Genomic DNA, 57671 nt, shown 5'->3' on the forward strand with positions numbered 1-57671 from the left:
CGTTTACTCTAACTGCCATCTGCGCCTTCGGATAAAGCTGCTTTAGGGCTTTCGCGAAGGACTCTGACTTTAGACCCTTCACATCATCGACGGAGGCATAGATGTCTCGAAATTCCGACTCTATCTCGGCCATCAAATCGATATACCAGTCTACGTCTTCGATTTCGAACACCGACAGGTTCCGCTTGTATCCGTCATCTTCATTGTACGGATACTTCTCCTTCGCTTTCGCGAAGATCTCGCGAGCTTCGGAAAGCTTTTTATTCCGAATAGCCTCATCGCCTTGTTTGATCAGTTCATTGGCCTCGTTTATGATGCTAAGGCTTTGTTCCTTCTTCCTCAGCGCTTCTTCGTTGTCTGGATCAAACCTTAGTGCATTATCGTAGGCTGTAATCGCAACGGTATAATCCTTCATTTCGAACATTTGATCGCCGGCCTCTATCGCCTCTAATGCGATTTTACTCTGACCCGTGCCATTGCACGCCGTTAGCACGAATAGGCTCGACATCACAATCGCAATGACTAGGAGATACCGGCCCGCTTTTCTTCCGCTTCCATACCACATTTCAATTCTGTCCTTCCAATATTAGCTATGATGTTACCAATTGTTAACCGCATGCTCGGCAAAAGCGACCAAATCCTTGACTTCGATCACTCTTCCGTCATCTAGAACAGCTTGTCCGGTAAACGCCCCGAAAATCTGATGGCAACGATTATCCAAGAACAACGCTTTCGCTTCCGTATAGCGGTCATAGATCGGAGTAAACTCCATCTCGAATCGCCCGTCGTCGCTCGTAAACCGCTTCTTCGCCATATAACCGCCGTTTCCGGCCAGATCGAAATGGACTTGGCTTATTTTATGGGCAACCCCGTCATAGAACAGCATGTTTTCCGTTGCTGCCGAGGTATTGCCGAATCCGTATCCGATATTAAAGCCGAAACGCTTGCCCTCGATCCAGCCACTGCCGCTCCCCCAATACCATTCGTTATGGAACGGCCATACGCCCCGTCCCCAATCCAATAAACCGAAAGCAGATTCAGGCTCGAAACGGTAAACCTTATCGTCGATCTTCGCAACCCCTTTGGCCGGCATGCAATTGATCTTATGATTATAGTAGAAACATTTCTCGCTCTCATCGAATGGCGTTGCGATTACGAGAGACGTCGGATCGGGCTGGGACAGCTGAACGTCTATGTCTACTTTCGGAAATTTGCCTCCGCTTGTTTGACAGATTAACCTGCGACCGCCTTGAAAGACCTGAAACTGCATAAGCAGATTTTTGGCTTTGAACGTAATGTCCTCCTGATCCCCCGACTCCGGCAATTTAAGCCGGTTAAACGGAAAGAAAAGCAAATGGGAGAATTGATGCATGATTCCGGTGTGGAACTCGAACAGCTTGAACGACACTTCTCCCACATACGAAGCATGACCGATCGTCAGCTGTAAGCAGTAATCATCGTTCGATACTTGATAGAAATCCCATTCCTTTATCCTCCAAGGCCTCGCCTTGATCGCCTTGCGATTAAAACGCAGAACGGCTCGCGTCGAATACCCTTTCTGCAGGAGCGCCCCGTCTTCCCCTAGAACATACCCGGGTGTAATGATCTGATTTTGCATGAATGGGCCTCCATTTTATCGAATCGCAGAAGTTCCTCTCTCTTTCTCTCTATGTAAATTTTACCTCCAAGTCGTCGCTTGAGGCAATGAAAAACACTCCTACAAGACATCAGCGACATCTCTGTTCAGTGAAATAAAATTGTAGACTAGCAGTGACGTTAAGCTAACGGGCAGGATTGCTTACACCCATAAATGTTATAATAGTGGTGAAGTATTGGAAAGTTGGTGGTTTAATGAGTGAAACGAGAGTGTTGCCTGAACCTCATAAATATGCTGTTTGTGCTCCCGCAGATACGCCTATAAAGAATTTTTACAAGGGAATTTATGATGAAGTTTTTATTTTTTATCATCCATTCATTAAACCAATATCAATTGGCTACGATTTATTTGAACCAGAAACATATCCAGGCAAAAATGAAATTATAGAAAAATGCCAAATGGTTACATGGAATCAGTTTTTAACAATATCAGAAATCGAAAGTTACAGACATTTAGACATTGGATTAAGAACCCGAATCATGGGATTGAAAAAGGAATATGCAAACGAAGTAATCTCTAAAAAGATTCAAGACACTTGTGAGAAACATCAGTTAATTGCTCCAATGGAAGGTTTTTTTCCAGAGTTTCTAATGAATAAGGTGCTTTTATCAATAAAACATGAAGGACATGACTGGATATGGTCTGGGGATGAATTTTGCACCGAAAGAAAATTGGAGTACATTGATGATTTAATTAATGATAATGAAGCATTGCGAAATCAACACTTGAATCTGTTTACTCACAATAATGAAGTTTTGCTTACAACTCATTGGGATAGCCACTTTTCCCTACTCTGTTCGGATAAAGATACAATAAAAAAGATAGTCAAGTTTGCTGGTCTGGAAGGTTTCTTTTGTGATGAAAAGACTGATATTTATTGGAGTTTGCGAAACACATCATTCAACTAACGGGAAACGTTTGTTTAATAAGTATGCTGCGGCAGCCGACCTAACTATCGGTTGCCGTTTTTATTAAGTTAACGGGCAGTTTAGCCCGAAAAAAACAAAGAGGCGACACTGTTGATTTGGTGAGACTCTTCTCTTATTATTGTGGTATCGTTGATACATGAATGTTAAAAAAGGTTTTTGTTACTTTTTGAGCCTAATGCTCAGCAAACTTTTTGTGAGAAACCGACAAGTATGACTCGTTCGTGACATTAAAGGCTGAAAAACAATTGGAGGCTTTTATGGCGAATGACAACGAGTTGCAATCTGCAAAGGATTTAGTGCGACTACTTAAGAATAAGGAAAATTTGACATACGACCTTTTTCAAAAGCATCCTGATTATGAAGCCGAGGTTAGAAAGAGAATTGAGGCTTTAGGTTACAATTACGACGAAGTCGCTAATGCCGAGAAAGCTGAGGCAATTTTAGATCACTTATGGGAGGACATTCTTTCAATCCTCAATCAGGAAGATGCTTCTAGGTTAATGAATGAAGTGGCAATCGGGCTGGTCAATAGTCCACTTAACAGAGCACGAGTTGAACAAGGAAAGGCCATAATAATTAATTACGGATTGCTAACATTTTTAAATCAGAGCACTAAGTATAAAATTGCAGCTCATGAACCTCAACATGTAACATTCTGCGATAGAGTTGATCCAAGCAGGTTGACAACTGAAATCGTGAACCTATTTTATGCTGAACTCGTCATGAACTACCGAGAAAAGAATGTTCCAGTAGGTCCTCTAATTCTTCTAGATAATGAATCGGAACTTCTACGAGGAGACTACCTCTATGTGAAGGAACTTTTCATTGTCTCCCATGAATTAGCCCATATACTTCTCAACCATACAGAACGTTCTCATTTTGCTGAATTTCAAGCTGACCATCTTGCATACCAAATCGTTAGAGAAGTTCTGGCAAAGACACGCGAGGGTTTGAATGGTAAATTTTTGCTCGTAACGCTAACGGATCTTTTCATAGACATGCAGCATCTATCAGGGACCCAAATAAGTGAGACGCACCCACCTGCGGTTTCAAGGCTGCTACACATTACACGAGAGTTTTATGGAGATGAGTTGGCTGAAGCTATGAAAAAGTATTTGATGAACATAGATAGCGAGGAATACGAAAAGCTACTTTCTTTAATGCCTGATTATGGTTGTGGAACCACTGTCGGGTGACGGGAAATCAATTTCAATGTTTGCTGTGTAATAAAGCTAACGGGAACCGAGAACTCAATAAATTACATCACGAGGCTACTGCGGAATCGTTTGGTAACCTTGCTCAGCTAAGGGACAATTTAATGCAACTTTAACGTGGTACAATGTGGGGAAATAGAAGAACGGAGTGAAGTCTTGGATAAAGATGTTATGTGGGGAATTTTTGTTTCTGAAGAAAGTAAACGTTTTCCAAACTTCTTTCCCATCGGTTTTTACGCGACTCGTGAAAAGGCAGTCGAAGTAATTCAAGAGCTACCAAAAGACGTTAATTATGATTTGCTCAAGCTGCCTTTGAACCGCAATTTTGCTTATTTTCATAAGAAAAGCGGCAAGTTAGTAGGTATGGATGATATTTATCACGAGCACTTCCATTTTAAGGGTGAACATGAAAATAGCTGAACTAACGGATGACGATGACGATCTAAGCAGAAGTAAGAGGGGGGCAGTTTATGATAAAGCCCGTACTAAAAAGCCTATTTACAGGGACGTGTTAATCGTAAGCCAACCGTTAACGATGAACGTGATAAGAACTGAAAACCGCTTACCGAGAAGTAACAGTCCCGTTACACTAACAGGAACCGATAGTTCAAAAAGAGCGGTAGCCTAGGACTTTTATTTTCTCATCCAAGGCTTCCGTTTTTTTCGTATAACTAGGTCAGTCTATAACTATATTTTCATGGAACAACACCCTGCTAAGGTCATGTTTTCTTTCTACTAATCTTTGTAAGGATCAAACTCGTCAGCCCCCGCCATGCAAACCCCGATCGGCCTTAAGACGTGCAACACGTCGATCGTCTCCGCATGAGCGTCCAACACTTCTTGAAGCTTGCGGTACACGAACGGGCTTTCATCCGTACCTGCGCCGCGAAGCTCCACGCCGTAGTCGTGAACGGCCTGAGCCATTTGCTCCGGAGAGATTTGGCCACCCGATCGAGTACGGGTTTTCCAGTTCATTTTGCCTGCTGCTTGGGTCCGGCTCATCGTACGTCCAGCCCCATGCACCGTGCTATAGAACGAATCGCGGTTTTCCGCTGTATCCTTCCCTCGCACGATGACGGAAATATCGCCCATGCTTCCGCCGATAAACCCGACTTGGCCGGGAGCGGAGGGCGTCGCTCCTTTACGCACAACGATAGCCTCTTTACCATTATGCGTCTCGCGCCAAGCAAAATTGTGATGATTATGCACCTCGAAATCCGATTCGGCGCCGAGAATGGTCAACAATTGCTCGATGACATAGTCTCGTCCGGCATACGCATATCGTCCGGCAAGCTTCATCGCGCGGAAATACATATCACCCATCTCGCTGTCGATATCCAACAGAGTCGGCGGTTGATCCATTTTCTCTCCTGGGGCTTTCCCGAGAAATTCTCTTCCGGCAGCCAGATTAAGGAACCCGCTAGCCGTCTTATGTCCAAACCCGCGGCTGCCAAAATGGTTGGCAACCCACAGACGGCCCGTTCCGATCTCTTCGAATAAATCAACGAAATGATTACCGCTTCCGACCGTCCCTAACTGATCGCGCGCCAAAGCCTTCAACTTATCGTGCTCTTGGCGTCCGATCGCCGAAAAGACGCTCCAGTCCGGATCATCGAATAACGGATGATCGACCTTCTCGCTGTTTACCCGTCCTACGCCGAACGAGATTTTCCGAGCGATTTCGTTCATGATGCTGCCGATTCGCCCTTTTACGTCAACGACGTTCAAATTCGTCCTCACCGCTTTGTTACCGCATGCGATATCATAACCGACGCCGGATGGAGAGATTTGCCCATCGTACGCGACGACTCCCCCGATCGGTTGGCTATAGCCTTTGTGATGGTCGGCCATCAGCAAGGTTTGAACCACGTTGCCGGTTTCCGCGCAGGTCCGGGCTTGCGCTAATGCGCCTTCGTCCGGGTTGCCCCAGACGCGAACCCCCGCGATCGTTTGGTATGCCATTCGTTTCAACTCCTCTATATGAACTTCATTGTAGCTAAGTTTTCCCTTTTGTCGAGATAAGGGCATTCAGTTGCTCTAACATGTTGCCTCCATTAGATAGGGAGATGCTTCCGATCTTGTCGCAGATCTTCTCCATGAACTCCAGCTCCTTCAGGCGGTATAGCGTCTCATTCTCGTCGAGCAGCTTGGCCGTGTTTAGCAGGCTTCTCGTAGATGCCGTTTCTTCGCGGCGGGTGATCAGATTAGCTTGCGCTTGCTTCTCCGCAATTAGAACGGTGTTCAGAATTTCCTTAACATCGCCTGGAAGAATGATATCCTTTACCCCTGCAGATTGAAAGCTTACGCCGAGCTCCCCGCCCTTGCCGTTCAGCTTAGCGAGCACGTAAGTTCCGATCTCCTGCTTCGTCCGCAGCAATTCATCCAGCTTCATCGTTCCTACGTATTCCCGAAGGACTAGCTGCAGCAGGACATAGATCTGATCCTCGAAGGACTTGATCTCCATCGCTTTCAGCGGATCCGTGATGCGATATTGGCAAATGAAGTTCAGACGCAGCGTAACCTTGTCCTCCGTCATCATTTCCTGTCCGGTCATATCGAGCTGAAGCTGCCTCATATCTACGGTTTTCACCTGCGCCGATATCGGGCCCTTCCAGAAGTAGTACTTGCCCGGCATCAATGTTTTCCGATACGTGCTATCTATGAACAACAGGCCCTTCTCGTAGTTTGCCACTTCATAGGTTTGCAGGTAAAGGGTATTCAACCTCGCAAGAACGGATACATCCACTTCGGACGGAATTTCCGGATTCCGGGCATCGACGCGAATGAACTCGTGGCGCTTCCAGACTTTCCAGAACGCATATTTGCCGGTAGTCAGAAGTCGCGTGATTTTACCATCCTCGAAATGAAGCACGTACTCGTAATCTTGGACGTCTACCACGGCTAGCTCGCCCAACAGTTGCTCATCCTGCAAGAACAGTTGCAAGTCCCGATCCGGGACGGAAAAGGGTTTGTTTACGTTCACCGTGATCACCTGACAATCGGACAACGGCCAGAACCGGTAGGTACCCGGCTTCAGGTATTTGATATAGTTGCCGTCTTTGAACAGGAGTCCCCGTTCATCGGCTCGTATAATAGCTTTCATTGGATTACCTCTTTTCTAATTAAAATGCAGGTGGGTGCCTTCCCCGGAATTCTCCCCGTGCTTCGGCGGAGGTCAACTTAAGGCGGTGGACGGGAATGTTCCTAGCGCCGCATGGAATGGGAGCTACCGATCCCATTGCTTATCGATTGCTCGCCATCGTCTGTTCAACGCTTAGGTGCCATTCTGTCTTACGCCGGTATCCGCGGATCGCAAGGCTTGGCAGGAGTGCGGTTTGCCCGAAGGCAAGCGCCGAGAATTCCGATTCCGGCATTTGGAGTTGTGTTACGCTCGATTAAAAGTCGAGTGCCTGCCATGGCTTCACATCTTCAATGTGAGAAGGATTCGAACCTCCATATTGGGGAGGCTTACGCCGCCCATCTCTGCAGCATACCGGAAGCGAGCGCTTCGGCACTGCGGGATCATTCCGAAATCCCGGCAATCGCAGGATGGCGCCATTCGTAAGCCCCATTAATTGACTAGGTGAATCATTAATGGGACGAAGTTCAGATGATTTTCCGAAGCGTTCTGAAAGCAGGTTTCGTGAACAAATGCGTATTGTCGTCTATTCATGATTGTCACCAATATTTCAAGTAAATTTGGGGACTCCGACGGGACTCGAACCCGCACTGACCAGATTGAAAGTCTGGTGACTTAAGCCATTTTGTCAACGGAGTCATGGGTTGGTGGGAGCAGAAGGACTTGAACCTCCAAGGTGATCATCACATTCGGTTTACAGCCGAAGACGCTACCATTACGCTCTATACTCCCATAATTGGTGCTGCACCCTTGATTCGAACAAGGCACCTCTCCGGTATCAGCGGAGTGCTCTAACCAAATGAGCTAGTACAGCGGATTGGCAGGGATAACAGGACTCGAACCTGTATGTGGACGGTTAACAGCCGTCTGCCTTACCGAATTGGCTATATCCCTATATGGTCGGAACGGCAGGACTCGAACCTGCGACCTCTTGCTTCCAAGGCAAGCGCTCTAGCCAAGCTGAGCTACATCCCGATGGAGGATAGTAGCGGGTAATCCCCCGCTGATCTGTCGACCGCCATAACAGCAGCCTATTTGATGACGCCTATCCATAATGTTATTGGTTGCCCGAGCAGGGATCGAACCTGCGATCGATGATTCAAAGCCATCTGCCTTGCCGCTTGGCTATCGGGCAATATTGGGGAGACCAACCAGACTCGAACTGGTACTAACGGAGTCACAATCCGTCGCGTTCGCCTTTTCGCCATGGTCTCCATGGTGGTCGGAAAGGGATTCGAACCCCCATCGCGTGGCTCTTCAGGCCACCGCTCTACCGATTGGAGCTACCCGACCTTGGGTAATAAAAAAGCTACCTGTCCCCCGGCTAACCGCTGCTGCCAACTTCGGCAGAACGGAACTTCCGGATCTCAGGTAGCTCGATACGAATGGGGGATTACATCACCCGGTCAACGAAGATAAGCTTCGCCGCACACGCTGCGATCCGCTTCGTTGTTTCGTATATCGACTACCTAAGGAGTTATGAGGCAATAGGAAATCATAGAGATCGGCGTTATAATCTCGATTGATCTCATGTTCGATTGGTTGATAGTGAGGCTGCTTGCTGTTTCTCATCGTTATCCCCTTGCCTTCCTGTGAGTAGATTTGAAAAAAGACCACTTCCGCCCATTCGACCTTTCCCCACGGCATTTCGGCCATAGAAAAAGACCACTTGGCATCAAGTCGTCTTTACGAAGTACGCTTATGTAGATTTTGCCGGTATCCGATCAGGGTATGGAATTCCCCCGAAGAACCGTTCGTCTATCGCGTCCGTAAAGCTCTTGATTATGAAATTCGATGTCGGTAAAATGAGGCTCCTGCCGTGTATAACCGATCGCTAGCTGCTTATCTTGATGCGTATCGTTACTTGCGAACGTCTCGGGGAATCTATTCATTTTCCTTCACCTCTTCGTTTCGAATTTGTTTACGAGGCTTATCATAGCATCGCCGATTTTGCGTTGTCAACCATTATTTTTTAGTTTTGGAAATATATCTCTTATTCTTCGAAAATAATAAGGGCTGCTTGCATGTCGCCTTCTTCTGCGGGAGGGGACGATCCTTCGCCCGAACCCAACAAAAAAAGGCTGCTATGCCAGCAGCCCGTTGCTCTTAATCAAACATTATGACCCTTATGAAAAGGGGCTTAATATTCCTCAGAGAAAGGTTTGCTGACGGATCGAAGTTCTGCTGCATGCGGAATTAGGCGGTAATCCGTCTCGGGATTCCACTGGTGATTAAACTCGATGCTCACATACAATCCAGCCTTCTTCATATTCATCCGTCTCCTCTCTCAGGTAATGTGCTAAATCATAAAGCATCTAGAAAAAAGTGTCAATCTTTTTTTGATTCGCCGCACATACCATCTTGCTGCTGTCGATGATTGTGTGAATGGCTCGATCGGATTCATCAACAGATGAATATCCACTTAAAGGTAAATACCAACAACGAAAGATCAATATGCTTAACTAAGATGCAATTATTATATATTTTATTGGATATATGTAAATTTTTGCGTTCTCTTAATCATATAAAGCATCTATAATGGCATTTGGTTGTAGAAATATTTGGAATAAATCCCTCAACAACATGAAATGTAATCTATTCAAACTAGATTATATATAAACAGCTTAGAAGGGTGATGACAGTGAAAAACTCAATTAAGGTTGTAGCTTTGGCATTTTTAAGTTTCACTTTGCTTGCTGGCATTATTGGCTGCAGTAATTCCGATAATAATGAGCAAGAAAAAGGATCTACCGACCAACAAGTGACCTTAAAGTTTGTTTGGTGGGGATCCGAAGGAAGAAAAGAAAGTACGCTAAAGGTCATCGAGCTTTACAAGAAGGATAATCCGCATGTGAATTTCGAGACTGAAGTGTTAGCTAATACAGGCGAGATGGCTACTCAACTAGCAATCCAAACCGCTAACCAGTCCACTGCCGATATTATTCAAGCTGATTATAATTTTATCTTCAACTATATCAACCGCGATCTTATCGAACCTCTTGATCCTTTTGTGAAAGACGGCATCATAAGCCTTGCGGATATTGATAAATCCTATTTAACCCCAGGCATGAAAGACGATCAATTATACGCTCTTACGATAGGCAACAATTCTACAACATTTATTTACGACTCCCAACTGTTCGCAAAAGCAGGCGTGCCCGTTCCTAATGAAGGATACACCATTGATGAACTCTATCAAACGTTGCGTTTATTGAAACAGAACATCGATTCTCCCGATTTTTATCCTCTAGGGAATATGATCGACGTGTTCTATTATATGAGAGCTAGAGGAGCCTCCATGTACAATAAGGATGCCACTGCGCTCGGTTATCAAGATGACCAGTTGATGGCCGATTATTTTGCGTTGAACAAAAAATGGCGTGACGAAGGGCTCCTTGGAAATTCATCCGCTAAAGTGAGCAACGACGAGAGTCACCCCATCGTGTCCGGCAAAACTGCATTATTTTCCGTCTCCTCTAACTCTATTAATACATTGAGTAAAATCTCAGGGCAATCTTTGAGACTTCTTCCCTATCCGAAAATAACAAAAGAGCATGAAGGGAATTTCATTAAACCCTCTATGTTTTTAGCTATGTCTTCGTATTCCAACCATAAAGAAGAAGCAGCTAAGTTTATTGACTTCTTCTTAAACAACGAAGACGCTAACGATATATTGAATGGGGAACGCGGAGTCCCGGTATCCAGCAAAATTGCAACGAGACTATCTGCAAAGCTCGATGAAACAGGCAAAGAGCAATATCGATTCTTGGATTACCTTACAGCTAACTCCAAACCGATAGATCCTCCCTACCCATCCAACCATGTCGTTATCAGCAAAGCTTATGACATGGCTCTTAAGCAGGTAACGGATGGGAATCTAACTCCGGTGCAAGCCGCACAACAATATAGGAACCAAGCGAAAGAGTATTTGGTTGGAGAAGGTGAGGGATCAGGCGAATGAGAAGTTTCTTCAAAAAATTCACGATACGAAAGAAATTATACGGCGGATTTGGTCTAGTGCTCTTACTCTTGGCGATAATGTCTACGACCAGCTATGAATACTTGGTGAAGGTAAACGATTCTTATACGGATCTCATTGATAACGAATCAAGAACCCTTCTATTAATCAAAGACTTGAATATTGCTGTTGAAAGCGAAAATTCAAACTTATCTATGTTTCTCCTCACCCACGACCAAAAAAGCTTGGATGCCTTCAAGCAATCGCAAGCCCGGTTCAATGTCGCTCTGACAGAGCTTAAAACGATGATCACGGATCGGAGCGACAAACAAATCCTGGCCGGCTTGGATCTGTTGCAGGATCAGTTTAGCAGTGCTGCATTACAAATGATTGATGCCAAGAACCAAAACAATACAGAGTCCTATTTGGAAATGTCCGTTACGCAAGGTCCATTGCTAGAGGCATTTACAAGTACGGCTAATCGATTCGTAAAGATGAAGCAGGAGGCTTTGGACAACGAGGCCGGCGCTACATACGATGAAGTCGGACAGACTAAAATATTAGTAATCGTCTTCACTCTTGTCACTCTAGTAATAGGAGTAATTGCATCGGTATCGATTAGCAGAGCGATTTCAATCCCAATCATAAAGCTTCGCGCGATGGCTTCTAAAATTGCGGAAGGTGATTTGCGCGATACTCATGTAACCGTTAAAAATAACGATGAGATTGGCGAATTGGCTAAAGCGTTTAATCTAATGGCGAACAATCTTCGCGATCTCATTTACGATGTCGGAACGAATGCCGAACAAGTGGCCGCCTCTTCCGAGCAGTTAACTGCAAGCGCGGATCAAACCGGACAAGTAACGGAGCATGTTGCTCAAATCACGGAGAACTTGGCGGAAGGAACTGAAAAACAAGTTCACAGCATTGAAGGAAGCGTATCCCTTGTTCATCAGATGGACGAGGAAGCTAAAAACATCGCGAATCGTGCTTCTAGGGTAACGGAATCCGCGCAGTACGCGTCTCAAGTCGCTTCAGAGGGCGGGACAGCCGTTCAAACAGCGGTAAATCAGATGTCTTCCGTGCAAACCAATGTCGGAGAAATTACAAAAGTCGTCACCGCGTTAGGAGAAAGAACGAGCGAGATCGGAGAAATCATTGCCATTATCACGGATATTGCTGCCCAAACTAACCTCTTGTCCCTGAACGCAGCAATAGAGGCCGCACGCGCCGGAGAAAATGGCAGAGGCTTCGCCGTCGTAGCCGGCGAAGTCCGTAAACTTGCCGAACAAACCGCTCAGTCTGGTAAACAGGTGTCCGAGGTGATTGGAGCCATTCAATCCGAAACCATGCAAACGATAGAGATGGTTATTCAAGGTGAGAAAGAGATTCTAGAAGGAATCGAGGCTGTGAACAATGCCGGTGCTTCCTTCACGCAAATCCAAGAGTCTATCCAAGAAGTAAACGAACAAATTAAAGAAGTGTCCGATTCCTCGGTTGAAATGTCGCTCGAAATGCAGCAATTGGTTTCTGCTTTTGATGAAATGTATCAAATAACGCAAGCCACCGCCGAAGGAACCCATAGTGTATCCGCATCAACTCAAGAACAGCTTGCAAGCGTCGAAGAGATCGCCGGTTCTTCAAAAGAGTTGGCAAATCTCGCTCAAAAGTTGCAGGAAAGCATAGAGAAATTTTCGGTTTAATAATTGTTCGCGATATTGGAAGCACTTGAGCAATTAGAAAGGATAGAGGGATCAGACAACATCTGATTCTCTATCCTTTTCTTTTTGTTAATCGTTGTTTATTGAACTATCGTTCCCCGTTAGTTCAATTTCTTTTTGCATGGTGCTGATAATGCACCATATGCAGCACCCAGGGCAGTTTGCTTAATGGTATTTACTGCTTTATTTACTGTTCTTGAAAGTCCATTTCTGATCCCCTTATATGGTAACCATCCTTATCATGTGTGATAACTCTTATGTAATTACTGTTTGCATCAATAACCCATACAGTATCTTTATCCATTTGAACTGTAGAAACTTGTTGAGGTATTGGTGTTAAAGGTATCCCTTGAACTGTTACTGATTGAGATTGATTGTTAAGCTTATTTACCGCCCAAATCGTTAGAACTGTGAGCCAAATCATAATAATTAATGGATATATATTTTTCATCGACAAACTAATCCCCCCTCACGATTATCTTAGAGCGTGGGCATATATCAAAGAATGTTGCAGATTATTTCCGTTTTCATGGATTATAGAGTTTTAATGCTTCCAGCCTTTTTGCTCGCTCAAACGCTTTATGTAAAAACTCTTTAGCCGATAAATCCTCATAATCCCAATTCATGGCCTCTATTGCAGTCGCGCCTGTATAATCCGTTTCCGCAATTTTTTTCATTGTCGTAGACCAATCAATCGTGCCGTCAAAGGGTAACCCGTGTTGGGCATAACTTCCGTTATTATCATGTAAATGTAGTGCCATTAACCGGGAACCGTACATGGCTAATAAATCATCGCCTGGATAATGACGGTAGTGATGTCCGCAGTCATAACAGAATCCGATACGCAGGGAATCCACTTGCTCCAGCACATATGCCAAATTGGTAAGGTTCCATAAATTCTCCAGTGCAACATTGACACCAAGCTGTTCAGCTTTTTCAGTGATTCTCTTGATTCTATCCAGTCCCAATGTGTTATATGGATTATTTTCGTTGGGCAAGTGCACCACCATTGTCGGAATCTCAAATTCGGCGCAATCTGCAACACATTGCAAATAGCAATCAGTTACAGTTTCACCGTCCAGATTGTCAAGCCAGAGGTTGTTTTCGTTATGGACTGGTGTGTGGATGTTTTCTATAAAAAGACCCGCTTCTCGCGCAATTTGCGGCCCGTTGCGGTAATCGTTCCGACCAAAGCAGTCACGACCAAAGCCATCACTCCACCATAATAAAACGCCATCAAATCCAGCTTCTTTTATTAACTGATAACGTTCCTTAATCGGCAAATCATAGCCAAACCAATCATAAATGGTAATCATAGGCCTCTTCCTTTCTTGCTTTTTCCGTCATAGCTTTTAATGGTGTGCCATCCGCAAACCTTTCATGTTTATTTCTACACTCAAGATTTGATTTCCTTTATTTGTAACAACCCTACCCTTTACTTCAACAAATAAAAAAGACCCATTGTAATAAACAGAAGGCAGCCTGATAATTGGCTGCCTTCTGATTCTATCACCATACACAAAACGGAATTAATGAGCACGTGCCTGAAACAAGACGAGATAAGATTCATCATCAGAAGCTGTTGATTTCCTGCCCTTTCCCCAGCCTACTCGTTCTCGATAGCTGCCAAGAAGCTTATCTTCAATGACGGCAGCTTCCTGGATTTTCTCAACGCTATCTGCATTAGGAACCACATAGAGTGCATCTACAGGGCAATATAGTTCGCACATAAAGCAAGTCTGGCAATCGGATTGTCTGGCAATGATGGGAATACTGTTTTTCACTTCCTGAAAAACGTTAGTCGGACAGATCCTTACGCACTGGTTGCAGCTTATGCATCGGTCGGCACTTAATACTTCGATCATGCTTTTGCTGCCTCCTCTATATTGCTGTTATACGGTGCAGCATTAGGCTTTACCCATATTTGATCCAAGCCGCCGCTAAGCAATCGGTAGTGCTGAGCTGTATCTCGCTGAGGGTAATCCGTGCGTACGTGCATTCCCCGTGTCTCCCGTCTTGCCAGTCCGCTTTCATACATCCATCTGGCTGTAGCCGTCATCGCCGCAACTTCTCTAACACCGAGTCTGCTGCCTTCGACTGTCCGAACACCCTGCTTGATTTCATACCACAACTGATTTAGGCGTCCAAGGGAATCTGTCAAACCCTGTTCGCTACGGAACCAATTGCGATCACATGGAAACACTTCGTTCTGTACTAGTTGAACTACTTCCTCCGTATTTATCCGGTTAGTAGAAGAAGCTGCTTGTGTGGGAACGCCTGAAAGCTCCGCTAACCCGCGGGCATTTCGCCGGAAACGATTGGCCCCTTGCTTTAAAGCAAACTGGGCTGCACCTTCCCCGGACCAATATCCCGATGACATCGCCCACGCTGCATTGTGGCTACCACCGCCTGTAAAACCTCCACATATGAGTTCACGAGTCGCCGCATCTCCAGCCGCGTACAGACCCGGAACTTTTGTTGCACAGGTTTCGTCAATGATGTTGATGCCTCCCGTGCCTCTAACAGTCCCCTCGTATCGCATTGCGACCGGAAACTTCTCTTTAAAGGGATTAATTTTCATTCTATCGAAGGATAAAAAGAAATTAGGCTGCGCTTTTCTCATCGATATCTGTAAGGATTCATCAGCTAGATCTAGACACGCATATACAGGCTCTTTAAGTAGCGTTTTGGCAATGATCGAGCGACCTCTGCGCGATCCGGCCCCTTCTATAACTCGACCATCCTCGTAATAGAACGTAGCATATTGAAAAAGCGCTGTTTTCGTTACCGATGAAAAATACGGTACAATTGCATAAGCGGTCGAAAACTCCATTCCCGAAAACTCGGCACCAGCTTCACCTGCCATCAGATAACCGTCCCCGGTCAGGACGTTGGTCCCTAGTGCTTTACTTAAGAATGCACAGCCCCCTGTGGCAATGACGACCGCTGCGGCATCAATGCGCCATGGCTGTTGTGTCTGCTCATTCATACCGACAGCTCCGGCAACACCATGACTGTCGGCGAGCAGCTCGAGTGCAGGGCTATGATCCAGAATGCGCACTCCAGCTTTTTGCACTCTTTTACGCATGAGACGCATATATTCAGGCCCCTGTACACTAATGTAACTTGGTCCTCCCGTCTGGTCGATGGGGAAAGGATAGCCCCAATCCCGAATTTGATGCATGTTCTGATAAGTCCGATCGAGGACTCGCAGCATCCACGGCCGCTCCGCTAGATTTCCGCCCATATCCATCCGGCTCATCATGGCTCGTTCACGCGCTTGCTCTTCAGGATTGACATACCAGATGGCAGTTCCCGATGGGGCTGTCGCGCCGCTAGTTCCGCAGTAACCCTTGTCAACAAGTATGGTGCTTGCACCCTGTTCTGCAGCAGTGATCGCTGCCCAAGTTCCAGCAGGTCCACCGCCAATGATTAGCACATCCGATTTAAGCTGCAGGGGTTCTTTAGCTTCTGTTCCCATATGATCCAGCCGCCTTTCATCGTTATTTATCTACCATTAAGAAACTCGATATCCATTCATCGTGGTTATTTAGCCACCCAATCTTCTATTTTAAATTCTTTTTTGGTCAACCCTTCTCCAATCAAAAACTCTTTAACCCCTTCCAACTGCTTCACTGTTTTATCCGTAAATGCCTGATCCGTTAATATGCTGATAGGGTAAAGCTTCCTTACATCTTCATTTGACATACCTACAATTTGAGTCATCCATTCATAATATTCCGTCTCATGCTGCTTCAAATCGGCAAGCGCTTTATCACGAGCTTCATTCCACACTTTAGGGAAGTCAGGGAATTTGTTAAGGAAATCCTCCATTACAACCAATACACTCGACCCTGCCAAATGAGGCGTATCGTCTGATTTATGAAGTATTGGATAACCTTGATTAATCAAGGCCAAGGCATCTTTACCAAATCCTACGTTTGCGTCAATATCGCCTCTTGCAATCGCTGCAGCTGCATCGGAGCCGAGCATATGTACGAGCTTATAATTGGTGATACCCTGTTCTTTAAGCAGACCGATAATATACCGGTGACTATAAGAACCTTTAGGAACGGCGATAGTTTTCCCTTCAAGATCCTTCAGTGTTACAGGGCCATTTTTCTTACCAATTACAAATGCTTTAAGGCCGGAGTTGATTTGACCAACAAGGCGCGTCTTGGCTCCTCCCGAATAAGCAATAATGGCTGGCGTATCGCCGATCACACCAGCGTTAAGACGCCCGCTAATGAGCGCTTCCGATTGATCCGGGCCATTAGGGAAGCCGAAAGTGTTGATTTGTTCAATTCCGTGTTTTTTTAGTTCTTCCTGAATAATGCCTTTATGAAGTCCCCAGCCTTCCGCACCTGTTGGTAAATTAAGTGTATTGGAGCCGATATAACCAAAATTAAGAACAGTAGGAACAGTGTTGTTATCCCCTGACTTCCCACTGCAAGCTTGTAAAAGAAAAATGGAAAAGAGCAGTATGACCGTAATAGTTAATCGCAGGGTTAGGTTTCGATGATTCTGAGTAGTATTTCTTTTCACAGTTTTATGTCCCCTTCTATTCTCATTTTCACGTATCAAAGAACCGGCATTAACCAGATAGAATCAGCCTTGATAGCTATCCCGCCAATGCAACAGTGTCCGTTCCAGAAGTTTAATCAACGTATCGAGAAGTTTTCCGACAACGGCAAAAACGATAATGCCAACAAAAATCACTTCGGGCTTGAGGTTTTGCTTTGCCTCATTGATTAAAAAGCCAACCCCATTATAGGCTCCTACATATTCTGCCAAGACAAGGCTGATCCAGGAAACTGCAATAGAGGTTCTGAGCCCCATAAAAATATTTGGCAATGCTGCTGGCAGCATAAGATGGGTGATACGTTGCCATTTGTTATATTGCAGAATTTCAGCAACTTCGAATAACTGGTTATCGACGTTGCGAATCCCCATGTAAGTATTGATATAAAGTGGAAACAACGCTCCAAAAGCTATAATGACGATTTTAGATTCTTCCCCAAAGCCAAACCATAGTGTAATGAGAGGGGCAAGGGCCAGATGCGGCACCACTCTCAGCACTTGCATACTAGGATCGATCAAATAATCGATCTTGCGTATAATTCCAGCAAGAATGCCCAGCCCAAAGCCCAACAGGCCGCCTGTCAAAAAACCATATACTACACGCTCTAAACTGTAGCCGATATGGGATAACAATTCGCCAGAAATCAACATTCGCCCAAAAACCTCTATGACGGAAGTTAGTGAAGGTAAAAGTGTTTTCGGTACGCTGCCGATCCAATCAATGAAGATCCATACTGTCAAAATAATAGCTGGCAATATGAGCCCTTGAAGGGAGTCGACTGAAAATAAGAGCAAGCGTTTCCTGGTTTGAGAGGTGGAGGGCTCCGAAGTATTTGCATTCACTTGCCCCAAGACGAGATCACTGCCTCCAGTGCGGTTGCTTTTTCGCTGCCAGCTGGAAATCCCGCGGTCTGTATGCAGCGGTTCGTTTGTTGAGCTACTCATTAGTTCCCCTCCTTACCTGTTGATGGTAGCCTGCCAGCGGAGCAGTTTTTGCTGCAGCAGTCTGATTAAGCTGTCAGCCGTGAGACCAAGAATGCCTAACAAAATAATGCCGACGAATACCACCGGCGTATCTGCAAACTGTCGAGCATCGGACATCATATAACCAATCCCAGAAGTTGATGCGATTAATTCAGCAACGACCAGCCCCAGCCATGAAATGCCGAATGAAATCCGTACGCCTAACAAAATATTAGGCAGCGCAGCTGGAAGAACAAGATGGATAATTTGTTTGAAGCGGCTATATCCTAGCACATACGTTACTTCAAACAGCTTATTGTTTACGTTCCGAATACCTAAAAACGTATTGATATAGAGCTGAAAAAAGGTGGCTTCGGCAATAATGAGAGTCTTCGATAACTCACCAATTCCGAACCAGAGCACGAATAACGGTACAATCGCTAAGCTTGGGATCATGCGAATCATCTGAATAGTCGGATCAAGCAGTCTCTCTGTTCGTCTGAATAAGCCAACGGCAATGCCAAATAAAAATCCGAGGCTTCCTCCGATTAGAAAACCCGTTAACACACGCCAAAGACTAATACTCACATGTTCCCAAAGGAAACCAGATTTAGCGAGGTTCATGAATGTTATCCCTATCGTGTAAGGAGTCGGAAAAAGCAAATCCGATATCAGTCCATAATCCCCTAAATACTGCCAAATAAGTAAAGTAGAAATCGGAAAAACCAAGGCCAGAAGCAAGAGGGTCCATTTCCCCGGAGCTTTATTGGTCTTTGCGTTAGCAGTTATTTTGTTGGATACGCTCAATATGCACTCCCTCTTTGAAGTTTAATTTGTGTTTCAAATATACAATCGCCATTGGAATGGTAGAAGGGTATAAAAGAAGTTTGACAAACGAGTATGAATTGGAAGGAAAAGCATGATGCAGATTGATAATTAGCGGGCACGACTCATTCTAAACCGACTATTCCCAGTTGTCAAGTTGCATTAGTTTTCACGTTTTATTCTAGATTAATACATATTGACACCCTTTATTGCGGAGTGATAGCTTATAATTACTATGTTATTAGTCGGATATAAACTTATAGAGGTGATCATGTGAATTCATCGGCATTGCTCAATATTCGAGATCTAGATAAACAGTTTTTAACAGGAAAAGGAACTGTACACGCACTCCGTGATATTAATTTAAATATTAAAGAGGGAGAGTTTGTGACCGTTATTGGTCCTAGCGGATGCGGCAAAAGCACATTGCTACGCATCATTGCCGGGCTGGACAAAACCTATTCCGGTTTCGTTGGACTTAACGGCGAGCAGATCACAGGACCGGGGATTGATAAAGGATTTGTATTTCAAGAGCACCGGTTATTTCCGTGGCTGACTGTTGAAAAGAACATAGCGGCTGATTTGTCGTTGCGCAACAAGAATGTCCGAGAGAAGGTTGATAACTTAATTGAGCTGGTGAAGCTGAAAGGCTTCGAGAAATCATACCCGCGTGAACTGTCGGGAGGGATGGCACAACGTGTTTCTATCGCGCGCGCATTGTTACGGAATCCAAAGGTTCTGCTGCTTGACGAGCCGTTCGGCGCGCTTGATGCCTTTACCAGATCGCATATGCAGGAAGTACTGCTCGATATTTGGCGGACTAACCAAACAACGATGGTTTTTGTAACACATGATATTGATGAGGCTATTTTTCTCGCAAATCGAGTTGTTATACTAAAGCCTCGTCCCGGGGAAATCAGCTCCATTGTTCCGGTTAATTTATCGTATCCGAGGAAAAAAGCATCAGCTGAATTTCAAAGCCTGCGCTTACAAATCTTGAGCCAATTTGAGTCGGCCGAGCACAACGTGTTGATAGACGGAGCGGGTATTTAACGGGTAATGGTTTGAAGAAGCCACGCCTACAAACCGAGCGAAATACCGGGTAACTTAAGCCCGGATTTTCCGGTGCGGAAATATCTTATGGACGCGTAGCGACTTATATATTCCGCTCCAATAATGTCCCCAATTGCTCCGCCAGGACTTGATGGGTGACAGGCCTCTCATGAGAGAACCACCACTCCACTACCCCCAATTGAGCCGAAGCAATAAACTGAACGAGCACATCCTCAACTAACCCCTGATTTTTACCCTTGGTTACATCCAATTCACCCTTCAACTCTTCAACAAGAAAATCAAGGAATCGATTGCGGAAATGCGGAGCGCCTCTACTGGCTAACATCATTGAAAAGAACGGGTAATTACTTTCAAAATATTCTGCCCAGATTAGCGTCGCACTTACCAAATCCAAATCCGCCGCTGACTCGCACAGTCCTCTAAGTTCGTTAATATGCGATTCGATCAGCTTGTCCAGCAGATCGAATTTGTCCGCATAATGAAGGTAGATCGTACCGCGACTGACATTAGCCTTGTCGGATAGATCTTGGATCGTGATATCATCGAGATTTTTTTGAGCCATCAATTCAAGGATCGCATTCTTTAAGGCTTCCTGTGTTTTGCGTATACGTCGATCGACTTTAGCCATTTCAGTGTCCACCATTCTTTCTGTAGATACTATACAAAAACCGTTGATCTGTTCACTAATTAACAAATCCAGCTACTTTAACAATTGTATGTTTTTCGGGTTCTGCCTAAAATTATATACAGACGTTCATTTATATATCAAGATTCAATATTTGATTATAGTTTGGTAATTGAGAGTACAAAGGGGAAGGAAATGTGAAAGCAATATGATTTCAGTATTCGGCGGCAACCCAAGTAACGACCAAAAAGAACGATATCGCAGGTTTGATAACTATGTAAACGGGAAGTTTATGAACCAGGTGCCTACCAGTCTAGCCATGCGTGCATCCGATTATTTCTCACTGATTAAGGATTCGATTTCAAGGGCTAAAGATCGTAAGCCTTCCGGTAAGCTTCCTGTTTCGAATTTAGACTGGAGCAAAATCAAAAGTGAAGAAGATAGTATAACTTGGTTCGGACATTCTGCTTTCTTACTCAGTATCGATAATAAAAAGCTGTTTGTAGACCCGATGCTGGGGCCAGTGGCGTCACCTGTTTCTTTTGCAGGAAGCAAACGCTATAGCGAAGATATACTGTATATCATTGATGAATTGCCTCCAATCGATGCTGTCTTAATTACCCATGATCACTACGATCACTTAGATTATCCCTCTATATTAAAGCTAAAGGACAAGGTCGGACATTTTTTTGTTCCTTATGGTGTAAGTGCTCACTTGCTCCGATGGGGCGTTGCAAAAGAAAAAATTACTGAGCTGAATTGGTGGGATGAAACGGAATTCCAAGGTTTAACTATTGCACTGACTCCGTCTAAACACTTTTCCGGCAGAGGGCTCTTTAATCGGGATACGACTTTATGGGGAGGATGGGTCATTCTAGGGAACAAAACCCGTTTCTTTACCAGCGGCGATGGTGGCTACGATACGCATTTTGAGGAGATTGGAAAGAAGTATGGCCCCTTTGATCTGGCACTAATTGAAGGGGGACAGTATGATAGGCGCTGGTCTTGGGTCCATATGACCCCTGAAGAAGCCGTGAAGGCACATAGGGATGTAAATGGGGAAAATATGATGTTGATTCATTGGGGAGCCTTTACCCTTGCTTATCATAGTTGGACGGAACCGATTGAAAGAGCCTTAATCGAAGCAAAGAAAACAAATGTGAATCTCATTGCTACTCAAGTCGGCGATACCGTTGCTTTGAATGGGGAGTTGTTGGCTCCTGCTTTGTCATGGTGGAAAGAGAAAGGAGACTATTAATGCGACAGTACAAAGTGATCTGCCATATGGTGACTTCATTGGATGGAAAGATCGACGGGAATTACTTTGAAACGCCAAGCTCGGACTATTTTGGACAAGCGTATGAAAACATTCATCAAAAATATAATCCTAAGGCGTGGATTTGTGGACGCGTAACTTTTGAAAACCACGTGACCTATGGGAAACAGTTAGATTTATCTAAATATCCGAATACCGATGTTTCTCGTGAAGACTTTATTACGGATACAACCGCTGCCGCATACGCCATTGCCATTGATCCATCAGGCATACTAGGATGGGAACAAGGCACGATCGGTGAAGATTATGAAGAGCGCCGCGGACAACCTATCATCACCGTGTTAAGCGAAAATGTTAGCAATCCATATTTGGCACACCTTCGGGCAATCGGCGTTTCCTATATATTCGCGGGAAAAAGCAACAAGTTAGACTTAAAATTGGCGCTTGATAAAATCAACCGGTACTACAACATAACCGAATTTATGCTCGAAGGCGGCGGGTCTATCAATGGTTCGTTCTTAAGTGCCGGGTTAGTAGATGAATTAAGTTTGATACTAGCTCCGATGGTAGAAGGAACTAATCATTCCGTTTCGCTATTTGAATATGGCGACAATCCGTTTCAACCTGGGGTTGAGTTTACTTTAGAAAAAGTAGAACCTCTTGAAAATAGCGGATTATGGTTATGCTATCGATTGAAACAGTGAAACTGCCTGGTTATGGGCGAAATCGAACGAAGGCACCCTACGGGGTGCCTTCTCTAGTGTAATAACATTCAATGTATCTATTAATTGTTCAAAACTGCCAAAGCCATATCTTTTTTGAGGTACGTACCATGCTCCTGCGTCCAGTTCCACATCGCTTCGAAAATCGGTTGCAGCGCCTTCCCGCTCTCGGTAAATTCATATTCGACATGCAAGGGAACGCCAGGATAAAGAGTACGCGTGACGAGTCCTTTCTCCTCTAACAGCCGCAAACGGTCTGTCAACGTTTTCGGACTTATCGGTTGCAGCTTGCGGCGCAATTCCCCGAATCGCTTGGTCCCGTTTAACAGTTCGAATAAGAGAAGAAGCGTCCATTTCCCATCCAAAAGCTCCAGGATCGGCTCAACGACGCCAGGACAGGATCGATCCATCATCGTAATCACTCCATAGTTCATTTTTTGAAACTATTGCACATAAATGTAACTACTTTTCAAATGTACCATAGACCCATTATGATGTAAATCAATCCAAGGGAATTCATTCCAGTGTTTTAAGAAAGGAGAATGCATCATGAATAGACCCTTTGAGTTGGATCCGACGGAGTACCCGTTCAACGATCGCTGGCTGCCCTACCGCGACGGCCGCATCCATTATCTCGATGAGGGGCAAGGACCTACGGTTCTTCTCCTCCACGGAAACCCTACATGGTCCTATCTTTATCGGAACGTGATCAAAGAGCTTCGCGAGGAATTCCGTCTGATCGCTCCCGATTACCCCGGATTCGGCATGTCGAAGGCACCTAGCGGTTACCGCTTTACGCCGCAAGAGCAATCGGAAGCCGTTCAGCATCTGATTCGACAGTTGGATCTGAAGGATTTGATCGTCGTCGTTCAAGATTGGGGAGGTCCTATCGGCCTGAACTACGCGGTACGGCATCGGAATAACTTGCGCGGTATCGTCGTGATGAATACGTGGGCCTGGCCTGCAGACATTTTACCGATGAAGTTGTTTTCTCTTGCCATGGGGGGTTGGCCGATCGGGCGGTGGCTTCAGACACGGCGCAACTTCTTCGCTAAAGTGATTGTTCCGCACGGGATCCATTATGCCGAGAAAGTGACGGTTAGCTTACGAGCAGCTTATACCGCCCCATTCCCGACCCCGAAGTCTAGAATACCGACATGGGTATTTCCAAGACACATTCGCAAATCGCGAACATGGCTTGCCGACATTGAATCGAATCTGCCGAATTTGCACGATTTGCCTGCGCAAATATTATGGGGAACGAAGGACAGCGCAGGCTTCCCTCTCGAACAGATGGCCAAATGGCAAACACACTTGCCGTTGAACGAAACCGAGATTTTGGAAGATGCCTCGCACTATGTGCAAGAGGATCGGCCAGACCGGGTAGCCGCAGCAATCCGAAGAATAGGGAAAAGAACACGAGGAGGAATTCTAATATGAGAACAATTTTGTGGGCTACCTTAACAGCCAATGGCAATTATGCGCAATCCGGTCCCGAGAACCCGCCGACAAAAGAAGCGTTGAACGACTTCGCGACACTCGCCAAAGCAGCGGGAAATTTCATCGTCGGGCGTCGCACTTTCGAAGGTATGCGCGGAAACGGTGGCCCGGGACCATTCGGCGAAGTCGACATCGTCGTCATTTCAAGAAATGCTTCGGAAATGCCAGGCGTCACGGTTGTGGGGTCGCCGCAGGAAGCCTTGGACTACCTGCGGCAGAAGGGCCATCAAACCGCTCTCATTAGCGGAGGCGCGGATATCCACAATTCATTTCTCGGCGAAGATCTTGTAGACGAAGTGATCTTCAACGTGGCGCCGGTGTTGGAAGGCAAGGGGTTAAATCTCTTGATCGACAAAGAAAATTACCGTTATAAACATGTAACTCTGTTAGACTGCAAGCCCCTCGGAGGTGGCGTCGTTCAACTCCGTTATGCGATTGAGCGATAGATAGGCTCGGCTGACAAACCTATTTAAAAGTGCTAGCATGTTACCTAATGATATCCGACAGATTACGATGCGAGCATGGAGGAATAGGAACGATGATTGAGAACCGTCGCCTTAAAGTCATAATGGAAGTCCAGCAGCAGATGCTGTTATCTAACTTTGATTTGAAGCTATTTATGCAGACGATCTGCGATCGGATGTGCCTATTAACCGATGCCGACGGTTCTACTATCGAGATGCTGGCGGGCGATGAAATGGTTTATGCCGCCGTTAGCGGCACCTTGCAACCTCATCTCGGAATTCGAATAAATAAGAACGGCAGTTTATCGGGCTTGTGCGTGACGGAGAAGGATATCTTGTATTCGCCGGATACGCAACAGGACGATCGCGTCAACAAGGAAGCGACTATGAAAGTCGGTGCGCGGAGCATGGTCTGCGTTCCCCTGTTCGAATCTAGCAACGCCGTCGGCGTGTTGAAAGTCATCTCCGGCCGTATCGATACTTTCTCCAGCCGCGATATCGAGACGTTGCAGTTGTTATCGCTCGCTCTGGGCTCGGAGCTAGGCAAGCAAATCAACTACGACGACAAAATTCGGATTCTGAACGATTACGAGCAATTATTGATTCAATTAAGAGCTGAAATCGAAAGACGCGAAAAACTAGAGAGCGAGCTTATTCAGTTGACGGAGCGCGACATTCTGACAGGATTGCTGAATCGTAGAGGCTTTAGCGTTCGAATCCAAGGCTGGATTAATCGGACCAGTCGAGAAGAAGGCTTATTCGGGGTGTTCTACCTCGATTTGAATAAATTCAAGCAATGCAACGATACTTACGGACATGAGGTCGGCGATCTCGTGCTTGTAGAATTCGCTAATCGCATCAAGAACGCGGTTCGCGAATCCGATCTGATCGCGCGCGTAGGCGGCGATGAGTTCGTAGTGGCGGCATGGCTGCAGAACGACTACGACGGCTTGTTGCAGGTTGCCAAGCGTTTGATCGAGCAACTCGAGTCGCCGATGCGGATTAAGGAGCTTCGTCTTCCGATGACCACCAGCGTCGGCTGTACGCTATGGGCAGAGGGCAGAACGGAGCTCGATCTCATTCGCGTGGCGGACCAATCGATGTATCTCGCCAAGTCCAACGGCACCAACCGGATTGCGGTTAATGGGGAGCTCGTCGGGTAATGTCCCCCCATTTCTCTTATCAGGGTACACCTATTAAAGAAGCGAGAGTGAAGCTGTGCATATTAGAGTAGCCAGTGATTTTGACTACCCGGCTTTAAGAAAGATCTATTCGGAATCCCGTCGTGAAAGTTTTCATTGGGCGGATAGAGAAGCAATGACTTTAGAAGACTTTGATAAGCATACAGAAGGAGAGTATATTATTGTGGCAGAGGAGAATAATCAAATCCTCGGATTTGCTTCTCTATATTTGCCGGATAACTTTATTCATAATTTATTCGTCCACCCCGATTTCTTCGGTAAAGGTGCGGGTGGTTTATTGCTCCATGCCTCTATAGAAAAAATGAAAAAACCGATTAGATTGAAGTGCGTATCAGAAAACCATGCGGCTATCAATTTTTATGAGAGCAAGGGCTGGAAGAAAGTCGTTGAAGAAGGTAATCCGCACGAAAAATATTGGCTTATGGAATACAATTGACCACTCCGCGCATGAAAGCAACGGAATTAAGCTCCAGAGGAATAAACTATTGGAGGCGGCGAGATTCATTCGTGAATGCGAGCACCCGGATTGGGCTGATATGGCCTATGATCTTGGCTACAGCAGTCAACAACATTTCATTACGGACTTCAATCGCGTGCTTGGCAAAACACCATTGCAATACAAGAAAGAACTGGGTTTCCAATCATCCGAATAACAACGCGGCCTACTAACCGCTACATGATAGTCATCGGACGACTTCCAGTTTGGTTAACGCTTTTTCCAGTTGCGTGGCTCTGCTCTTTGCCGATGTTGCCTTTAAGAGCGGCAGGAGGATCGCATATTGAGAGGTCTTGTCTAGCTGACTGAAAGCTTTTCGGGCCTGTTCATGCTGCTCTAACGCCGCTGCAAGATCCGCCGGGATTGTTGCGCATTTCTGCGACTCATAGGCCGCGTCCCATCTTCCATCCTCCTGCGCTCGACGAATTTCAGCATAACCGGGGGCTTTCATCCGTCCTGTCTTCATTAACTCTTCTGCTTTTCGTACGTTAACCATGGACCAAGGGCTTTTCGATCGCCTAGGCGAATAACGCTGCAAGTAATACTCCTCGTTGAACCCTTTACGATGACTATCGATCCACCCATAACACAAGGCGACATCGAGCGCTTCCGGAATAGTGATCGATCGGATGCCCGAATCTTTCTTCGCTATTCTAAGCCATACCTCTTCTCGTCGATCGTAATGACTCGCGAGCCACGATTCCAAATCAGCTGCGTCGGTAAAATCGATAAATTCGAATGGATCGGATGTTTCCACCTGGCACTCTCTCCTTTCACACTTCCATTGTTGTCCTCTTCCTGAATTCACTATACAGATAATAATCGGTGCAGTATTACAAAAAACCGCAGCGGACATGTCTGGATCCGACTATTATCCGATCAAGCTGCAGCAAGTTTAAAGGCCATCCTTATCGGGATGGCCTTTAAATCTCTAAGAAGCAGGATCTTCTCGTTTTCGCTCATTATGATTGTCTCCCCAAGCACACATCATTTCTGTTACAGGGAGCAAAGTTCTGCCGTATTCACTAAGTGAATATTCCACTTTTGGAGGGATGGTGGGATATACCGTTCTTTCAATCACGCCTTCTTGTTCCAACTCTCGAAGATGTTGCGCGAGCATTTTTTGGGAGGCATCAGGTATGAGTTTTTCCAGATCGCCGAATCGCTTGGTTGATTCCGTCAAATTCCATAAAATCATCGACTTCCATTTTCCACCTATAACATGAATAACAGTCTCGATTGGACATTTACGCTGGTGAATCATTGATAAATCACTCCCTTACTTTCAAGTAAGCACCTTACTTTAAAGTGCGTTCTTAACAGCATATTATTACCGGTATACAATAAAGTCAATCAAATGAATTGGAAAAAGGAGACAAATAAATGAGTAAATCTGATTGGGGATTAAAGTCGGCAACATTTTGGTTAGTGGGTGTTGTTACGCTGTTAATGTTGTATTTAGGAGTAAGAGGTTTTATCCAACCCGAAGCTGCGATTCGAGATTTTGGTATACCGCTGAATGACACCGCTGATAAATATCTTGTTCATATAAAAGCAGATCGTGATCTGTTTATTGGTATATTCTTACTAGTCTTGATGGTACTTCGTATGAGAAAAGCATTACTTGTTGTGATGTTAACTTCAATTTTAATGCCTATAGTAGATGCAATATTGGTATTAACGAATGCGGAAGATCAAACACCTTCTTGGATTCATATTGTTACCGCCATATATGGGCTTGTTGTAGGTTGGATGTTGTATCGAGAAGAACGGCAATCCAAAACTAGATCAGTATCATCATAAACAGGACATTTCTAGAACGGGAGGGAAAAACATGTATAATTATCTGCTGTTCATCCATATCATCTCCTCAGTGACGGCCATAGCTGCAGTCATCTTCTATCCCTTAATCATGAGCAGCGCCCGGACAGTGGGACAGGCTAAGTTCGCGCTTGCGTTGCAGGAGAAGACGTCAATCTTGTTGAAACTCGGTGGCACGCTGTTGCTTCTTTCGGGTCTTGCGCTGGGCTTCCAAGAAACATCTTTGTTTCAAGAGCTGTGGTATGTGGCCTCGATTGTCATCTTCTTTGTCATTTTGGTCATCTTTGCCGGACTACTTCCCGCCGGCATCAAGCAGCAGCTTAAGCTGCTGCAGCAGACGCAGGGCGATGATCTGCCTGAGGCGTACCGACTAAACCGTAGACGCTCCGCCTGGCTGGAAGGGGTCGCTAATCTTGCCGTTTTCATCTCGATTCTGCTAATGGTGTTCAAACCTTAGGGGTAACTAGGGCTATCGACTGTAAAGCTGCCAAAAAAATGCATTCTACTGAACCTCTGTTTCTCTGAAGCGAATTCCGAAACGGGGAATTCTTGATACATGGTAGGCAGCTTGCCGATCGAATCTTTGACCTTAACAAGGTAAAGACGTCCGACAGGCGGCATGCCGATCCGATTACCCGGGTTGGTCTGTGAATCTCTTTCATAAACGGGGGCGGCTGAAATCGAAATCAAACCAACATCCCCTAATGCAACTGCTTCCTCAATCGCTTTTTTTACGCCTTGCTCACCCAATGTTCTCAACACCCGAGCATCGTTCGTATGATCGACTGCCCATGATGCCAGGCTTGGGGGATGGGTTGCTCTTCCGGTAAGAACTTCATCCGGCACGGCGGCTCTAGCATCGGAAGGAGCAGCAAGCAACATGATGGATGCGGCCGCAGCGATCATTTTCACGGGAGCCGCAGGAAGATAAACGACGTTACTACCTGCTGCCACTACTCCCTCTCCAACTGCACCTGCTGCCGTTGCCCCTCCAGCTGCCACTACTCCCTCTCCGACAGCACCTGCTGCCGCTGCCCCTCCCGTTACTGCCCCTCCTGTAGAAGTAGCGCCAGTCACGATAGCAATCGGAGCACCGGCTATTGCGACAACAGAAGCAGCCGTAATGACGACTACGCATGTTGCGACAAAAACTGTGCCTGCCATCAGATTTTCGCGCTTTTTATTAATTTCGTCCCATTCTTTCATTTGCATCAACTCTGCAATAGATAAATTAGTCATGCGAGGTACGACATAGGCCATGTTTCTTGGCCCAAACCCCACCATTTGATATTTCACCCGCATGAGGTCAGCGGTTGTTTGATCACGTGCCCGAGCAGGAATCAGGTGAACTTGTTGATAATAGTTTTTATCGGAGCATATGAAGTATCTCTCCCTAGGTTTTCCTATGAATCTGGAGAACATCGCGTTACGGATCGTATCCAGTTGGTTGTCCAATTCTCCGGCGGTCGCCCCCCAACGGAGATTTAACATCGGAACATAATTCACGTTCGTTACCGCGGAAATGGGTTCCGGCTGCTTTACCGGATAACCGTTGATTTCGACGATTTCAAGCTTACTGACTGCAACCATGATCGTTCGAATGGTTTCGGCTCCCAGATCGACGGTTGTCGTTCTAATAAAATGCGTGAGTATGCGTGCAGCTACGTGTTTAGCGAGTTTTTGTTTTTTCTCTTTCATTCTAAAACGCACGCAAAATTTATAGAGCAATAGTCCATCCTCTGCTCTTATTAAATCCATATAAATTTCGAAGATGTCGACGCCTAGTTCTTCTAATTCCAAATCCAAGAGGTATTTTAAGTTCAATTCGAATTTACTTAATAATTTGATTTTTTTCTTATTATTAAGGGGATAGGTTACACCCGGTCGATAAAAACTTAAACGATATCTATCATACATTTCTTTAATGTTTTTCATCTTTTTTTGTCCGGCATACAATCCGGTTGGACTATTTGGTTTTATTTCATAATACTCTTTGCGGTTTCTTTTATTGGTCGAGATATCCGGCCATTGGAAATTGTCTTTCATTAATTGATCTTTCTTGTTAGCAAGTTGATTATGTCGCTTGATCAACATATCCACGTATTTCTCTTTATTTAGTTTATCCCACCAATCATCTATAAAAATTTGCCCTAATTGATCTAAGTCTTTAACGATATCACTTAATGTTAAAACGCCGGTTTCTTTTAAGTAATCAATAATAATAGGCACTTCGGCGATTTTTTCTCCGAATTTTCTCGATTCCGGAGCATTCCCGAAGTACTCGCTAGGCGCAAAACAAATGTGTTGGTAAACTTGTTGACTCTGATCGCCCATCGTAGCTCACCCGCCTCGATCTGATTTTAATAAAACGGGCCGCATATGGTTCAGATAGGTATGGACTTCACGTCGATATCGAGCCCGCTTGTCGGGGTATAATCATACCAACTGGCTATTAGCGAAGCGCCGGCAGCGGCTGAAATGTCTGCATTGACGTCTTCCCCACCCTCCACTCCGTTAGCGCCGTAGGATATCAGATCATACTCGTTTCCCGATCCCGGAAGCTTATAGACCAGATCGTTACCCCATGCGTCTTTGAACGGTGCCCCGGGTAAACCGGATAAGTCCGGCGGATAGCTTCCGTTTATTGTTTTTTCATTTTCCAGGGCTTTAATGACCTCTTCCATGATAGCCCACGTTTTTCTTTGCTGAGGATATAATAAAGGACGCGCATGCTTTTCCGGGTTGGCAGGCGGAATACCGGAATAGTTCGTAAGCGTTTGCGATTTGACCATCTCCGATATTTCTCTGTAGGGCGAGCTATACTTCCCGGATAACTTACCGGTCTCCACAAGCCTCATGAAATCGTCTTCGAATCCAGGACGGATCGTAAGTACGATTCGAGCGTACCCGGCACGCAGAAAATTTTGGTGTTCCGGATCTTGATGCTCGAAAAATAATTTTTCTCTTCCGATTTTCTCGCTGCCCCAGAAATAAGGAAACAGGAAGTAGAGTAGGTTCTCCCACTCGACCGCTTGATGTATGAACTTTACAAACTCACCGAAAGATAGCGCGTCGAGCGTTTCTAGATCCGTCACGCCATACATCGTCGGTGAAATTTGATTGGAACCTTCCTTAAAGTAATGCAATTCATTGTTAAATACTTTCTCGATACAATTATCGACAGATTGTGTGGAAAGAGGGAAACTCGGCCCCACAAGCCACAACATCGTAGACCGCAAGAGCTCTTCCCGTTCCAATCGGCGCAAAGAAAGAGTATCTCTTCCGGAAATTTCGATCCATAATCTATCCCGTTCGGCTTGAAAGCGCGCCAGTCTTTCATGATACCGCGCCTCCGCCGCAGCACGAATCGTTGTCCAAGAGGCCATTTGCCAATTTGCAAAGTGGGCATGCGTTCTCTCAAAAGTAACAGTTAAGCTAATCGTAGCTACGCTGATCCCAACGTATAGATAAGGAATCGTCAGATGTCCCGATTGTCCGATCAGTCTTGGAACTGTACTCTTGTACACGGTTGGATGTGCCTTAGAAAGATTAGGATGGACCTCTTGGTCGTCTAAAACGTAGAACTTGGGACCATTCGGGGCTCCTGGCCAAGGCGTTACTTGTGCTTCGAACGAAGCTTTATGCAAGATATAGCCCGGGGGTACATCAAATTCTATTTGACCATATAGTGTTTTTTGTGCGTCAGGTTCAGGGATATATTCAATTCTTTGAATTGGCAATAACTTGGGTCCGATCATCCATTCAGGTGGAGCCGATAAGGTAGCATTTACGCTTGCTGATTCTTTCTGCCAATTAGACTCCTTCAAGTCCGATGGTTGTAGCGTAAAAACAAACGGTTTGCGGAGCTCTACGTCCAATTCGGCTATCTGCATGTAGCGTGCGAATATTCTTGCACCAGGCGTAGGGATGGTAATATCATAGGTCATTCGCAGACCATAGCGGAACAAATCGGTACGCCATTTTCTCATGAATCGGTAATAGTCGATACGCAAAGCTTTGTCCGCATGCGGATTCGCGACGGTGCGAAACGAACTGTCTTCCACCCCTTTTTTCGTTTCCAGTTTCATCGTTACTTTGTGCTCTTTCCTGGATCTTGCCGATGCCTTCTCCGTAACTTCGCGATTTCGTTGCATGGATTCTTTGGCGGATTTTCGTTCTTCTTCCGTATTCGTAAGGCCGAGGCTTGTCGTTACGCTAACCCCAAAATTGCTATAGGAGGCCGATGCGCCAAAATTTAGCGTGTTCGCATGGCGCGATTCATTTTCCGATGACATTGAGGAGTCCGTTTTTTCCGCCACGCCCCGCTCGCTATAACTCTCGAAATAATCTTGGACGATTTCTTGGAATTCTTGGGAAGAAGTCGACCACTCCTTGTGCGAGATGGTTGCCGATTCGGATGGCGCGAGCGGTACGGTAAACATCAGTTCGCCCCGCTCTTCTCCGACCGGATAAACTTCAAGTCGCTCAAGATACAATTTCCCAACCGGGGGAATGTCCCTGCGCCTTTCAAGAGCTTTGATAATGACATGAATCGAATCGCTCCTGTCACGAGGACGCGCAAGCTCAGCAAACCGGACGATCGCACTCGTCGGGATCTCGGCAAGCTTGGAAGCCAGATCCATATTGGAATACTTATCCTCTTCGGACATGAGCGTTCTAGAGATTCTCAATAATTCCTCCAGATGTTCTAGACCGTCCGAATGCTCTCGATGCACTTGCTCAATAAGGCGAGACAAGTCCTCTATTGTGAGATTCAGAGCATGCAACAGATGCGCCTTTTGAATGCCGCCTCCAGGTTGATCGTCCATTTTTTGCTTCTCTTCCTCAGTGTATTTCTTTTCTATGTAGCTCGCGGTGAGGAGATGCCGTTTACTATTGGTGAGTTCCATATTAATACGACCTCCAAGACGATTTTTTTAAATCACAATAGCTAGATACATAGTGTATCATATCATAATACTAGGTCATTTTTCCATACAATTACAATCATAAAAAAAGGCATCCTCGCCCGACGTCAAGTACGCCGGGGAAGATGCCTGAATATGCCGTTATTAAAAACCTAATCCGTTCACTTCTTGAGTTGGTTAGGACTTGTGTTCACAATCGCTGCCAGCATTCTCTCGCTTCTGACCATTGGAGATTGACATAAGGAGCATACCGGAGCTATGGCAAAGGCGAAATTATCCCTCATCCATCCCTTGCAGTTCTCATCCGAACAAGCCCATATTGCGGTTAATTCATTCGGTATATCTTCAAGCGGTTTTTTCCGAGAATAATACATTTGCATCCCTCTTTCTCCATAGACTCGACGATCGGACCAACGAACAAAAATGCCCCAAACGAGATGTTCGGGGCATAATGCGCGATAATCTTGATTTACAGTTTTACGACATTCTCGGCTTGTGGACCGCGATTGCCCTGTGTGATATTGAATTCTACGCGTTGGCCTTCGTCCAAAGATTTGTAGCCGTCGCCGACGATTGCGCTGAAGTGTACGAATACATCGTTGCCGCCTTCAACCTCGATAAAGCCAAAGCCTTTGTCTGCGTTAAACCATTTCACTGTACCTGTTTCCATACTGATAACCACCTTATTCTTATTTACATGACCTTTTATTTAACGAAATAAAAAATTCACATAGCGTACAAGGTTATTAATCCTAAAAGAATAACCCTCTACGTTATGTGAATTAGGTCACTGCTTTAATGTGTTTATCATACCACACCTGTCCCCAAGTAGCAATTCCAATCTTTGTGTTACCCGGCAAGCAAGATGGTAAAGCGGGATTACGGAGACGAATCCGAATCCCGCTGCTTATGCTTCAGCTCTACAAGCAAGGCATGAAGCTGTTCCGTGGCCAGCCCGTGAAGCACTAGCCGAAACCCTGCCTTTAACGTCGTCAACGGCACCATCGGGTGTTTGTTATTAATGAGAGCAAGCCGGTCGTTGCTACCGATAATCTTGGAGGCCAAGATGCCGATCGTTTCATCCAATTGGAGTGAATTGGTGGCACGCCAGAAGTCGTTATCGGTTAGGAACATCTGGTAGACGGGCGTAAAACATTCGATCGCCGTCGTCAGGTCAAGAAAATTGGTCCACCGCTTCGGCATCGCCTCGATCGGAAGCGGAGTCGAGGTGATCGCATCGAAATTGAGCTTATCCTGCTTAGTTACCTCGATATTCTTTTCCCGCAGCTCGCGGTTGAGATTAATGACGAAGTTGTACAAATTCAGGTCATGAATGAGAAATAGGTCATCCTTCACAGGCTCCAAGTTCGTCGGCTTCAAAGGATTCATCGCGACTTGAACTCCGGGCACATTGTCGCGAATAAATTGCAGCACCTCCGAGCCAAGATAGAAATGTCTTAGAATCATGTAGTTAGCACTCGGGCTGACGAACATCCTCATTCCTCTATATAACACGCGATGCAGAAGCTTGGATGAAGTAAAGGCTTTAGGTACTACGATCTTGTATAGCTGCAACACAATAATCATCAAACGCGCGAACGGCCTTAACACGGGTAGCAGAAATTGCCGCGACTTGCTCGAGCAATCCCTAAGGTAAGCGGCTTTGGCCTCCTCGTTAAACGGAATGCTCTGGTCCAGATAGATCGCCAAGAACGGGTTCGGATCATTCTTGTCATGCGGCATGTTTCTGAAGAAATCCGCTTCGCTCATACGTTACCCAACTCCTCTAACTGAAGAAGATACAAGCGCGCCGTCGTTTTGGCCGTTTTGACGATTCGCGCCGCCACATCGGCCGTAAGCATCGGATGTTGAACGACCATCTCCAATCGTTCGAAATGCTTCTCGTCGGAATCGCTGTGGTACAACAGAAATTCGACCTGCTCATCGTTGAGCTCCAATTGATCGCGAATTAACTCTCCCCAATACCGCGCCATTCTGCAGCCTAGTCCTTCGATAATCCACATAGCTCCAATGAGATCGTACGGATTGTCGCGACTTGCCCTTTGGAACAAATAGGCGGACAGCGCCTCGCTGCCGATGTTTTTGTCTCCGGATTGAATCGTTGCCAGATCTCCTCCGACGGCGACGTAATTCCTCTCTAGAATTTGGAAGTCCCGGTGCTCGTCGCGCGCGTGGGCAATAAAAGCGGAGCGAAGCTCGATATGCTCGATCGCGATATACGAAGCCGCCCGGGCAATCCACTGCGAACCGTCGATGACTTGCTGCCGGATATTTTCCATAAGCGCCTTGTAATCGTCAAGCGTGAATTTGTTATGGTATAGCTTATGAATAATCGGAACTTGGGCGAGTTTCTGTTCGAAATCGATCCATACTTGAACGAGCTGCCGCACAAGCTGCTCTTGCACGGAATCCGACGAATCATATTCGAGATGGGGCGCCTCCGGTTGACGCTCTTCGAACGAGCGAGCGATATCTTGTTTGGAAGGCGATGAGCCGACGACGGTCAGCAACATATAGGAAGTTTGGAACCTGCCGCTTTCCGGCACCATGCACAGCACTTGTTCTCCCGGAGACAGATGTCCCGTATTCAGCAACTCCTCCAGCATGATGTAGATCGAAGCCGCGCCCGTATTCCCCTTCGTGTACAAATTCGTGAACCACTTCTCCTCGGGGATCGTCAGACCGCCAAGCTGCAATAGCCGAAAGATTTCGTCGCGGAAAAAGTGAGAAGAGTAATGGCATACCATCCTATCAATCGCCGCGGGATTAATCTTTCCGCCCTCTACGAGTTCGAAGAATCGATTCACCCCGACCTTCGGCATTTCGTTCACGAGCCGAATGTCTTGCTTAAGGTTAACCGCCCCGTCATCTGCCGCCTCTTGGATCGATGGATAATCGAGCCATGAACCGTGACGTGCGTTATCCTTATTGATTCCCGCATACATACACACGTCGTATTTGTTCGCGTAGGATTGGTTGTCGATCCATTCGATTCGCAGCGATAGCCCTTTCGTTGAAGGCTTATTGCACAGCACCGCCGCACCTGCCCCATCCGACAGCATGAAGCGGAGAAAATCGGTGTCGAAGGGCACCGGGCTATCCGCATAAGAGGCTTGCGCTTCGAAGCGCGTATGCTTGAAGGCGCGGCTTGGAAACTCGCTGGCGCAGGAGACAGCAGTCCCATGCTCGCCGGATTGAACGTGTAAGTAGGCATTCTTAAGCGCATGCATTCCGCTAGCGCAGACGCCGTGATGAGTTGCGATTTCCATGACGGGAAGCTTGGTTTCGGCATGGACCATGCTGGCGAATCCGGGTACGAGCAGATCGCCTTGCGTCGTGGCTGCGGCAAGAAAACCAATTCGGTCTTGAAGAGCTTCGGCGTTCCGTTCCAGCGCGTCATGAATGGCGAGAGAGGCCATCTCCGCGTTCGTATACTGGCTGGTCTGATCTTTATCCATAGCGTAGTGGCGATAGCGAATTTGATTTTGCTCGAGTATGCGACGTTTCGACTTCGAACCTTTGCCGCCTACTCTGCCTAAGTAATCTTCCATTTTGTCATTGCCGATCGGCGAGCCGGGCAGGAATTTTCCAATGCTTGTGATATAGACAGGATTCATAAGGCACCTCGCAGGAAATAGTGGATAGGTTAACCTAATCATCCTCGTTGCGAAGGTTCTCGCATAGTACTAACTATTTGTAGTACCTACACCGCCCTTAGTTAATGTGGTAAAATAACCCATAGCAGAATATTACCGTTGGGAGGTCTGTTCGCAATGAGCGAAGAATTCAAAGGACACGATGGCCTAATTATGGTAGAGCCTTTCAAAGTAACGATTAAATTCAATCGGTTCGCATCCAACGAAAAAGCTTTAAAAGAAATATTTTTAAGAAACATTACGGGCATCGAGATTAAGAAACCGACCTTTTTCGATCCCGGCTATATCGAATTCCTGTATCCTGGTGCCGATAGCGACAATAAAATCGTCATCGCCAGCGACAATCAGTATCTCAATATGCAACGCGTCAAACAGCTAATCGAACATCATCTCTTCGCAGCGCAAAGCGCCGCCGCAGCCCCGGCTTCGCCCGCTCCATCGACGGCAGCGCCTGCCGCGGCATCCGTCTCCATCGTCGACGAGCTTAAGAAAGCTGCCGAGCTTCGTAACGCGGGCATCCTGACTAACGAAGAATTCGAAGAGTTAAAAAGAAGATTATTGGGCTAATCGTTATCATTCCAGAGGAGGAGAAAATGGATGACTCAAGAGTTCAAAGCGGATAATGGAGTTTTAATCGTGGACGAGGAGAAAGTCACTCTCAAGTTCAGTAAAATTTATCGAAAACCCGACACCGTCATTCCATTGAAAGAGATTGAATCTTTCGAGCTTAAGAAGACTCCGTCCTTCTATTTCAATCGCCATGGTTATATCTCGTTCAAGATTAGGGGCGATTACTTCGACCATCCGATGGACAGCCTCCAACAAGTATATGCCAATACTAACGCTCTTGTTGTCGTCTCGAAAACAAGCTATAACAACATGGTAGTCGCGAAGAACCTTATCGATCATTATAAGTCCGCAATCATTCCCGACGAACCTGCCACACCTTCGGCAACTCCTTCTTCTTCCTCTTCTTCTGCCGCTAACGTGATCGAAGAGCTCAGAAAAGCCGCGGAGCTACGCGATGCGGGCATACTGAGCTCCGACGAGTTCGAACAATTGAAGAGAAAGCTAATGAATGGATAAGCCTAGCAACAGCATGAATGCGTGAAAAAACCGACCTAAGTAGGTCGGTTTTTTCACGTATTGCCGAGCGCTAGGCGGAATCCCTCTCTCCAAGAGCCGTATCTCGGATTCCAGCCTTGTTGCAGCGCTTTGGCGTTTAACGCGCCCCGCTCTCCTCTTCCGCTTCTCCGTTCCGTTATGGGAAGCGGTGCGCCAATAGCCTCCGCGTAGACGGGAAGCCACTCGGTTCCGGCCGCCGGTTCATGATCGACGATGTTATAGGAACCTGTCGGCCAATAGAGCGCTTGAGCTGCGGCTTCGGCGGCATCATCGACATGCACGAAGGACGTAACGCCTTCCGTGGCAGGCAATTGCCGCTGCCGCACCTGCTCCGCCATGAAACCGTCCGGAGCATACCAGGTGCCCGCTCCATAGAACAAACCGTAGCGAAGAATCACATGCTCCGGCATCTCGGCAGCGGCGTTTTCCATCGCATAGACGCTTTCAACCGTAGCTTGCCTCGGCTGAGGCGCCTCCAGATCAAGCGGGATATTTTCCGTAGCCGGCCCTTCTCCAGGCGAATAGACCCAAGAAATGCTTTGCACGATCATTTTGCGCACCCCGGCGTCCAGAGACGCTTCTACCAAATGACGGGTAGCCTCCTTGCGGATTCGGGCATTGTCGGCGAAATTTCTATCCTTCAACGATGTAAGCTGATGCATCACGATAGCCGGCTTCGCTTGGCGGATTGCGGCAAATACGCCTTCGCGGTCAAACACGTCCACGATAGCCGGCTCTACCCCCATGCTCCTTAGCTCGGAAGCATGATTCGAATGTCGAGTGAATCCGATCACTTCGTGTCCGGCTTTAACCAACAACGGAATAAGCGCTTGCCCGATGACTCCGCTCGCCCCCGCGACGACGATCTTCATTGTTCATAAACCTCCCTTATGAATAACAAGAGTTCCTTTATTTTTTGCTGTCTATAAGACTGCTCACCAAAGAGTCGTACATGAGAAGCAGCTCCTTCGACGGACGAATGCCGAGCTCCCTGCTTAGCAGCTTCACATAATCGGTGTATTGAGCGTTCAGCGCTTTTTTGTTGCCCTCTTGCGCATGGATCTTCATCAGCAGGCGAACGACCATTTCGTCCAGCGGATTACGAACGTGAAGCTTAGCAAGCAGCTTGTGGGCGGCGGTTGTATTGCGTTGCGAGAGAAGTACCTCGGACAGCCTTGTTACGAAAGAAGCATACAGCTCGGTCAAGCGCTCCGTCTCATGGATTGCCCACACATAAGCTTTGCTACCGAATAGGTCGCCCGTATAGAGTCTTTCCACATGCAGCAGCCTTTCCACATTGCCGGGCTCTATGCTAACCGGTTGACTCGCCTGTTGTTCGAACGATTCGTAATCGATGACCGCGTGGCCCAGCTCCAGAACGTAACCGTCATTCTCCGAACGTACGGTCTCCCGCATGCCGAACGGCTCCAATGACTTGCGCAGCTGGTAGACGGTCGTGTTCAAATATTTCTCCGCGTTATCCCGGGTCATCCCACCGAAAATATCCGTGATCAAGCGGGAACGGGCAACCCGCTTCCCTCGATACAGCAAAAGATAGGCAAACAGCTCGGCGCTTTTGCTGGATATCCATTTCACCCGTCCCGACTCGTTCTGGATGGAGAAGTCGCCTAACGCCGTAATGACAAGCTCTCGCGCTCCACTGGCAACCGAGTCCTCACGCAGACGCGCGTGAAAGGAATCCCGACCTGCTAATATGCGGTTAACCGTTCGTTCTAGGCGCTCTTGAGACACCGGCTTAACCAAGTAATCCACCACGGACAGCTCGAACGCCTGTAAAGCATATTGCTTGTGCGAAGTAACGAATACGATCTGCGCCCGGCAACCCGCTTGCTCCATCTCCGCCGCGAACGCGAGCCCGCTCTCGCCCTGCATGGAAATATCCACGAATGCCAGCCCGATATCGGCGTTCTCGTTCAGGAACGCGGCCGCGGACCGCGTGTCCGTGAAAGCGCCCGCGACCTGCACCTCGGGAAGCTTGACCAGCATTTTCCGCATAATCAGATGCATCACGGGTTCATCGTCAACTAAGATGACCTTCATGGATTCCCACCGCCGCTTCCCTTTTCATCAACATCTCGCTACTCTCCGATCCGGGCAAAGTGAACACGAATGTCGTCCCTTTCCCGGGTACGCTGTCAAACCAGAGGCTCCCTCCGTGGATGCGAAGAAATTCGCGGGTTAGCACGAGACCGAATCTCATCTCGCCCCCTTCGTTCTCCACGCCCGGTTCCTTGAAAAATAATTGTTCCTGCCGCAGCAGCTTGGACGTCTCTTCGTCGATTCCCGCCCCATTGTCCCTTACGTAAACTTTGACCAAATTGCCCTCCAAGGCGGCTTCGATCTCGATCGCTCCGCCGATTCCGGTGAACTTGATCGCGTTCGATAGCAGGTTGCGAAGGATCAGATCGAGCATCTCCTTGTCGGCGACCACCGTCAACGTCTCGTCGACCCGCTCCGTCATCCGAATGCGTTTCATGCCGGCTCTCGTCCCGGCTAGGGACAACGCCTGCCGGACAACTTGTTGCAAGTTCCACTCCAACGGGCGGAAAGAAACTTCCCCGTTCTGGCTGCGATACCAGTCGAGCAGGTTGTCGACGAGATGGAACGTACTGCGCACTTGTCCCTTAATCTCCCGGAACACTTCCGCATGGAGGATATCGGAGTCCGCGGGCTCCTCGCCCAGCAGCTCGGTCAAGCTGACCAGATGCGCGATCGGATCGCGGATATCGTGAGCCACGACGGTGAACAGCTTGTCCTTGAACGCGTTCAATTGGGACATCTGCCGGGCAGTCTCGCGCAAGCGCGTCTCATTCTCCATAAGCTCCGTAATATCGTTGAACATTAACATTTTACCGATCGAATGATTGCCGGTATCGTGAATATAAGAAAGACTGCAAATATAATGCTTGTTCTGGCTTTCTTGATCTGACTGCAAGGAGAAGCGTTCATCCCGGCCATCCGCCGCGGCGATCCGTTCCATCAAACCGGGAATTTCCGACAAGATGCCGTTACCGGGCACGGGATAGCTCGGGTAAGCGGTCAGTTTCGGAAATACTTCAACAGCCGCGACATTATAACTGACGATCTGATCCTCATGATCCAGCAAGACGACTCCGTCCCGAATCGTATCGAACACTTTAGCCAACGCAAGCGGCGTTAACCGAAGCAGATTGAACCGGAAGATGCCCCACAAGTAGACGATGCCCGATACGGCGAAACCGAACGGAGTAAAATCGATATCTTGCACGAATACGTAGATGACGTTAAAGAATGCCGGTGCAGCCGCTCCCAGGATAAGAACAACGGCCTGCTTCCTCACTTGGGGCAGCATTCGCCAGTACATCGGTATAATCGCCCACATGCCGCAAGCTAAAATAAAATAGTTGTAAATCGCATGCACTTTATACCATGGGCCTTTGACGGTCGTATAGGAAGAAGCCGAAGAATCCGCGCTTAGAATGTATTCCGAATAGACGAGATGATGCCAATCGTTCGTGAGTTGGAGGATGAAGGTCAGAGTGGGGATGACGAACAAGATGACGGTAAGACGACTTCGCAATCGCGCCGTCCCGCCGGTAAACTGTATGATCAGAAGAAGCCATAACGACGTGACGAACGGTATGCCCAAGTATTGGAGCTGAAGGGACAGCTTAACGCCCCGCAAGCTTGGGCTCAGAATCTCGAAAGCGTAACCCAGCGCATAACAGGCCGCCGCCAGCATAACAAGAATCATCGTCCTCGCGACATCAAGCTGGCGTTTCCGGTAAGATAGCAACGCCACGAACAGCATAAGCGCCGTCGCTATTAACAGCATGATCGCCATCCATTGTCTTGTGTCCACGACTGCGGCCTCCATTACTCATATCGATGCGTAACCGATCCTTCAGGGATCGGACTAAGATTATCTTAATTTATTATAGCATTAAGCATAGGGAGCACGGGAGTTTAATAGGTTCTCTTAGTCATTTAATGGAATTAAAATCTAATGGCACAAATCATAATTAAGCATCAAAAAACCGGCACCTAACGGCACCGGCTGTCGATTCCCTATAAGCTATGCACCTTAACGATTAATCCCGGCTCGCGATTTTCGAGAGAAGACGAAGCATCTCCAGATACAACCACACCAACGTAACCATCAAGCCGAATGCCCCATACCATTCCATGTGTTTAGGAGCGCCTTGCTCTGCGCCCTTTTCGATAAAATCGAAATCAAGAACGAGGTTCAAGGCAGCGACGATAACGATGACAAGCGAAATGCCGATGCCGATCAAGCTGTTATCGTGCAGATAAGGAACCGTGACGCCGAACATGCCTAAAATAAAGCTGAGTAAATAAATCAAGGCGATTCCCGCCGTCGCTGCGAACACTCCGAGCTTGAAATTTTCCGTTGCCTTAATGATTCTTGTTTTATACGCAAGAAGCAACGCGATAAACACGCACATCGTCAGCAAAGCCGCCTGCAACGTTATGCCCTGATAGGCCGATTCGTAATTCGCCGATATTCCTCCCAGGAATATTCCCTCAAGCGCGGCATAGAGAGGCACAAGATAAGGCGAAGCCGTCGGCTTAAAGCTGATAATCAAGGCGAGGACAAATCCGCAGATCCCTCCTCCGATCGCAAGCGGGAGAACGTTGTGCCCGTTGAAGTACATCGACCAGGTAACGAATGCCCCGCCCAGCAGAATCGCGAGCATGATGAACGCCTTGTTCACAGTTCCTTCGATCGTCATTCTCTCCGTACTACCGTAACCCTTCGTATGTTCAAACGTGTTGTCATTCAATGTGGGATTGCCGCTGCGACCTATCACCAGAGAAACACCTCGCCCGTTATTTTATTCCAATTATAGCATGGGTTATGAAGGGTTAGACAAGACCTGTTTTTGAGCGTGGAGTTTGATTAAAAGGGGCTGGACAGCAGCTTGTTAATCATCTCGTCCCGTAAATATTCTATGCTATTAAACCTATATAATTCTCTTCCCCAATGTTCAAATACAGCATCGTCGATCCGTCGTCGCCGTTCGTGCGCGAATAGATGCGGGACATGTAGCCCTATCAGTCGGTTTGTCGACTATCTCGCTCCGAGAAGGATTACCGAGGTGGAATTAGTCGGTTTTGTCGACTATCTTGCGTCCGAGAAGGAGCATCGAGGTGGAATTAGTCGGTTTTGTCGACTATCTCGCTCTGAGAATGATTACCGTGGTGGAATTAGTCGGTTTTGTCGATTAACTTGCGTCCTTTTTCTGATAGGTTACGTGGTTAAACCAATTTCTGCTACTTGAATCAAACGAGAATGCGATCGAACACGCAAAGAAAAAGGCGCCTTTACAGGCGCCTTTGCTACGAGGTATATAGGCTTAGCGATTCGATTTACCTTGGGACTTCCCTTGGCCTTAGTTGGCTACATTCCCAGCGTACGGGCGAAAGCCAATGTATTGTTCAAGATAAGATCCTTGTTCGATAAAGACGACTGAGCAATTTGGGTTTTCATCGATTCTACGAAATCATTTACGTTATTTGCGTTTACGCTTTCAAATCGATTATCTATTTTCGTTATGCGCAATCCCGTCATTACCTTATCTTGATTATCGCGGTAAGCCTTCGCCCAATCCGGATTTTTCTGCAGCTTCTGGGCAAATTGAATGAGTATGCTTCCTGTATTTCCTCCGCTGGCGATAACCTCTTTTAATTTCGCGTACGCTTCAGGATCATACTTTTGCATTAATGCCCCTGCGTTAACATAATCATCCGGCGCTCCGCGAGGTCTCTGGGGTAATTCCACGTAGGTTACATTGCCTGTCTCCGGGTCAGCCTTTCGAGTAGTGGCAACCGCCGCCAACAAGTTGATCGTATCCAAGAATTCAGACCCTTCTTCGGGTTGCATATAATGATCCGCCAGAAATTTCGCTTGAGATAAGCCTGTTTCTATTAAGGAAGAGCGTTCCTCGGCACTATAGTCTACGTTGGCAGCAAACAAATTGGATTCGATTAGACGATTTACCGCTTCAACGACTTCCGGAGCCTTCCCGGCAAGTACCTTGTCTAAAGAAGCTTTGATATCTTCATTGAAGTACATTTGCGCAGCTTTATGCTCGATAACCCCGCTTGGCAGTTCACGGGCAGCTACACTGCTAAGATCCACGGTATCGTGTTGAAGGAATTGCGATAGGTTGCCGCTTTCCAGTTTAGGAGAATTAGGAGTCTCTGATGCAGTATATAGATTGGGTATCGTTGCATTGGGATTAATTCTCATATTTGGTTCTCCTCCAAGTTGATTTCATATTTAATCCAAATCACTTTATTTTAGCCAAAAAGCCTATCTACTCTTCATCTCAATGCCTTTCATTCCTAATGACTCCAGGATTCGAATCACTTCTTGCATGGCAATTTCGACCTCATGCTTAGATCCCATTGTATCCGCGGCTTGGCAGATGCTAACTATTCGATCCACGTACTCTTTATTTTGCGGATACCCGTCAAGCTCTTCTCTAATAGGAAGAAGGGAGGGAAACGACACGATAGCCCATGACAGCATCAAAACAATCGACCACTTGTAACGATATTCGTTAACGTAGCCATGCGTTATCCACGTAGTAGCCCTAGAAATTCTCATGGCTTGTTCTATAGGATCTAATCGATACGCCTTGGTTAAAGATAGGACATGCGGATGACTAAATAATTCGATTAACCTCCCGCCTATATTCTCCCGATCCCAGTGATCTATAATATCGGGCAGACCGCGAGCGATATAATCGGCTTCTCCGAGTTCGTGAATAACAATGGAATTCATCTCGGCAAGATTTACATTTGGTTTTACTTTAATCGTAACGTCTTTAATGTATTCACTCGTAAATGCCGTGTACTTAACATCGTTGGTCAAGCTGACTTCCCAATTTAGTATTTTCCCGTATTGAATGACGTTTCGGGAGACATCCTCGTACAGTTCCCTTGCTTCAGGAGCATGTTGTAAAAAGCAGGCCAAGACAGCGTCGCTAGCTGCCTTGGCCTTTTCTTTGTGAAAACCTTGGCTATGGCTAAATGCGTCTTCATATATCTCTCCGAGAGATACTGTGTCCACTACAACAACCTCCTTACGCAACGCTGCAATTACAGCTTAAACTTCTCAACCGCAGCTTCCAAACCGGCGCTTCTCTGCTTAAGCAGCTCCGTCGTATCCGCAATACGTTGCGCAGCTTCTAATTGATCTGCCGACATCTTCTGAATGGTTGCCGTATTCTCCGCAGCCTGTATGGAAATCTGAGAGATTTGCTCTACCGATGCGGCAACTTCCTCGGAACCGGCTAGAACTTCCTCCGCGCCAGCCGATATTTCCTGAATCTGATTGTTCACGATAATGAACCGTTCAATCGTATGGTTGAACAGCAACTCGGCTTGTTTGGATAGCTCCGTCCCTTTGCTCATCTCTTCGCTTCCCGCCAACATCCTCTCGCCAATATGGGCCGATTCTTGTTGGATTTGTTGAAGCAGGGACGTTATGTGCTGCGCGGACACGGAGGAAGCTTCCGCCAGCTTACGCACTTCCCCGGCTACGACTGCGAAGCCCGCTCCTTGCTCTCCTGCTCTTGCAGCCTCGATGGAGGCATTCAGCGCCAGCAGCTTGGTCTGGTCGGCGATACTCGTAATCGATTGGAGAACCGGTCCAATCTCATTCATGTAGGTATTGAGAAGCTGTACGGAATTCGTCGTCTGTGAAGCAACATCCGACATTGTGGCTACTTGATCTTTCAAACTATGAATCGATTGTTTGCCTTCCTCGGCGGTTTCCAACGCTTCCTGGGAAGCGATCAACACATTAGCAGAAGCTTCCGACACTCGCTGAATGGCTAGAGTAATTTCCTCCATCGAATTGGCGCTTTCCTCCGCCCCTTGACGTTGATGCAGCGCTCCATCCGCCAATTCCGTAAGCGATTGTTCGAGCTTCACGTTTAAGCTGACCATTTGCTCGGACTCCGAGCTAAATTGAACTGTAGATTGAACAAGATTGTGCGTCGTTGCCGTCATATCCTTAACAACATCCCCAAGCGTAACTCCCAGTCTCTCGCTCATCCGGGTCATGGCCGAATACACTTGTCCGATTTCGTCATTCGAGCGTACTTGCTTGGTACTCATATGAGCTTTGGCTTCCGCCACATCTCCACGAGCGATCGCTTCCGCTCCCTTAACGATAATGCCTAACGGTCGCAGTGCACGAGACATGAACCACACGATCAAGACGAAGAAAAATAACACTAATATCCCCATCAAGACAAATACCGGCGTACTTTGTTTAAGGACATCCCGATAGATCGTCTTCGACACGGATACGTCCGTATCGATTCCTAGCGCCCCGATGATTGCTCCAGCCGAATCGCGAAGGGGGACATAAGACGAGATATAATCGCCATACTCCGGATTCTTAATGATTCCTGACTTGGCAGACTCCCCGTTCATAATCGCTTCAACCGCATCCTTCGGCATATCGGTCACTTCACCGATCGGAGACGCCGAATCCGATCCTTTCGGCTGACCATCGATCAGGATGATGGGCTGCCCTTGGTCGTCAATTTGTACCGTATACACATACACCGCACCGATCTGTAAGCGATAACGATTCAGCTCTTCCCGAATACTCCAATAGAGATCGTTCTCTTGGACATCTTGCAAGTAAGTTTCATAGGATTTCAAATCAAACTGACCAGCATAAGCCTCCGCCGTATGGATACTGAACTGGCCTATCGCTTCTTCGCTGGCTTTCTTGGTGTTCTGTATTTGCATATATATTAAAGTAGTAGACAGGATAATAAGTATCGCCAGAATAATAACCGATAGCTTGAATACCAAGCGGCTTCTAAGTCTAGACATGATGATGTCGAATCCCCTTCGGAAGTGGTTTGCCTAATATTGTGCAACTTACTTCCCTTTTTTTACTATTTGATTCGACAATGTTCGCGCGTTCTCCTTCAAGATTTTTCGGCATGTTTAAAAAAGAGAACCTTGGGATGACACGTCGGACTCACTTCCGCCACAATGCCGTTTACTTGTGATTCTATTCTGATTGCGTGAATCCGAGCCTACGAGGCTGTCCGTCCGTCATCCAGTCGCGGCTGCGTCCTTTGGCGTAGTCCGATTTCATCTCGGCAATCAGCTGTCTAAGATTTACATCATTGTCGTAATGCAGCTGCAAAGCGGCGGAAACATACAATTCGCTCAATTGGGCGAGCGTGAAACCTTCCGTTCCTTGCGCAGCCTGAGCGACCGATTCCTCGTCTACGAGGCGATTCATTCCTTTGTGAACTAGATAGGAATGGCGAATCTCTTCATTCGGCAACTTCACCTCATAAGCCCGGTCGAATCTGCCTGCCCGGTTCATGAGCGCAGGGTCTATTTTCTCCGGATAGTTCGTCGTCCCAATGAGGTATATGCCTTCCTTCGACGTTGCCCCATCCAGCGTGTTCAGGAAATAAGAACGGCAGGAGGCAGGCATGGAATCGATATCCTCGATAACTAGCACCATAGGCGCCCTTTGATTGGCGGCGGCGAACACCTCTTGGATCGACTCGCTGTTGGTAAACTCAGTGATCTGCCAGTAAGCGACAGGCGCCCCGACCGAACCCGAGATGGATTTGACTAACGTCGTCTTGCCGTTACCCGGCTTTCCGTACAGCAAGATCCCTCTTTTGTAAGGAATGCCGTACGTTTGGAAAAAGGATCGATCCTTGGAGAAAAATTCGTCAATGGATCTGTAAATTTGCGTCTTGAGCTCCACATCCATGAATACCTCGGCCCGAGCGACAGGGCTTGTCGCCAACTCTCGTGATTGCTCCAGCCCGTCCCGGGTATCCGTGAAGACGAGGATCTTCCGATCCGCAAGCTGCCGCGAACGCATGTCTTCTAGAAACAGAACGAGATCGCCGTCTGATTCGCTGAAAATAAGATCCTCGTAGCTGAGGCCATGCTGCGCCACTTTCGGAATTCTTGCCATGGCAACACGATGCTTCGAATAGATGAACAAATTATTGCGAATGGCGGGCCGAACTGCATAGCTCTCGCGGTTCTGTCCATGGTCGGCCGTGTAGGCGAACGCCCTCGTTTCGACCATGTCATATATGCTGGCCGCATGCTCCACCCCCTCATACTCGTGATTAACATCTTCCTCCAGTCCATTCCATATTTCATTGCCGTCATCTTGTTCGTAGAGACGAAACTCGGTTCCGAAACGATCCTTCAAATAATCGACGATAGCCTGAACCGTGGCAATATAGTTGAAATAACTGCGCGGATCCGGCGAGTGACCTTCGGCATTGTCGGCCCGTACGAAGAACTTCGGGTCTGTGGTTTTAAATGTTATTTTCATTTTAATGTTTACACTCCTTTCACTGCCGCCAAAGGACGACACTTGGCTACAACGGTAGCCAGCCGCGCCTCGACGACGCTTTCTATGATTTGATCTACGTCTTTATAAGCTTGGGGAGATTCGTCGATCAGGGACTCGAGTCCCCGGTGGTTAACGACGATCTCATCCTCCTGCCCAATGCGCAAGGAGGAAGCAAACTCATCCACGGTGACGAGTTGTTTCGTCGCATTGCGCGAACGGATTCGGCCTGCGCCATGACAGATGGAATGGTAATTTCGCGCGCCTTCCGGTGAACCTACCATTAAGTAGGAAGACGTTCCCATCGAGCCCGGAATCAGAGCCGGGTGCCCCGTATCCGCGTAAGGCAGCGGATTGTCTACATGACCGGCTGGTAATGCCCGAGTCGTTCCTTTGCGGTGTACAAGGAAGGACTCCTCCCCGTGATTTTCCTCACATGCGTAGTTATGCATCAGGTCGTATAGCGTTCGCGTCTCCGCTTTGGATCCGAACGTCTCTCGAAATGCATCGCGAACGGCGAACGCGAGTAGGTGCCTGTTCGCGACAGCGAAGTTAAGCGCCGAATACATGAGATTCGCATAGTTCTGACCGGCTTCGCTGTCGAGCGGCGCATAGACGAGCTTCGGATCGCTTGTGCCAAGCCCCAGCTTGTGCATGGTTTTCGCAACTTCAGAGCCGCTATGTTGGTTTACCGCACCGCCCCATGAGCGGGATCCCGAGTGAATCATCACCGCAACTTGGCCATCTTGCAGCCCCCACTGTTCCGCGATATGTCGGTTGTCTTCATTCACGCTAATGGCCTGAATTTCTATGAAGTGATTGCCGTTACCGAGCGTACCAAGCTGTCGGTGAGCCCGATGCCATACCGGCTCGGGGATTCGATCCAGCACGCTCTCGTCAAATCGGAACCGGCTACACTCGACGTGGGTTAAGGAAGTCGCTTTCCGCGGAGTATACGAATCCGGAACATACTTGCCTGGCAGGCCGTGAAGCCCTTTACGAAGCACATCCTCCAGACGGATATCGGAGAAATAACCCCTAGCGTGGTTTTCCACCGGAATTCGCTTCTCGATGGCTTTGACTAACTTGCGCCGGAGCTTCACGTCTTGGAGCTCATCCACGTGCAAATTCGTCAGATGCAGCCTCATCCCGCAGCCAATATCGCTTCCGACGATGGAGGGAGACACAAACCCGTCCTCCACACCCCATACCGCCGTCGTACCGATACACGTTCCTACTCCGACATGAGCGTCGGGCGTATAACTCATATACCGGATATTCGGAATTTGCAGATTGTTGTTCGCCATCTCGAGCACTTTGGCCCCCATGGCATGATAAAGATCGTCGTGGGCGAATACGTGCAAGTCTCCCGCGGGGAGATCGATTCGCCGGTAATACGGGTTGTTTGAATTCATATAAGGGTTCATTTCCTCTCTAATTGTAAAAATAATATTGAAAATCAGAACGCAAAAAGACCGTAAGCCCAATCGCTTACGGTCTTCGCACAATGTGAAATAACAGGTGTCCACCTTCTCCACCGCGATGGATGAGGGGCGCTTCCTAGTCTTTACGTTGCTTGGGCCCGTAGAGGCCGATGGACAATCAACAGACGATTTAGTTGCGACAGTGCGGCATTACGACGATTGTTAAGACTGGTCATGTCCAACGGCCTCCTTCCTGTTTAAGATAATGATTAGATTAAGGGTTAAGGTTATGGTTGTCAATATGTAAATAGAAAATATTTATTAGGGGCATTAAAATCCGTTATGAGTCTGTGGAGTGAAATGGTGCCAAAACAAGCCTATTTAACTTTCTTCTTGTGTTTTCTATGTCTCGTTTCTAGGAGTATTAATAATGTCATCCAGACGGCAAAGATGATAAGGATAACATATAATCTATCTGCGTTTCTCATGATGAGCTCAATAAACACAGCAGACCACCTCTATTTGACTAAGATCATGCTACCTATTCAAGAGTCTCTCTCCAGGGTGATCACCAGTTGTGACCCATCTTGAACTCCTTTGATGTAAAGCCATTGCTTTTGGAATGAGACCATCTGGTCATGTATCTCCATCCATTTGTTCAAGACTTCTCGAGTTTCATCTGACAGTGCTCTAATCAACAAGTTCTCATATGTGTTGGCTTGTTCTCTTAATGTCATTAACTCCCCTTTACTCTCAGCCTCCTCTGATAATGCTTCGTATCTCTTTGTAATTACTTCTTTAATCCATTCTTTCATGTATTTCGCTCCTTGTTTTAACTCGGAATAAAGTGAAATACAACGGGGATAATATTTATAGATTATTAATTGAGATTCTCCGTGATCAATTAAATATTCACTAAGTACATTTTAATCATAATTGAACTAATAGTAAATGTAAAAACAACTATTAGTTTATTATATCTTCCTCTTAATTTATCTAGTGTAATGGGTGAGGAGGGTTGTCATGGATTATGCATCGCTTGGACAAAGAATACGGAGTGAAAGAAAGAAATTAGCAATGACTCAAGAGAAAATTGCCGAACTGATCGGAGTTTCTGACGCATATATTGGACAGATTGAGCGAGGGGAAAGAAGTTTAACTTTAGATACTCTTATAGATTTGGCAAATATACTCGGAGTTACAGTTGACTACCTAATCCAAGAATCTCTTACTCCTAATGACGATAATTATATCGATCATATCAGACAACTTCTCACGAACCGTTCGCCAAAAGAAAAGCAAATGGCCTTGAATGTAGTTAAAGTTATGTTTGCACATGTGGATGATATAAGGGAAGTAGATCAGTAACCGAGAAAAGTAGCTTAGTTTTCTTTACAAAATCCCCCCAATAATTGGAAATGGGACGATTTTTGTTCAATGCATACCGTAATCCACTTCGGAAAATCAGCGTTGTCATAAAAGAAAAACTCGACAATCTGAAGGATTGTCGAGCTACTAGCAGATATAGATAATGCGGCTATTCAGAAGGACTGTCCTCGACGTACCTTATAACGAACAAGCCTAAGAAGCCATTCTTCAAAAATTTTACTGTGGACTCAAATAACCACGGGTTCTTTCTCATATGATTTTTCATGTTGATGAATATTCATTGCTTGAACCATTTGTTTCGCAATTGCTTCTATTAATGGGACGACTACCGAGTTCCCAAACTGTTTATATGCTTGAGTGTCAGAAACAACTATTTTGAATGACTCCGGGTACCCTTGAAGCCTCGCACATTCCCTAGGAGTTAGTCTGCGGGGATTTTTGTCATCCCCCTGTGAAATGAGGATCTCCGATCCATCCTTGTAGTACCGGGCACTTAACGTTCTACATATTCCTTCGGGGTCTGCCAAACCAAATCCGAAACCATTACCTTTTGCTTTATGTTTTGCGGCATATTCCTGTAAATAATTCCACAGTTTATTCGAAAGTGTATATTTATCATCCACCCTATCATCCAGCACATCATTCATTCGTTTCAAAGGCTTTTCAAGTTCAGGAAAATCAAATCTCTCCCAGCCACCGTATACATTGGTATCAAATCCGATAATGAAAATACGCTCCCTATGTTGAGGAACAAAATGTTTTCCATCAAGAACTTTAACATGTAAACTATATCCCAGCTTCTCAAGCGTTTCACAAATAACTTTAAAGGTTCTCCCTTTATCGTGAGACTTCAAGTTTTTAACATTTTCAAGCAAAAAAGCACGGGGACGCTTCTCTTTAATAATTCTGGCTACATCAAAAAAAAGCGTACCTTGCGTTTTGTCTAGGAACCCATGATCTCTCCCCAGACTGTTTTTCTTTGAGACACCAGCTATTGAGAACGGTTGGCAAGGAAACCCAGCAACCAATATATCATGATCAGGGACACTCTTCTCATCAATATTTGTAATATCACCTTCCGGCAATTCGCCGAAATTGTTTAAATACGTCTTTTGAGCATACTTGTCCCATTCCGAAGAAAAAACACATTTACCTCCAGCCTTCTCGAAAGCCAATCTCATTCCTCCGATACCAGCAAACAAATCAATAAATTTTAATTTATTCGATTTCACATTATAACCAGCTTCCGTTTCTTTCAATTTATGGGAAATTGCAGATATTACATAGTCCTGCAGGGAAGTTCCAGATGCACTCGAGAGCTCCCGGATTTTCTTGTGAATTTCTTCGTCTAATTTGATATGAATTTGTTTCGTGGCTAATCACTCCCGGGAAGAAATATATACCCATACTACACCGGGAATACTGAAAACACAAACAAATATTCGTATTTCTATGACTTTTTTATGGTTTCCATCCAATGCTTAATGGTATCCGAGAGTTCTCCCAAGTCTTTATGAAATGGGTAATTCTCTGTTACCTCATCAGGGACCCTTGACCAGTCTAACCGATCCCAAACATCTTTCAGCTCGTCTAAGGCTATTTGAAGATGACTAATTTTTTGAAGAAGTTCTCTCTTCATCAGTTTCAACCTCCTCATCTTACATTGCAGAATACTGCTCCTAGCTTATCTGGGTTAGATATATTTTTCAAACCCTTAATAGTTCATTTCAATAATAGATAAAGAAAAGCCACGTATCTACGTGGCACTAAGACATTATCATCTGTTCTTAACCATGGAAATAAAACCTTCTAAGGTCATGATCTTATCATGAAAAGATTTTGGAAAGCTACCTATGTACTGCTTCGGTACCACCAGAACTACTTGATGCTGTTCCATTTCAATTAGCTGATTCTCTGAGATTCCTTGTTGAAGTGTGAAAAGATGTTTGACCCTGATATTATCCGCTTCATTAATAATTTGTCTCCAGCGGTCTTTACAAGTCGTCTTAGCACCAAGGAACACCAATTTATCTTTTGGGAATAACGTATCATGATATTGTGCCCCGCCTGGAAAAATGAAATCCGGTTTTTTGTTCCCTTCAGTTATTACTTGCGTACCGAACTCTAACATGTTAATTGTAAAAACCTCTTTTAGATGATGTTCAAGAGATTTTCCTGCCCTGCTTTTTCTACGATTTAATAGAGTATTGGCGCAGTCTACCAACTCATCTACCGTTAGGAAAGGAGCTGACAACCGCTCTTTATATCGATTACTTTCAATAGCCTTGAATAATGAATATTCGATATCTAACCACTTTAACAAAAGACTATCGGGGTGTTCACGATTTGCTTTTACATTAATCCTCTGGTAAATCTCCCTTGCTTTAGCAGACATTTGAACTGTATCTGGAAACTCTATTTGTAAGCTTACTATAAACTCATTGAACAGCTGTTCAAGTCTGATTGAAGTGGCTTGCAATGAGTTTGCACCTTTAATGATACGGTTTGTTTGACTTGCTGATAAACCAAGTGAAGACAAAAAAAACTCAATATCTTCATCAGTATCAATTACATAACCATGATAATATTCAGAAGAAATTTGAACAAGAACAAATAGATCTCCGACATGGGTATCCCGCAAATATGGAAACCCTCTCCCAAATCGGGTAATTCGGTACTCATTCCGAGTTTTCTGTCCGTAGTATATGAACCTTGTATCAGTTTCAAAGTCATCCTGCCATTTGATTGTTACAAACTTATCTTTCATCTCTCCTCTTACTCCCGGAGAGTCAAATAATATCTCCCAAGAATCAAGTGGAATATAAAAACCAAATTGATGCGCTCCAGTAGCTCCTGCATCATTGGAAGAAATGAATTTACAGAAGGCAAGGGGATTAGCTAAACAAGCTTGTATTGCCTTCTCCAGAATCGACATGTCATTCATTCTCTTCTTTCCGGAATATTGTTTATTTTTAATTGAGCTCATGACCCTCTAATTTATTCTTCAGACCACTATAGCTAAGGGATTACAATAAAAATTTAGTCATTCTCAGCATCGGCAACTTGATTTTTCCTCAATCAAGTGTTATATACTTTTCTCGTTGTTACCTTTAATAGAGACAATACCAGAGTAAAGCAATCCTAACTATCTTTCAATCCCATTTTGTGCACTATCAATAACCTTATCTGCTATGGATGCATTCCATCCAAAGTTATCTTCAAGCATTTTAGCTCTGAACTTTTCTGGAAAGTTAAAGATAATAGCAAGTATTATACTAAAAGAACGAGTCGTTTCCCAATTTGCTCCATTTATAACAAGCAAATTGGTAAAGTATCTGTGGATTCTTTCCATACTTGAGACTAGCATTTCATCTAACTTTTTAATTTCTTGTAATCCAACTACCTTGAAATATTGTAAAAGTTCCTCCGTATCACCATATTCACCTTCATATCTAAACCCAGCTACTTGAATTATTTGAATTAATCTTTCCACTGCAGGTGAATTATTTAAATATTCATTTAGACTATTTAAACTTATATCTAGTTCAAGTACTTTTTCAATTCGCACTATTGGATTGCTTTCTTTCTCGATTTTATAATTTTTAGATAAATTCTTCTGATTTTTTAATTGTTCTATTTCTAATTGCAATTCCCTGATTATATTATCCTTCAATAACATCTTCGATTCGTAATCTTGACTTGTTTCGGAAAGATTAGAATTTAAATTATTAATGAATGAACCCATTTCATCTGCACTACCAGAAAGTCTATTGAATATCTCTAAATATTCAGACAATATTCTGTTACTTGTGTTATATGGATACCTAACTTTATGATCTATTTCACTCCATGCTTCTTCAAATATTGTTCTTACTTGAATCTCTGATATTATTTGTTTAATCATTAAATTGGACTTGATAAGGTAATGAACTGATCTATATCCCGCAGGATGAATTATTATATCGCAATTATGTTTTTCGTATTTAGCTTTTGAATCACCTTCTCTTATATTTGCTCTTGGTGTCTCATGAAGAATCCATTGTGAAACAATGAATTTATCAATATACTCCCAATCCTCCTTAAATAAATGCAAAACTCTTATTCCAATTAAATCAGTTATTTCCTGAGAATAGTTTAAAATATTAATATCCTGACCTTTCGATCTTTTTCTAATTATTTTTTCAATAAGGTGTTCTGGTTCTTTAATTCTATACTTGACCGAATGCGCTTTCTCAATTGATGAAAAAAATTCTGCAAGTGTTCTTGCAGTCGGCTCTAATTCATTTCTAGACTTACTATATTCATTGTATATCCCTTCCAAACTTAACCAATCTATATCAGCCTTTGCGAAGATCTCATCTGATATATTATATTTTTTTAGAAATGTTTCTTTATCCATTAGTTTAAACATTATTGTCCCCCCCTCGGAATATGCCAGCTGAAATCAGTATCTGCCAAATATATAGCTTTCTCTATGCTTCGTTAACGTCAGATGTATCTTACTATTCTAAGTCCACTTCTCTGTTATTTTGTAATATCTTCTTAAGCTCATTAACTAGAAAAGGGGGATTTCTTTTATGAAGCATAGAATGGCAATTGGGACACACTGGTACCAAATCTTTTGATGGATCAATAATATAATTCTCACTTAAATTAGAAATAGGTACTACATGATGAACATGTATGTACCCTCTACCCATCGGACCATAAGTTCTTTCAAAATCAAATTCGCACACTTTACAAATACAACCACACAACATGATACAGATTTGCCTGTTAATTGAGCTTCTTTCATAAATATTAACTTCAACCCTAGTTAATGCACCTTCAGGTAACCCTAAAGCCTCTTCCTCAATACTCTCTTCTTCAAGCGGCAGCAAGGAAAGAACCATTCCTAGCAATTTCCCTGCCCATTCAAAGAGCATTGACTCACGCTCTTGCTCATCTATACTATCTAATACAACTGGCATTACATTTAAAACCAAGTGCACTTGTTGCCAATCATCTGGCCATGTCAGATAATTGTCTGGTTCTACATATGTATTATTCACCATCATTATGAACTGAGATTTCGATGCTCCAAAGCATGACCCTGCTATTGTCTCAAATACTCTTTTTTTGCTCTTATGAGCATTCCCCATTGTCTTTACCAATAGAGAAGAATAGTTTTCCGGGATAACTTCAAACTTTAAGCTTCTCCACCCAAAATTTATCCGTAAAATAAAACCATGTCCAATGGATAGATCACTTGGCCTAAAATCTAAGTAATCCTCTGAAATAATTAAATCAAGATTTATTCCGTAGGCATCCGTCAGCATTTCACCTAGCTTAGTATCATTAATTTGCGTCGCCATTATTTAGCTCCGGTTCCGGCAAATCCTCCACCAATTTCCTAAGAAGTCTAGAAACTTCAAATCTCAATTCATTGATATGGTATTTTGTCGTTTCATTGATAGTGCCTAGCTCAGCTTCGCACAAAGCCCATATAAGTGAGTCCATCCCTTGAATAGTTACTCCTGATGTTAAGTTTGGAACATACACTTTATGATAATAAGGATGGCCTGTATTAATTCTAACCGCATGATGCATATCAATTAGACATGGCTCCCACAGTAACCCGTCATCTAAAGAATCGACTGCAGCAACATGTAACTCCCCTTCTCTAACCGGTTGCATAATTGGAAGCTTAATTTTGAATTTGCCCTTTTTATTGGTGATTTCAACTTCATTCTTCGTTGAATCAGTTATATCAATTTTAGACATTTGAATTTCTTTTTCCTTCGCACCTATACCAGCATTAGAGCCATCATGAGCCCCTCTCGAAGCATTATTGACAGTCTTTTTAGTTCCCTTGCGGTATTGATGATCAGCCGCCCTTCTAGGCGCAGGAAGAAATGTATCTTTTAGCCAGTTATATAAATCACTATTTAATCTAATTTTCGATTTTTTAATGTCCACATTGAATGCATCGTCTAGTGTGTGATCAAAAGAAAACTCTACCCTCAACAAAGACCCATGGGGCTCATTTCTATACATGCCTAACCAGTCTCCAAAATGAATAAGTCGATTCTCTCGGTAAATATAGAATCCTTGCATATCATTATTAAGCTTAGCATTACTAGCAGCTTCTTCATTAGAAAATTGCTCTCTTCTTGGAATCACATATGCTTTAATAATAAAAGATGTCGTACTATTATCTGGAAGTTCAACTACCTGTTTCTGTTCTGCGACTATCTCTGTATAAGGCTCAGTTATACAAAACGGATCCCATGCAGTAATTGCTTCATCATTAACATTAATAACTACGTTACTAACACTAATATAATTGTGATCAAGGAAACGCTGAAATATCATTGAAAGATGTGCTTTCAAACCCTCTATAGTTCTTTCAAATGCTTTTCGGGCATGTGATCCTCCTTGATCGTTATATGATTTAAGGAGCCGATCAACCTTACCCCATGATACAATTGTCCCCGAATTTCCCTCTGAGATTCTCTCAAGTAGTTCTAATTCTATTTCATCTGGTTGCAAGAACAGAAGTTGCCACTCCTGAACCTTACATACATGA

The 57671-nt window shown here is 45.5% G+C and carries 59 protein-coding genes and 8 tRNA genes (2 of these 67 running past the window's edge); 19 read left to right on the forward strand and 48 right to left on the reverse strand.

The features are described from left to right. Window positions 1-565 carry the 5' portion of a tetratricopeptide repeat protein gene (locus L3D05_RS12135; RefSeq protein ID WP_239616317.1) on the reverse strand. 176 nt of this gene lie to the left of the window's left edge, so the window shows 565 of its 741 coding nt (coding positions 1-565); its start codon is at window positions 563-565; the stop codon falls past the left edge of the window. A gap of 33 nt (window positions 566-598) precedes the next feature. Next, on the reverse strand, window positions 599-1618 hold the full coding sequence (locus tag L3D05_RS12140) for a DUF2804 domain-containing protein (RefSeq protein ID WP_239616318.1): 1020 nt from the start codon (window positions 1616-1618) through the stop codon (window positions 599-601). Between the two features lie 233 nt (window positions 1619-1851). Between L3D05_RS12140 and L3D05_RS12145 the strand changes: the two genes are divergently transcribed. From L3D05_RS12145 to L3D05_RS12155, 3 genes are all read left to right on the forward strand, one after another. Continuing rightward, window positions 1852-2565, forward strand: coding sequence for a DUF2711 family protein (locus L3D05_RS12145; RefSeq protein ID WP_239616319.1), 714 nt, complete (start codon window positions 1852-1854; stop codon window positions 2563-2565). Window positions 2566-2843: 278 nt separating this feature from the next. Beyond that, window positions 2844-3782, forward strand: coding sequence for a phage exclusion protein Lit family protein (locus L3D05_RS12150; protein WP_239616320.1), 939 nt, complete (start codon window positions 2844-2846; stop codon window positions 3780-3782). Between the two features lie 174 nt (window positions 3783-3956). After that, complete coding sequence (locus L3D05_RS12155; protein WP_239616321.1) at window positions 3957-4220, forward strand: hypothetical protein; 264 nt, start codon at window positions 3957-3959, stop codon at window positions 4218-4220. 315 nt (window positions 4221-4535) lie between these two features. Here the strand turns inward: L3D05_RS12155 and L3D05_RS12160 are convergent, their stop codons facing one another. Together L3D05_RS12160 and L3D05_RS12165 are read right to left on the reverse strand one after the other, a co-directional pair. Continuing rightward, window positions 4536-5762, reverse strand: coding sequence for an RtcB family protein (locus tag L3D05_RS12160; protein ID WP_239616322.1), 1227 nt, complete (start codon window positions 5760-5762; stop codon window positions 4536-4538). Between the two features lie 34 nt (window positions 5763-5796). Continuing rightward, window positions 5797-6903, reverse strand: coding sequence for a slipin family protein (locus L3D05_RS12165; protein ID WP_239616323.1), 1107 nt, complete (start codon window positions 6901-6903; stop codon window positions 5797-5799). Window positions 6904-7014: 111 nt separating this feature from the next. On the opposite strand from L3D05_RS12165, the gene L3D05_RS12170 reads away from it, so the two are divergent. Continuing rightward, on the forward strand, window positions 7015-7365 hold the full coding sequence (locus L3D05_RS12170) for a hypothetical protein (RefSeq protein ID WP_239616324.1): 351 nt from the start codon (window positions 7015-7017) through the stop codon (window positions 7363-7365). 135 nt (window positions 7366-7500) lie between these two features. On the opposite strand, the gene L3D05_RS12175 is transcribed toward L3D05_RS12170, so the two are convergent. The 11 genes from L3D05_RS12175 to L3D05_RS26465 form a co-directional block, all read right to left on the reverse strand. Next, window positions 7501-7578, reverse strand: a tRNA-Glu gene (locus tag L3D05_RS12175). A 6-nt stretch (window positions 7579-7584) separates the two neighbouring features. After that, window positions 7585-7671 (reverse strand) — tRNA-Tyr (locus L3D05_RS12180). 5 nt (window positions 7672-7676) lie between these two features. Further along, window positions 7677-7753, reverse strand: a tRNA-Ile gene (locus L3D05_RS12185). Window positions 7754-7757: 4 nt separating this feature from the next. Further along, a tRNA-Asn gene (locus L3D05_RS12190) sits at window positions 7758-7833 on the reverse strand. Between the two features lie 3 nt (window positions 7834-7836). Then, window positions 7837-7914, reverse strand: a tRNA-Pro gene (locus L3D05_RS12195). 86 nt (window positions 7915-8000) lie between these two features. Continuing rightward, window positions 8001-8074, reverse strand: a tRNA-Gln gene (locus tag L3D05_RS12200). Between the two features lie 4 nt (window positions 8075-8078). Then, window positions 8079-8153, reverse strand: a tRNA-His gene (locus L3D05_RS12205). 2 nt (window positions 8154-8155) lie between these two features. After that, window positions 8156-8232: transfer RNA gene (locus L3D05_RS12210), tRNA-Phe, on the reverse strand. 105 nt (window positions 8233-8337) lie between these two features. Then, the gene (locus L3D05_RS12215) at window positions 8338-8595 is read right to left on the reverse strand and encodes a hypothetical protein (RefSeq protein ID WP_239616325.1); all 258 of its coding nucleotides are present in this window, start codon (window positions 8593-8595) and stop codon (window positions 8338-8340) included. A 68-nt stretch (window positions 8596-8663) separates the two neighbouring features. Continuing rightward, a complete protein-coding gene (locus tag L3D05_RS12220) occupies window positions 8664-8831 on the reverse strand; it encodes a hypothetical protein (RefSeq protein ID WP_239616326.1) in 168 nt (55 codons plus the stop codon). A gap of 248 nt (window positions 8832-9079) precedes the next feature. Continuing rightward, the gene (locus L3D05_RS26465; protein ID WP_255807478.1) at window positions 9080-9208 is read right to left on the reverse strand and encodes a hypothetical protein; all 129 of its coding nucleotides are present in this window, start codon (window positions 9206-9208) and stop codon (window positions 9080-9082) included. A 372-nt stretch (window positions 9209-9580) separates the two neighbouring features. Here L3D05_RS26465 and L3D05_RS12225 point away from each other — a divergent pair, with 372 nt between their 5' ends. After that, window positions 9581-10900, forward strand: coding sequence for an ABC transporter substrate-binding protein (locus L3D05_RS12225; RefSeq protein WP_239616327.1), 1320 nt, complete (start codon window positions 9581-9583; stop codon window positions 10898-10900). Then, window positions 10897-12600: a methyl-accepting chemotaxis protein gene (locus L3D05_RS12230; RefSeq protein WP_239616328.1), complete on the forward strand. Its 1704-nt coding sequence runs from the start codon at window positions 10897-10899 to the stop codon at window positions 12598-12600. The genes L3D05_RS12225 and L3D05_RS12230 overlap by 4 nt, the downstream gene beginning before the upstream one ends. A 205-nt stretch (window positions 12601-12805) precedes the next feature. On the opposite strand, the gene L3D05_RS12235 is transcribed toward L3D05_RS12230, so the two are convergent. The 7 genes from L3D05_RS12235 to L3D05_RS12265 all read right to left on the reverse strand — a co-directional run bounded on the left by L3D05_RS12235 (window position 12806) and on the right by L3D05_RS12265 (window position 18969). Beyond that, the gene (locus tag L3D05_RS12235) at window positions 12806-13075 is read right to left on the reverse strand and encodes a hypothetical protein (RefSeq protein ID WP_239616329.1); all 270 of its coding nucleotides are present in this window, start codon (window positions 13073-13075) and stop codon (window positions 12806-12808) included. Window positions 13076-13145: 70 nt separating this feature from the next. Next, window positions 13146-13934 carry a sugar phosphate isomerase/epimerase family protein gene (locus L3D05_RS12240; protein ID WP_239616330.1) on the reverse strand — a complete coding sequence of 263 codons (789 nt, stop codon included), beginning with the start codon at window positions 13932-13934 and terminating at the stop codon, window positions 13146-13148. 213 nt (window positions 13935-14147) lie between these two features. After that, window positions 14148-14483 (reverse strand): 4Fe-4S dicluster domain-containing protein, encoded by a 336-nt coding sequence (locus tag L3D05_RS12245; protein WP_239616331.1) that lies wholly within the window; start codon window positions 14481-14483, stop codon window positions 14148-14150. After that, complete coding sequence (locus L3D05_RS12250) at window positions 14480-16099, reverse strand: FAD-dependent oxidoreductase (protein ID WP_239616332.1); 1620 nt, start codon at window positions 16097-16099, stop codon at window positions 14480-14482. Before L3D05_RS12250 ends, L3D05_RS12245 begins: the two co-directional genes overlap by 4 nt. Window positions 16100-16164: 65 nt before the next feature. Further along, window positions 16165-17163, reverse strand: a complete 999-nt coding sequence (locus L3D05_RS12255; protein ID WP_239616333.1) for an ABC transporter substrate-binding protein — start codon at window positions 17161-17163, stop codon at window positions 16165-16167. A gap of 63 nt (window positions 17164-17226) precedes the next feature. Beyond that, window positions 17227-18144 (reverse strand): ABC transporter permease, encoded by a 918-nt coding sequence (locus L3D05_RS12260; protein ID WP_239616334.1) that lies wholly within the window; start codon window positions 18142-18144, stop codon window positions 17227-17229. A 12-nt stretch (window positions 18145-18156) separates the two neighbouring features. Then, the gene (locus L3D05_RS12265) at window positions 18157-18969 is read right to left on the reverse strand and encodes an ABC transporter permease (protein ID WP_239616335.1); all 813 of its coding nucleotides are present in this window, start codon (window positions 18967-18969) and stop codon (window positions 18157-18159) included. 291 nt (window positions 18970-19260) lie between these two features. On the opposite strand from L3D05_RS12265, the gene L3D05_RS12270 reads away from it, so the two are divergent. Continuing rightward, complete coding sequence (locus L3D05_RS12270; RefSeq protein ID WP_239616336.1) at window positions 19261-20040, forward strand: ABC transporter ATP-binding protein; 780 nt, start codon at window positions 19261-19263, stop codon at window positions 20038-20040. A gap of 103 nt (window positions 20041-20143) precedes the next feature. Here L3D05_RS12270 and L3D05_RS12275 read toward each other — a convergent pair whose 3' ends face one another. Continuing rightward, the gene (locus tag L3D05_RS12275; RefSeq protein ID WP_239616337.1) at window positions 20144-20689 is read right to left on the reverse strand and encodes a TetR/AcrR family transcriptional regulator; all 546 of its coding nucleotides are present in this window, start codon (window positions 20687-20689) and stop codon (window positions 20144-20146) included. A 205-nt stretch (window positions 20690-20894) separates the two neighbouring features. Here L3D05_RS12275 and L3D05_RS12280 point away from each other — a divergent pair, with 205 nt between their 5' ends. Together L3D05_RS12280 and L3D05_RS12285 are read left to right on the forward strand one after the other, a co-directional pair. Continuing rightward, a complete protein-coding gene (locus L3D05_RS12280) occupies window positions 20895-21944 on the forward strand; it encodes an MBL fold metallo-hydrolase (protein WP_239616338.1) in 1050 nt (349 codons plus the stop codon). Further along, window positions 21944-22666 carry a RibD family protein gene (locus L3D05_RS12285; protein WP_239616339.1) on the forward strand — a complete coding sequence of 241 codons (723 nt, stop codon included), beginning with the start codon at window positions 21944-21946 and terminating at the stop codon, window positions 22664-22666. Before L3D05_RS12280 ends, L3D05_RS12285 begins: the two co-directional genes overlap by 1 nt. A gap of 80 nt (window positions 22667-22746) precedes the next feature. On the opposite strand, the gene L3D05_RS12290 is transcribed toward L3D05_RS12285, so the two are convergent. Beyond that, on the reverse strand, window positions 22747-23097 hold the full coding sequence (locus L3D05_RS12290) for a winged helix-turn-helix transcriptional regulator (protein ID WP_239616340.1): 351 nt from the start codon (window positions 23095-23097) through the stop codon (window positions 22747-22749). A 136-nt stretch (window positions 23098-23233) separates the two neighbouring features. Between L3D05_RS12290 and L3D05_RS12295 the strand changes: the two genes are divergently transcribed. From L3D05_RS12295 to L3D05_RS26725, 5 genes are all read left to right on the forward strand, one after another. Then, window positions 23234-24124 (forward strand): alpha/beta fold hydrolase, encoded by an 891-nt coding sequence (locus L3D05_RS12295; protein WP_239616341.1) that lies wholly within the window; start codon window positions 23234-23236, stop codon window positions 24122-24124. After that, a complete protein-coding gene (locus tag L3D05_RS12300; protein WP_239616342.1) occupies window positions 24121-24630 on the forward strand; it encodes a dihydrofolate reductase family protein in 510 nt (169 codons plus the stop codon). The genes L3D05_RS12295 and L3D05_RS12300 overlap by 4 nt, the downstream gene beginning before the upstream one ends. Before the next feature lie 92 nt (window positions 24631-24722). Continuing rightward, window positions 24723-25811 carry a sensor domain-containing diguanylate cyclase gene (locus L3D05_RS12305; protein ID WP_239616343.1) on the forward strand — a complete coding sequence of 363 codons (1089 nt, stop codon included), beginning with the start codon at window positions 24723-24725 and terminating at the stop codon, window positions 25809-25811. A 55-nt stretch (window positions 25812-25866) separates the two neighbouring features. Next, window positions 25867-26286 carry a GNAT family N-acetyltransferase gene (locus tag L3D05_RS12310; RefSeq protein ID WP_239616344.1) on the forward strand — a complete coding sequence of 140 codons (420 nt, stop codon included), beginning with the start codon at window positions 25867-25869 and terminating at the stop codon, window positions 26284-26286. Further along, entirely contained in the window at window positions 26210-26503 is a 294-nt protein-coding gene (locus L3D05_RS26725; protein WP_369417970.1) for a helix-turn-helix domain-containing protein, read from the forward strand. The genes L3D05_RS12310 and L3D05_RS26725 overlap by 77 nt, the downstream gene beginning before the upstream one ends. 30 nt (window positions 26504-26533) lie before the next feature. On the opposite strand, the gene L3D05_RS12320 is transcribed toward L3D05_RS26725, so the two are convergent. Both L3D05_RS12320 and L3D05_RS12325 read right to left on the reverse strand, forming a co-directional pair. Continuing rightward, window positions 26534-27103: a YdeI/OmpD-associated family protein gene (locus tag L3D05_RS12320; protein ID WP_239616346.1), complete on the reverse strand. Its 570-nt coding sequence runs from the start codon at window positions 27101-27103 to the stop codon at window positions 26534-26536. Window positions 27104-27277: 174 nt separating this feature from the next. Beyond that, window positions 27278-27610, reverse strand: a complete 333-nt coding sequence (locus tag L3D05_RS12325; RefSeq protein WP_239616347.1) for a winged helix-turn-helix transcriptional regulator — start codon at window positions 27608-27610, stop codon at window positions 27278-27280. 119 nt (window positions 27611-27729) lie between these two features. Here L3D05_RS12325 and L3D05_RS12330 point away from each other — a divergent pair, with 119 nt between their 5' ends. Together L3D05_RS12330 and L3D05_RS12335 are read left to right on the forward strand one after the other, a co-directional pair. Then, a complete protein-coding gene (locus L3D05_RS12330) occupies window positions 27730-28149 on the forward strand; it encodes a DUF4267 domain-containing protein (RefSeq protein ID WP_239616348.1) in 420 nt (139 codons plus the stop codon). A 31-nt stretch (window positions 28150-28180) separates the two neighbouring features. Continuing rightward, a complete protein-coding gene (locus L3D05_RS12335) occupies window positions 28181-28624 on the forward strand; it encodes a DUF2269 family protein (RefSeq protein WP_239616349.1) in 444 nt (147 codons plus the stop codon). On the opposite strand, the gene L3D05_RS12340 is transcribed toward L3D05_RS12335, so the two are convergent. From L3D05_RS12340 to L3D05_RS12365, 6 genes are all read right to left on the reverse strand, one after another. Next, entirely contained in the window at window positions 28621-30501 is a 1881-nt protein-coding gene (locus L3D05_RS12340) for a hypothetical protein (protein ID WP_239616350.1), read from the reverse strand. The two genes, L3D05_RS12335 and L3D05_RS12340, sit on opposite strands and share 4 nt — an antisense overlap. 50 nt (window positions 30502-30551) lie before the next feature. Continuing rightward, a complete protein-coding gene (locus L3D05_RS12345) occupies window positions 30552-33077 on the reverse strand; it encodes a type II secretion system protein GspG (protein ID WP_239616351.1) in 2526 nt (841 codons plus the stop codon). Between the two features lie 179 nt (window positions 33078-33256). Continuing rightward, window positions 33257-33469 (reverse strand): cold-shock protein, encoded by a 213-nt coding sequence (locus tag L3D05_RS12350; RefSeq protein ID WP_239616352.1) that lies wholly within the window; start codon window positions 33467-33469, stop codon window positions 33257-33259. A gap of 95 nt (window positions 33470-33564) precedes the next feature. After that, window positions 33565-33765 carry a cold-shock protein gene (locus tag L3D05_RS12355; protein WP_239616353.1) on the reverse strand — a complete coding sequence of 67 codons (201 nt, stop codon included), beginning with the start codon at window positions 33763-33765 and terminating at the stop codon, window positions 33565-33567. A 209-nt stretch (window positions 33766-33974) separates the two neighbouring features. Beyond that, the gene (locus L3D05_RS12360) at window positions 33975-34865 is read right to left on the reverse strand and encodes a DUF6999 family protein (protein WP_239616354.1); all 891 of its coding nucleotides are present in this window, start codon (window positions 34863-34865) and stop codon (window positions 33975-33977) included. Continuing rightward, window positions 34862-36733 (reverse strand): 3-oxoacyl-[acyl-carrier-protein] synthase III C-terminal domain-containing protein, encoded by a 1872-nt coding sequence (locus L3D05_RS12365; RefSeq protein ID WP_239616355.1) that lies wholly within the window; start codon window positions 36731-36733, stop codon window positions 34862-34864. The genes L3D05_RS12360 and L3D05_RS12365 overlap by 4 nt, the downstream gene beginning before the upstream one ends. Window positions 36734-36889: 156 nt before the next feature. Here L3D05_RS12365 and L3D05_RS12370 point away from each other — a divergent pair, with 156 nt between their 5' ends. Further along, on the forward strand, window positions 36890-37339 hold the full coding sequence (locus L3D05_RS12370; protein ID WP_239616356.1) for an SHOCT domain-containing protein: 450 nt from the start codon (window positions 36890-36892) through the stop codon (window positions 37337-37339). Window positions 37340-37369: 30 nt separating this feature from the next. Next, window positions 37370-37858, forward strand: a complete 489-nt coding sequence (locus L3D05_RS12375; protein WP_239616357.1) for an SHOCT domain-containing protein — start codon at window positions 37370-37372, stop codon at window positions 37856-37858. A gap of 53 nt (window positions 37859-37911) precedes the next feature. On the opposite strand, the gene L3D05_RS12380 is transcribed toward L3D05_RS12375, so the two are convergent. The 10 genes from L3D05_RS12380 to L3D05_RS12425 all read right to left on the reverse strand — a co-directional run bounded on the left by L3D05_RS12380 (window position 37912) and on the right by L3D05_RS12425 (window position 50529). After that, a complete protein-coding gene (locus L3D05_RS12380) occupies window positions 37912-38769 on the reverse strand; it encodes an NAD-dependent epimerase/dehydratase family protein (RefSeq protein WP_239616358.1) in 858 nt (285 codons plus the stop codon). Between the two features lie 37 nt (window positions 38770-38806). Then, a complete protein-coding gene (locus tag L3D05_RS12385; protein WP_239616359.1) occupies window positions 38807-39958 on the reverse strand; it encodes a response regulator in 1152 nt (383 codons plus the stop codon). After that, window positions 39939-41759: a sensor histidine kinase gene (locus L3D05_RS12390; RefSeq protein ID WP_239616360.1), complete on the reverse strand. Its 1821-nt coding sequence runs from the start codon at window positions 41757-41759 to the stop codon at window positions 39939-39941. The genes L3D05_RS12385 and L3D05_RS12390 overlap by 20 nt, the downstream gene beginning before the upstream one ends. Window positions 41760-41988: 229 nt before the next feature. Then, on the reverse strand, window positions 41989-42729 hold the full coding sequence (locus tag L3D05_RS12395) for a Bax inhibitor-1/YccA family protein (RefSeq protein ID WP_239616361.1): 741 nt from the start codon (window positions 42727-42729) through the stop codon (window positions 41989-41991). Between the two features lie 590 nt (window positions 42730-43319). Continuing rightward, the gene (locus tag L3D05_RS12400; protein WP_239616362.1) at window positions 43320-44171 is read right to left on the reverse strand and encodes a hypothetical protein; all 852 of its coding nucleotides are present in this window, start codon (window positions 44169-44171) and stop codon (window positions 43320-43322) included. Between the two features lie 63 nt (window positions 44172-44234). Further along, on the reverse strand, window positions 44235-44996 hold the full coding sequence (locus L3D05_RS12405) for a hypothetical protein (RefSeq protein WP_239616363.1): 762 nt from the start codon (window positions 44994-44996) through the stop codon (window positions 44235-44237). A 29-nt stretch (window positions 44997-45025) separates the two neighbouring features. Beyond that, window positions 45026-46780: a methyl-accepting chemotaxis protein gene (locus L3D05_RS12410; protein ID WP_239616364.1), complete on the reverse strand. Its 1755-nt coding sequence runs from the start codon at window positions 46778-46780 to the stop codon at window positions 45026-45028. Window positions 46781-46964: 184 nt separating this feature from the next. Continuing rightward, window positions 46965-48272, reverse strand: a complete 1308-nt coding sequence (locus L3D05_RS12415) for an AAA family ATPase (protein ID WP_239616365.1) — start codon at window positions 48270-48272, stop codon at window positions 46965-46967. A gap of 8 nt (window positions 48273-48280) precedes the next feature. Beyond that, entirely contained in the window at window positions 48281-49705 is a 1425-nt protein-coding gene (locus tag L3D05_RS12420; protein WP_239616366.1) for an RtcB family protein, read from the reverse strand. Window positions 49706-50259: 554 nt separating this feature from the next. Beyond that, on the reverse strand, window positions 50260-50529 hold the full coding sequence (locus tag L3D05_RS12425) for a DUF6809 family protein (RefSeq protein ID WP_239616367.1): 270 nt from the start codon (window positions 50527-50529) through the stop codon (window positions 50260-50262). 208 nt (window positions 50530-50737) lie between these two features. Between L3D05_RS12425 and L3D05_RS12430 the strand changes: the two genes are divergently transcribed. Continuing rightward, the gene (locus L3D05_RS12430; protein ID WP_239616368.1) at window positions 50738-51082 is read left to right on the forward strand and encodes a helix-turn-helix domain-containing protein; all 345 of its coding nucleotides are present in this window, start codon (window positions 50738-50740) and stop codon (window positions 51080-51082) included. Window positions 51083-51330: 248 nt separating this feature from the next. Here the strand turns inward: L3D05_RS12430 and dcm are convergent, their stop codons facing one another. The 6 genes from dcm to L3D05_RS12460 form a co-directional block, all read right to left on the reverse strand. After that, window positions 51331-52335: a DNA (cytosine-5-)-methyltransferase gene (gene dcm / locus L3D05_RS12435; protein ID WP_369417971.1), complete on the reverse strand. Its 1005-nt coding sequence runs from the start codon at window positions 52333-52335 to the stop codon at window positions 51331-51333. 218 nt (window positions 52336-52553) lie between these two features. Beyond that, a complete protein-coding gene (locus L3D05_RS12440) occupies window positions 52554-52742 on the reverse strand; it encodes a hypothetical protein (protein WP_239616369.1) in 189 nt (62 codons plus the stop codon). A gap of 138 nt (window positions 52743-52880) precedes the next feature. Continuing rightward, window positions 52881-54038 carry a type II restriction endonuclease gene (locus tag L3D05_RS12445; protein ID WP_239616370.1) on the reverse strand — a complete coding sequence of 386 codons (1158 nt, stop codon included), beginning with the start codon at window positions 54036-54038 and terminating at the stop codon, window positions 52881-52883. 210 nt (window positions 54039-54248) lie between these two features. After that, window positions 54249-55514, reverse strand: coding sequence for a RelA/SpoT domain-containing protein (locus tag L3D05_RS12450; RefSeq protein ID WP_239616371.1), 1266 nt, complete (start codon window positions 55512-55514; stop codon window positions 54249-54251). 91 nt (window positions 55515-55605) lie between these two features. Next, window positions 55606-56457, reverse strand: a complete 852-nt coding sequence (locus tag L3D05_RS12455) for an HNH endonuclease (RefSeq protein ID WP_239616372.1) — start codon at window positions 56455-56457, stop codon at window positions 55606-55608. Then, window positions 56441-57671: the 3' portion of an ATP-binding protein gene (locus tag L3D05_RS12460; protein WP_239616373.1), read on the reverse strand. The gene runs 392 nt beyond the window's last position; only the last 1231 of its 1623 coding nucleotides appear in the window; the start codon falls outside the window, past its right edge; its stop codon occupies window positions 56441-56443. Before L3D05_RS12460 ends, L3D05_RS12455 begins: the two co-directional genes overlap by 17 nt.

It is taken from the genome of Cohnella mopanensis, from assembly GCF_022352055.1.
GTDB classification, from domain to species: Bacteria; Bacillota; Bacilli; order Paenibacillales; family Paenibacillaceae; genus Cohnella; species Cohnella mopanensis.

What these genes read in the sequence shown, in the direction of transcription:
- L3D05_RS12445 (WP_239616370.1), bottom strand. Translation starts at nt 54,038, where the DNA reads ATGTCGATTCTGGAGAAGGCAATACAAGCTTGTTTAGCTAATCCCCTT.
- L3D05_RS12415 (WP_239616365.1), bottom strand. Translation starts at nt 48,272, where the DNA reads ATGAAAATAACATTTAAAACCACAGACCCGAAGTTCTTCGTACGGGCC.
- L3D05_RS12345 (WP_239616351.1), bottom strand. Translation starts at nt 33,077, where the DNA reads ATGGAACTCACCAATAGTAAACGGCATCTCCTCACCGCGAGCTACATA.
- L3D05_RS12165 (WP_239616323.1), bottom strand. Translation starts at nt 6,903, where the DNA reads ATGAAAGCTATTATACGAGCCGATGAACGGGGACTCCTGTTCAAAGAC.
- L3D05_RS12380 (WP_239616358.1), bottom strand. Translation starts at nt 38,769, where the DNA reads ATGAAGATCGTCGTCGCGGGGGCGAGCGGAGTCATCGGGCAAGCGCTT.
- L3D05_RS12305 (WP_239616343.1), top strand. Translation starts at nt 24,723, where the DNA reads ATGATTGAGAACCGTCGCCTTAAAGTCATAATGGAAGTCCAGCAGCAG.
- L3D05_RS12240 (WP_239616330.1), bottom strand. Translation starts at nt 13,934, where the DNA reads ATGATTACCATTTATGATTGGTTTGGCTATGATTTGCCGATTAAGGAA.
- L3D05_RS12360 (WP_239616354.1), bottom strand. Translation starts at nt 34,865, where the DNA reads ATGAGCGAAGCGGATTTCTTCAGAAACATGCCGCATGACAAGAATGAT.
- L3D05_RS12400 (WP_239616362.1), bottom strand. Translation starts at nt 44,171, where the DNA reads ATGAGAATTAATCCCAATGCAACGATACCCAATCTATATACTGCATCA.
- L3D05_RS12440 (WP_239616369.1), bottom strand. Translation starts at nt 52,742, where the DNA reads ATGAAGAGAGAACTTCTTCAAAAAATTAGTCATCTTCAAATAGCCTTA.
- L3D05_RS12285 (WP_239616339.1), top strand. Translation starts at nt 21,944, where the DNA reads ATGCGACAGTACAAAGTGATCTGCCATATGGTGACTTCATTGGATGGA.
- L3D05_RS12275 (WP_239616337.1), bottom strand. Translation starts at nt 20,689, where the DNA reads ATGGCTAAAGTCGATCGACGTATACGCAAAACACAGGAAGCCTTAAAG.
- L3D05_RS12140 (WP_239616318.1), bottom strand. Translation starts at nt 1,618, where the DNA reads ATGCAAAATCAGATCATTACACCCGGGTATGTTCTAGGGGAAGACGGG.
- L3D05_RS12295 (WP_239616341.1), top strand. Translation starts at nt 23,234, where the DNA reads ATGAATAGACCCTTTGAGTTGGATCCGACGGAGTACCCGTTCAACGAT.
- L3D05_RS12220 (WP_239616326.1), bottom strand. Translation starts at nt 8,831, where the DNA reads ATGAATAGATTCCCCGAGACGTTCGCAAGTAACGATACGCATCAAGAT.
- L3D05_RS12340 (WP_239616350.1), bottom strand. Translation starts at nt 30,501, where the DNA reads ATGGGCGATCAGAGTCAACAAGTTTACCAACACATTTGTTTTGCGCCT.
- L3D05_RS12350 (WP_239616352.1), bottom strand. Translation starts at nt 33,469, where the DNA reads ATGTATTATTCTCGGAAAAAACCGCTTGAAGATATACCGAATGAATTA.
- L3D05_RS26725 (WP_369417970.1), top strand. Translation starts at nt 26,210, where the DNA reads ATGAGAGCAAGGGCTGGAAGAAAGTCGTTGAAGAAGGTAATCCGCACG.
- L3D05_RS12280 (WP_239616338.1), top strand. Translation starts at nt 20,895, where the DNA reads ATGATTTCAGTATTCGGCGGCAACCCAAGTAACGACCAAAAAGAACGA.
- L3D05_RS12330 (WP_239616348.1), top strand. Translation starts at nt 27,730, where the DNA reads ATGAGTAAATCTGATTGGGGATTAAAGTCGGCAACATTTTGGTTAGTG.
- L3D05_RS12370 (WP_239616356.1), top strand. Translation starts at nt 36,890, where the DNA reads ATGAGCGAAGAATTCAAAGGACACGATGGCCTAATTATGGTAGAGCCT.
- L3D05_RS12430 (WP_239616368.1), top strand. Translation starts at nt 50,738, where the DNA reads ATGGATTATGCATCGCTTGGACAAAGAATACGGAGTGAAAGAAAGAAA.
- L3D05_RS12245 (WP_239616331.1), bottom strand. Translation starts at nt 14,483, where the DNA reads ATGATCGAAGTATTAAGTGCCGACCGATGCATAAGCTGCAACCAGTGC.
- L3D05_RS12375 (WP_239616357.1), top strand. Translation starts at nt 37,370, where the DNA reads ATGACTCAAGAGTTCAAAGCGGATAATGGAGTTTTAATCGTGGACGAG.
- L3D05_RS12325 (WP_239616347.1), bottom strand. Translation starts at nt 27,610, where the DNA reads ATGATTCACCAGCGTAAATGTCCAATCGAGACTGTTATTCATGTTATA.
- L3D05_RS12455 (WP_239616372.1), bottom strand. Translation starts at nt 56,457, where the DNA reads ATGGCGACGCAAATTAATGATACTAAGCTAGGTGAAATGCTGACGGAT.
- L3D05_RS26465 (WP_255807478.1), bottom strand. Translation starts at nt 9,208, where the DNA reads ATGAAGAAGGCTGGATTGTATGTGAGCATCGAGTTTAATCACCAGTGG.
- L3D05_RS12450 (WP_239616371.1), bottom strand. Translation starts at nt 55,514, where the DNA reads ATGTTTAAACTAATGGATAAAGAAACATTTCTAAAAAAATATAATATA.
- L3D05_RS12150 (WP_239616320.1), top strand. Translation starts at nt 2,844, where the DNA reads ATGGCGAATGACAACGAGTTGCAATCTGCAAAGGATTTAGTGCGACTA.
- L3D05_RS12290 (WP_239616340.1), bottom strand. Translation starts at nt 23,097, where the DNA reads ATGATGGATCGATCCTGTCCTGGCGTCGTTGAGCCGATCCTGGAGCTT.
- L3D05_RS12365 (WP_239616355.1), bottom strand. Translation starts at nt 36,733, where the DNA reads ATGAATCCTGTCTATATCACAAGCATTGGAAAATTCCTGCCCGGCTCG.
- L3D05_RS12410 (WP_239616364.1), bottom strand. Translation starts at nt 46,780, where the DNA reads ATGTCTAGACTTAGAAGCCGCTTGGTATTCAAGCTATCGGTTATTATT.
- L3D05_RS12355 (WP_239616353.1), bottom strand. Translation starts at nt 33,765, where the DNA reads ATGGAAACAGGTACAGTGAAATGGTTTAACGCAGACAAAGGCTTTGGC.
- L3D05_RS12425 (WP_239616367.1), bottom strand. Translation starts at nt 50,529, where the DNA reads ATGAAAGAATGGATTAAAGAAGTAATTACAAAGAGATACGAAGCATTA.
- L3D05_RS12420 (WP_239616366.1), bottom strand. Translation starts at nt 49,705, where the DNA reads ATGAATTCAAACAACCCGTATTACCGGCGAATCGATCTCCCCGCGGGA.
- L3D05_RS12300 (WP_239616342.1), top strand. Translation starts at nt 24,121, where the DNA reads ATGAGAACAATTTTGTGGGCTACCTTAACAGCCAATGGCAATTATGCG.
- L3D05_RS12160 (WP_239616322.1), bottom strand. Translation starts at nt 5,762, where the DNA reads ATGGCATACCAAACGATCGCGGGGGTTCGCGTCTGGGGCAACCCGGAC.
- L3D05_RS12230 (WP_239616328.1), top strand. Translation starts at nt 10,897, where the DNA reads ATGAGAAGTTTCTTCAAAAAATTCACGATACGAAAGAAATTATACGGC.
- L3D05_RS12335 (WP_239616349.1), top strand. Translation starts at nt 28,181, where the DNA reads ATGTATAATTATCTGCTGTTCATCCATATCATCTCCTCAGTGACGGCC.
- L3D05_RS12260 (WP_239616334.1), bottom strand. Translation starts at nt 18,144, where the DNA reads ATGAGTAGCTCAACAAACGAACCGCTGCATACAGACCGCGGGATTTCC.
- L3D05_RS12170 (WP_239616324.1), top strand. Translation starts at nt 7,015, where the DNA reads ATGGAATGGGAGCTACCGATCCCATTGCTTATCGATTGCTCGCCATCG.
- L3D05_RS12215 (WP_239616325.1), bottom strand. Translation starts at nt 8,595, where the DNA reads ATGGCCGAAATGCCGTGGGGAAAGGTCGAATGGGCGGAAGTGGTCTTT.
- L3D05_RS12385 (WP_239616359.1), bottom strand. Translation starts at nt 39,958, where the DNA reads ATGAAGGTCATCTTAGTTGACGATGAACCCGTGATGCATCTGATTATG.
- L3D05_RS12250 (WP_239616332.1), bottom strand. Translation starts at nt 16,099, where the DNA reads ATGGGAACAGAAGCTAAAGAACCCCTGCAGCTTAAATCGGATGTGCTA.
- L3D05_RS12145 (WP_239616319.1), top strand. Translation starts at nt 1,852, where the DNA reads ATGAGTGAAACGAGAGTGTTGCCTGAACCTCATAAATATGCTGTTTGT.